This window comes from Jatrophihabitans sp. YIM 134969 (genome assembly GCF_054456675.1).
The window spans coordinates 55,610-110,885 of record NZ_JBTJEQ010000009.1 but is presented as its reverse complement, the minus strand read 5'-3'; the positions used below and the strand labels follow the sequence as shown (position 1 = coordinate 110,885).

Annotated in this window: 59 protein-coding genes (2 of these 59 cut by a window edge); 31 read left to right on the top strand and 28 right to left on the bottom strand. The window is 73.0% G+C overall.

Translation table 11 applies throughout. The features are described from left to right. A protein-coding gene (locus ACXR2U_RS07355) for a helix-turn-helix domain-containing protein (RefSeq protein ID WP_458824307.1) crosses the window boundary here: on the bottom strand, positions 1-375 show its 5' end (the start). 1,872 nt of this gene lie to the left of the window's left edge; only the first 375 of its 2,247 coding nucleotides appear in the window; its start codon is at positions 373-375; its stop codon lies off the left edge, out of view. Positions 376-551: 176 nt separating this feature from the next. On the opposite strand from ACXR2U_RS07355, the gene cynS reads away from it, so the two are divergent. Next, positions 552-1,001 carry a cyanase gene (gene cynS, locus ACXR2U_RS07350; protein WP_458824306.1) on the top strand — a complete coding sequence of 150 codons (450 nt, stop codon included), beginning with the start codon at positions 552-554 and terminating at the stop codon, positions 999-1,001. Between the two features lie 25 nt (positions 1,002-1,026). On the opposite strand, the gene ACXR2U_RS07345 is transcribed toward cynS, so the two are convergent. After that, on the bottom strand, positions 1,027-1,665 hold the full coding sequence (locus ACXR2U_RS07345) for a LysE family translocator (protein WP_458824305.1): 639 nt from the start codon (positions 1,663-1,665) through the stop codon (positions 1,027-1,029). 261 nt (positions 1,666-1,926) lie between these two features. Continuing rightward, positions 1,927-2,232 (bottom strand): MTH1187 family thiamine-binding protein, encoded by a 306-nt coding sequence (locus tag ACXR2U_RS07340; protein ID WP_458824304.1) that lies wholly within the window; start codon positions 2,230-2,232, stop codon positions 1,927-1,929. 44 nt (positions 2,233-2,276) lie between these two features. On the opposite strand from ACXR2U_RS07340, the gene ACXR2U_RS07335 reads away from it, so the two are divergent. Further along, complete coding sequence (locus tag ACXR2U_RS07335; RefSeq protein WP_458824303.1) at positions 2,277-2,705, top strand: hypothetical protein; 429 nt, start codon at positions 2,277-2,279, stop codon at positions 2,703-2,705. A gap of 27 nt (positions 2,706-2,732) precedes the next feature. On the opposite strand, the gene ACXR2U_RS07330 is transcribed toward ACXR2U_RS07335, so the two are convergent. The 3 genes from ACXR2U_RS07330 to ACXR2U_RS07320 are packed head-to-tail and all read right to left on the bottom strand — an operon-like array spanning position 2,733 to position 4,988. Beyond that, the gene (locus ACXR2U_RS07330) at positions 2,733-3,338 is read right to left on the bottom strand and encodes an MBL fold metallo-hydrolase (RefSeq protein WP_458824302.1); all 606 of its coding nucleotides are present in this window, start codon (positions 3,336-3,338) and stop codon (positions 2,733-2,735) included. Then, positions 3,335-4,318: an RNA polymerase subunit sigma-70 gene (locus ACXR2U_RS07325; protein WP_458824301.1), complete on the bottom strand. Its 984-nt coding sequence runs from the start codon at positions 4,316-4,318 to the stop codon at positions 3,335-3,337. Before ACXR2U_RS07325 ends, ACXR2U_RS07330 begins: the two co-directional genes overlap by 4 nt. A 52-nt stretch (positions 4,319-4,370) precedes the next feature. Further along, positions 4,371-4,988: a TetR/AcrR family transcriptional regulator gene (locus tag ACXR2U_RS07320; RefSeq protein ID WP_458824300.1), complete on the bottom strand. Its 618-nt coding sequence runs from the start codon at positions 4,986-4,988 to the stop codon at positions 4,371-4,373. 118 nt (positions 4,989-5,106) lie between these two features. Here ACXR2U_RS07320 and ACXR2U_RS07315 point away from each other — a divergent pair, with 118 nt between their 5' ends. The 5 genes from ACXR2U_RS07315 to ACXR2U_RS07295 all read left to right on the top strand — a co-directional run bounded on the left by ACXR2U_RS07315 (position 5,107) and on the right by ACXR2U_RS07295 (position 8,819). Then, on the top strand, positions 5,107-5,940 hold the full coding sequence (locus ACXR2U_RS07315; RefSeq protein WP_458824299.1) for an alpha/beta fold hydrolase: 834 nt from the start codon (positions 5,107-5,109) through the stop codon (positions 5,938-5,940). 267 nt (positions 5,941-6,207) lie between these two features. Continuing rightward, on the top strand, positions 6,208-6,834 hold the full coding sequence (locus ACXR2U_RS07310) for a metallophosphoesterase (RefSeq protein WP_458824298.1): 627 nt from the start codon (positions 6,208-6,210) through the stop codon (positions 6,832-6,834). Next, complete coding sequence (locus tag ACXR2U_RS07305; RefSeq protein ID WP_458824297.1) at positions 6,771-7,112, top strand: hypothetical protein; 342 nt, start codon at positions 6,771-6,773, stop codon at positions 7,110-7,112. The genes ACXR2U_RS07310 and ACXR2U_RS07305 overlap by 64 nt, the downstream gene beginning before the upstream one ends. Next, positions 7,109-7,663, top strand: a complete 555-nt coding sequence (locus ACXR2U_RS07300; RefSeq protein WP_458824296.1) for a GNAT family N-acetyltransferase — start codon at positions 7,109-7,111, stop codon at positions 7,661-7,663. The genes ACXR2U_RS07305 and ACXR2U_RS07300 overlap by 4 nt, the downstream gene beginning before the upstream one ends. A gap of 79 nt (positions 7,664-7,742) precedes the next feature. Further along, the gene (locus ACXR2U_RS07295) at positions 7,743-8,819 is read left to right on the top strand and encodes an NAD-dependent epimerase/dehydratase family protein (protein ID WP_458824295.1); all 1,077 of its coding nucleotides are present in this window, start codon (positions 7,743-7,745) and stop codon (positions 8,817-8,819) included. Positions 8,820-8,853: 34 nt separating this feature from the next. On the opposite strand, the gene ACXR2U_RS07290 is transcribed toward ACXR2U_RS07295, so the two are convergent. After that, the gene (locus ACXR2U_RS07290; RefSeq protein WP_458824294.1) at positions 8,854-9,432 is read right to left on the bottom strand and encodes a TetR/AcrR family transcriptional regulator; all 579 of its coding nucleotides are present in this window, start codon (positions 9,430-9,432) and stop codon (positions 8,854-8,856) included. An 86-nt stretch (positions 9,433-9,518) separates the two neighbouring features. On the opposite strand from ACXR2U_RS07290, the gene ACXR2U_RS07285 reads away from it, so the two are divergent. Then, entirely contained in the window at positions 9,519-10,472 is a 954-nt protein-coding gene (locus tag ACXR2U_RS07285; RefSeq protein ID WP_458824293.1) for an NADP-dependent oxidoreductase, read from the top strand. 15 nt (positions 10,473-10,487) lie between these two features. Here ACXR2U_RS07285 and ACXR2U_RS07280 read toward each other — a convergent pair whose 3' ends face one another. After that, entirely contained in the window at positions 10,488-11,705 is a 1,218-nt protein-coding gene (locus ACXR2U_RS07280) for an epoxide hydrolase family protein (protein WP_458824292.1), read from the bottom strand. A gap of 57 nt (positions 11,706-11,762) precedes the next feature. Here ACXR2U_RS07280 and ACXR2U_RS07275 point away from each other — a divergent pair, with 57 nt between their 5' ends. Then, positions 11,763-12,362: a TetR/AcrR family transcriptional regulator gene (locus ACXR2U_RS07275; RefSeq protein WP_458824291.1), complete on the top strand. Its 600-nt coding sequence runs from the start codon at positions 11,763-11,765 to the stop codon at positions 12,360-12,362. A gap of 19 nt (positions 12,363-12,381) precedes the next feature. Here ACXR2U_RS07275 and ACXR2U_RS07270 read toward each other — a convergent pair whose 3' ends face one another. From ACXR2U_RS07270 to ACXR2U_RS07240, 7 genes are all read right to left on the bottom strand, one after another. Next, positions 12,382-13,401, bottom strand: a complete 1,020-nt coding sequence (locus tag ACXR2U_RS07270) for a hypothetical protein (protein ID WP_458824290.1) — start codon at positions 13,399-13,401, stop codon at positions 12,382-12,384. 22 nt (positions 13,402-13,423) lie between these two features. Beyond that, positions 13,424-14,446 carry an MBL fold metallo-hydrolase gene (locus ACXR2U_RS07265; protein WP_458824289.1) on the bottom strand — a complete coding sequence of 341 codons (1,023 nt, stop codon included), beginning with the start codon at positions 14,444-14,446 and terminating at the stop codon, positions 13,424-13,426. A 34-nt stretch (positions 14,447-14,480) separates the two neighbouring features. Continuing rightward, positions 14,481-15,302, bottom strand: a complete 822-nt coding sequence (locus tag ACXR2U_RS07260) for an alpha/beta fold hydrolase (RefSeq protein WP_458824288.1) — start codon at positions 15,300-15,302, stop codon at positions 14,481-14,483. Between the two features lie 71 nt (positions 15,303-15,373). Then, positions 15,374-15,916 (bottom strand): carbonic anhydrase, encoded by a 543-nt coding sequence (locus ACXR2U_RS07255; protein ID WP_458824287.1) that lies wholly within the window; start codon positions 15,914-15,916, stop codon positions 15,374-15,376. Continuing rightward, positions 15,913-16,668: an SGNH/GDSL hydrolase family protein gene (locus ACXR2U_RS07250; RefSeq protein WP_458824286.1), complete on the bottom strand. Its 756-nt coding sequence runs from the start codon at positions 16,666-16,668 to the stop codon at positions 15,913-15,915. The genes ACXR2U_RS07255 and ACXR2U_RS07250 overlap by 4 nt, the downstream gene beginning before the upstream one ends. 3 nt (positions 16,669-16,671) lie before the next feature. Beyond that, complete coding sequence (locus ACXR2U_RS07245) at positions 16,672-17,490, bottom strand: alpha/beta fold hydrolase (RefSeq protein ID WP_458824285.1); 819 nt, start codon at positions 17,488-17,490, stop codon at positions 16,672-16,674. Positions 17,491-17,537: 47 nt separating this feature from the next. Next, positions 17,538-18,383 (bottom strand): alpha/beta fold hydrolase, encoded by an 846-nt coding sequence (locus ACXR2U_RS07240; RefSeq protein ID WP_458824284.1) that lies wholly within the window; start codon positions 18,381-18,383, stop codon positions 17,538-17,540. A 319-nt stretch (positions 18,384-18,702) separates the two neighbouring features. On the opposite strand from ACXR2U_RS07240, the gene ACXR2U_RS07235 reads away from it, so the two are divergent. Next, a complete protein-coding gene (locus tag ACXR2U_RS07235) occupies positions 18,703-18,954 on the top strand; it encodes a hypothetical protein (protein ID WP_458824283.1) in 252 nt (83 codons plus the stop codon). Positions 18,955-18,978: 24 nt separating this feature from the next. On the opposite strand, the gene ACXR2U_RS07230 is transcribed toward ACXR2U_RS07235, so the two are convergent. After that, positions 18,979-21,723 (bottom strand): LuxR C-terminal-related transcriptional regulator, encoded by a 2,745-nt coding sequence (locus ACXR2U_RS07230; protein WP_458824282.1) that lies wholly within the window; start codon positions 21,721-21,723, stop codon positions 18,979-18,981. Positions 21,724-21,882: 159 nt separating this feature from the next. Between ACXR2U_RS07230 and ACXR2U_RS07225 the strand changes: the two genes are divergently transcribed. Further along, positions 21,883-22,887, top strand: a complete 1,005-nt coding sequence (locus tag ACXR2U_RS07225; protein WP_458824281.1) for a helix-turn-helix domain-containing protein — start codon at positions 21,883-21,885, stop codon at positions 22,885-22,887. On the opposite strand, the gene ACXR2U_RS07220 is transcribed toward ACXR2U_RS07225, so the two are convergent. From ACXR2U_RS07220 to ACXR2U_RS07205, 4 genes are read right to left on the bottom strand one after another with little or no spacing between them, the layout of a single operon-like run. Further along, a complete protein-coding gene (locus ACXR2U_RS07220) occupies positions 22,847-23,443 on the bottom strand; it encodes a TetR/AcrR family transcriptional regulator (RefSeq protein ID WP_458824280.1) in 597 nt (198 codons plus the stop codon). The genes ACXR2U_RS07225 and ACXR2U_RS07220 overlap by 41 nt on opposite strands. A gap of 44 nt (positions 23,444-23,487) precedes the next feature. Next, positions 23,488-24,351: an oxidoreductase gene (locus tag ACXR2U_RS07215; protein ID WP_458824279.1), complete on the bottom strand. Its 864-nt coding sequence runs from the start codon at positions 24,349-24,351 to the stop codon at positions 23,488-23,490. A gap of 32 nt (positions 24,352-24,383) precedes the next feature. Continuing rightward, a complete protein-coding gene (locus ACXR2U_RS07210; protein ID WP_458824278.1) occupies positions 24,384-24,983 on the bottom strand; it encodes a TetR/AcrR family transcriptional regulator in 600 nt (199 codons plus the stop codon). A 42-nt stretch (positions 24,984-25,025) separates the two neighbouring features. Then, complete coding sequence (locus ACXR2U_RS07205) at positions 25,026-25,868, bottom strand: helix-turn-helix transcriptional regulator (RefSeq protein ID WP_458824277.1); 843 nt, start codon at positions 25,866-25,868, stop codon at positions 25,026-25,028. An 85-nt stretch (positions 25,869-25,953) separates the two neighbouring features. On the opposite strand from ACXR2U_RS07205, the gene ACXR2U_RS07200 reads away from it, so the two are divergent. The 6 genes from ACXR2U_RS07200 (at position 25,954) to ACXR2U_RS07175 (ending at position 31,380) form a co-directional block, all read left to right on the top strand. After that, positions 25,954-26,919, top strand: coding sequence for an SDR family oxidoreductase (locus ACXR2U_RS07200; protein ID WP_458824276.1), 966 nt, complete (start codon positions 25,954-25,956; stop codon positions 26,917-26,919). 30 nt (positions 26,920-26,949) lie between these two features. Next, a complete protein-coding gene (locus ACXR2U_RS07195; protein ID WP_458824275.1) occupies positions 26,950-27,555 on the top strand; it encodes a phage tail tip lysozyme in 606 nt (201 codons plus the stop codon). Between the two features lie 86 nt (positions 27,556-27,641). Next, complete coding sequence (locus ACXR2U_RS07190; RefSeq protein ID WP_458824274.1) at positions 27,642-28,046, top strand: universal stress protein; 405 nt, start codon at positions 27,642-27,644, stop codon at positions 28,044-28,046. A 43-nt stretch (positions 28,047-28,089) separates the two neighbouring features. Beyond that, entirely contained in the window at positions 28,090-28,962 is an 873-nt protein-coding gene (locus tag ACXR2U_RS07185; RefSeq protein ID WP_458824316.1) for a proline iminopeptidase-family hydrolase, read from the top strand. After that, positions 28,949-30,946, top strand: coding sequence for a Na+/H+ antiporter NhaA (locus ACXR2U_RS07180; protein WP_458824273.1), 1,998 nt, complete (start codon positions 28,949-28,951; stop codon positions 30,944-30,946). The genes ACXR2U_RS07185 and ACXR2U_RS07180 overlap by 14 nt, the downstream gene beginning before the upstream one ends. Continuing rightward, positions 30,943-31,380, top strand: a complete 438-nt coding sequence (locus ACXR2U_RS07175) for a TIGR03618 family F420-dependent PPOX class oxidoreductase (RefSeq protein ID WP_458824272.1) — start codon at positions 30,943-30,945, stop codon at positions 31,378-31,380. The genes ACXR2U_RS07180 and ACXR2U_RS07175 overlap by 4 nt, the downstream gene beginning before the upstream one ends. An 18-nt stretch (positions 31,381-31,398) precedes the next feature. Here the strand turns inward: ACXR2U_RS07175 and ACXR2U_RS07170 are convergent, their stop codons facing one another. Continuing rightward, positions 31,399-32,913 (bottom strand): class I adenylate-forming enzyme family protein, encoded by a 1,515-nt coding sequence (locus ACXR2U_RS07170; protein WP_458824271.1) that lies wholly within the window; start codon positions 32,911-32,913, stop codon positions 31,399-31,401. Between the two features lie 103 nt (positions 32,914-33,016). On the opposite strand from ACXR2U_RS07170, the gene ACXR2U_RS07165 reads away from it, so the two are divergent. Both ACXR2U_RS07165 and ACXR2U_RS07160 read left to right on the top strand, forming a co-directional pair. After that, complete coding sequence (locus ACXR2U_RS07165) at positions 33,017-34,213, top strand: acyl-CoA dehydrogenase family protein (protein ID WP_458824270.1); 1,197 nt, start codon at positions 33,017-33,019, stop codon at positions 34,211-34,213. Positions 34,214-34,227: 14 nt separating this feature from the next. Then, positions 34,228-35,349 carry an acyl-CoA dehydrogenase family protein gene (locus tag ACXR2U_RS07160; protein WP_458824269.1) on the top strand — a complete coding sequence of 374 codons (1,122 nt, stop codon included), beginning with the start codon at positions 34,228-34,230 and terminating at the stop codon, positions 35,347-35,349. Between the two features lie 3 nt (positions 35,350-35,352). Here ACXR2U_RS07160 and ACXR2U_RS07155 read toward each other — a convergent pair whose 3' ends face one another. Next, positions 35,353-35,868: a winged helix-turn-helix transcriptional regulator gene (locus ACXR2U_RS07155; protein ID WP_458824268.1), complete on the bottom strand. Its 516-nt coding sequence runs from the start codon at positions 35,866-35,868 to the stop codon at positions 35,353-35,355. A gap of 58 nt (positions 35,869-35,926) precedes the next feature. Here ACXR2U_RS07155 and ACXR2U_RS07150 point away from each other — a divergent pair, with 58 nt between their 5' ends. Together ACXR2U_RS07150 and ACXR2U_RS07145 are read left to right on the top strand one after the other, a co-directional pair. Further along, positions 35,927-37,309 (top strand): MFS transporter, encoded by a 1,383-nt coding sequence (locus ACXR2U_RS07150; RefSeq protein ID WP_458824267.1) that lies wholly within the window; start codon positions 35,927-35,929, stop codon positions 37,307-37,309. Beyond that, on the top strand, positions 37,306-38,007 hold the full coding sequence (locus ACXR2U_RS07145; RefSeq protein ID WP_458824266.1) for a GNAT family N-acetyltransferase: 702 nt from the start codon (positions 37,306-37,308) through the stop codon (positions 38,005-38,007). The genes ACXR2U_RS07150 and ACXR2U_RS07145 overlap by 4 nt, the downstream gene beginning before the upstream one ends. Before the next feature lie 24 nt (positions 38,008-38,031). On the opposite strand, the gene ACXR2U_RS07140 is transcribed toward ACXR2U_RS07145, so the two are convergent. After that, entirely contained in the window at positions 38,032-38,166 is a 135-nt protein-coding gene (locus ACXR2U_RS07140; RefSeq protein WP_458824265.1) for a hypothetical protein, read from the bottom strand. An 82-nt stretch (positions 38,167-38,248) separates the two neighbouring features. Here ACXR2U_RS07140 and ACXR2U_RS07135 point away from each other — a divergent pair, with 82 nt between their 5' ends. Next, positions 38,249-39,211: a helix-turn-helix domain-containing protein gene (locus ACXR2U_RS07135; protein WP_458824264.1), complete on the top strand. Its 963-nt coding sequence runs from the start codon at positions 38,249-38,251 to the stop codon at positions 39,209-39,211. 16 nt (positions 39,212-39,227) lie between these two features. On the opposite strand, the gene ACXR2U_RS07130 is transcribed toward ACXR2U_RS07135, so the two are convergent. Further along, complete coding sequence (locus tag ACXR2U_RS07130; RefSeq protein WP_458824263.1) at positions 39,228-39,662, bottom strand: MarR family winged helix-turn-helix transcriptional regulator; 435 nt, start codon at positions 39,660-39,662, stop codon at positions 39,228-39,230. Positions 39,663-39,724: 62 nt separating this feature from the next. Here ACXR2U_RS07130 and ACXR2U_RS07125 point away from each other — a divergent pair, with 62 nt between their 5' ends. Continuing rightward, positions 39,725-40,093 carry a VOC family protein gene (locus ACXR2U_RS07125; RefSeq protein ID WP_458824262.1) on the top strand — a complete coding sequence of 123 codons (369 nt, stop codon included), beginning with the start codon at positions 39,725-39,727 and terminating at the stop codon, positions 40,091-40,093. 153 nt (positions 40,094-40,246) lie between these two features. Here ACXR2U_RS07125 and ACXR2U_RS07120 read toward each other — a convergent pair whose 3' ends face one another. Continuing rightward, positions 40,247-40,828, bottom strand: a complete 582-nt coding sequence (locus ACXR2U_RS07120) for a VanZ family protein (protein WP_458824261.1) — start codon at positions 40,826-40,828, stop codon at positions 40,247-40,249. 66 nt (positions 40,829-40,894) lie between these two features. Here ACXR2U_RS07120 and ACXR2U_RS07115 point away from each other — a divergent pair, with 66 nt between their 5' ends. Continuing rightward, positions 40,895-41,194: an MGMT family protein gene (locus ACXR2U_RS07115; protein WP_458824260.1), complete on the top strand. Its 300-nt coding sequence runs from the start codon at positions 40,895-40,897 to the stop codon at positions 41,192-41,194. Here ACXR2U_RS07115 and ACXR2U_RS07110 read toward each other — a convergent pair. Then, on the bottom strand, positions 41,181-42,035 hold the full coding sequence (locus tag ACXR2U_RS07110; protein ID WP_458824259.1) for a class I SAM-dependent methyltransferase: 855 nt from the start codon (positions 42,033-42,035) through the stop codon (positions 41,181-41,183). The genes ACXR2U_RS07115 and ACXR2U_RS07110 overlap by 14 nt on opposite strands. Before the next feature lie 126 nt (positions 42,036-42,161). On the opposite strand from ACXR2U_RS07110, the gene ACXR2U_RS07105 reads away from it, so the two are divergent. The 3 genes from ACXR2U_RS07105 (at position 42,162) to ACXR2U_RS07095 (ending at position 49,722) form a co-directional block, all read left to right on the top strand. Continuing rightward, the gene (locus tag ACXR2U_RS07105; protein WP_458824258.1) at positions 42,162-45,377 is read left to right on the top strand and encodes an ATP-dependent helicase; all 3,216 of its coding nucleotides are present in this window, start codon (positions 42,162-42,164) and stop codon (positions 45,375-45,377) included. Beyond that, positions 45,374-48,664 (top strand): UvrD-helicase domain-containing protein, encoded by a 3,291-nt coding sequence (locus ACXR2U_RS07100; protein ID WP_458824257.1) that lies wholly within the window; start codon positions 45,374-45,376, stop codon positions 48,662-48,664. Before ACXR2U_RS07105 ends, ACXR2U_RS07100 begins: the two co-directional genes overlap by 4 nt. A 104-nt stretch (positions 48,665-48,768) precedes the next feature. Further along, complete coding sequence (locus ACXR2U_RS07095) at positions 48,769-49,722, top strand: sulfotransferase family protein (RefSeq protein WP_458824256.1); 954 nt, start codon at positions 48,769-48,771, stop codon at positions 49,720-49,722. On the opposite strand, the gene ACXR2U_RS07090 is transcribed toward ACXR2U_RS07095, so the two are convergent. Next, complete coding sequence (locus tag ACXR2U_RS07090) at positions 49,665-50,612, bottom strand: hypothetical protein (RefSeq protein ID WP_458824255.1); 948 nt, start codon at positions 50,610-50,612, stop codon at positions 49,665-49,667. The genes ACXR2U_RS07095 and ACXR2U_RS07090 overlap by 58 nt on opposite strands. 365 nt (positions 50,613-50,977) lie before the next feature. On the opposite strand from ACXR2U_RS07090, the gene ACXR2U_RS07085 reads away from it, so the two are divergent. The 4 genes from ACXR2U_RS07085 (at position 50,978) to ACXR2U_RS07070 (ending at position 54,845) form a co-directional block, all read left to right on the top strand. Then, positions 50,978-52,387, top strand: coding sequence for a dipeptidase (locus ACXR2U_RS07085; protein ID WP_458824254.1), 1,410 nt, complete (start codon positions 50,978-50,980; stop codon positions 52,385-52,387). A 9-nt stretch (positions 52,388-52,396) separates the two neighbouring features. Further along, positions 52,397-52,783 carry a DUF3253 domain-containing protein gene (locus ACXR2U_RS07080; RefSeq protein ID WP_458824253.1) on the top strand — a complete coding sequence of 129 codons (387 nt, stop codon included), beginning with the start codon at positions 52,397-52,399 and terminating at the stop codon, positions 52,781-52,783. 136 nt (positions 52,784-52,919) lie between these two features. Then, complete coding sequence (locus ACXR2U_RS07075) at positions 52,920-53,975, top strand: metallophosphoesterase (protein WP_458824252.1); 1,056 nt, start codon at positions 52,920-52,922, stop codon at positions 53,973-53,975. A gap of 33 nt (positions 53,976-54,008) precedes the next feature. Next, positions 54,009-54,845 carry a LamG-like jellyroll fold domain-containing protein gene (locus ACXR2U_RS07070; protein ID WP_458824251.1) on the top strand — a complete coding sequence of 279 codons (837 nt, stop codon included), beginning with the start codon at positions 54,009-54,011 and terminating at the stop codon, positions 54,843-54,845. 9 nt (positions 54,846-54,854) lie between these two features. Here the strand turns inward: ACXR2U_RS07070 and ACXR2U_RS07065 are convergent, their stop codons facing one another. Next, positions 54,855-55,276 carry the 3' portion of an N-acetyltransferase family protein gene (locus ACXR2U_RS07065; protein WP_458824250.1) on the bottom strand. The gene runs 403 nt beyond the window's last position, so 422 of the gene's 825 nt are visible here — the last part of the coding sequence; its start codon lies off the right edge, out of view; its stop codon occupies positions 54,855-54,857.

Sequence of the window (55,276 nt, the reverse complement as noted above, 5' to 3'; positions counted from 1 at the left end):
GCTGACCACGGCCACCGGGCACGGTCGTTCCGGCGCGGCCGCCGTGAGGTGCGCCGCGATGCGTGCGCGCTCGAGGTCCCGCCCGGCGAAGTCGGTGACGTTGCGCGGGAGCGAGGAGAGCCCCGGTGCCGAGGTCCCCGGCTGGAGTCGCCCCGCGCGGGCCGCCGCGGTCAGGGCCCGGCGGTCGTCGTGGTCGACACCGAGCGCGTCGACGAGCAGTTCGACGGTGCGGCGTCGTGGGCCGAGGCTGACGCCACGTTCGATGTCGCTGATCGTGCGCACGCTGACGCCGGAGATCTCGGAGAGGGTCTCGAGCGTGAGGTCCGCCGTCGTCCGGAGGCGGCGCAGCAGCACGCCCAACGGTTCGTCGACCATGCCGTGTCACCTCCGCTCACCCCGAGGCGCGTGCGGCACCCGCCGTCCCGTCGCGCACCTGGACCCTACGGAGGAACGGCGCGTCGGGGACTCGTGCCCGGCTCCGACGCCGCGCTCAGCGACGGGGACCCGCGGCTGTAACCCGACCGTCACGCAACGTTCCTAGGGTCCGCTGCATGACCCGCGAGGAGATCACCGCCGCGATCGTCGCCGCCCGCATCCGGAAGGGGCTCACGTGGCAGGAGCTCGCGGACGCGCTCGGACGCCCCGTCGTGTGGAGCACCGCCGCCCTGCTCGGGCAGCACCCGTTCCCGCCCGAGCTGGCCGCCCGGGTCGTCGAACTGCTCGACCTGCCGGCCGATGCCGCGGGCGTCCTCGCGACGGTGCCGTACCGCGGCGGGCTCCCCACGGCCGTTCCGACGGATCCCACCATCTACCGCTTCTACGAGGCGCTGCAGGTCTACGGCCCGGCGCTGAAGGAACTGATCCACGAGCAGTTCGGCGACGGCATCATGAGCGCGATCAACTTCAAGATGGACTTCGGCCGCACCGAGCACGCCGGAGCCGACCACGTCGTCGTCACCTTCGACGGGAAGTTCCTGCCCTACGCGTGGCCGACCGACTGAGCACGCACGCGTCGTCCCCGGTCTTTCAGTTCTTGTTGCCCGTGGCGATGAGGACACCGCCGAGGCCGACCATCATCACGCCGCCGCCGGCACTCATCCGTGACAACCGTCGCGGGTTGCGCCCGAACCACTCGCGGGCGGTGCCGGCGATCAACGCCCAGATGCTGTCGCAGACGAGCGCGATGAGGGCGAACACGATGCCGAGGACCGCGAGTTGGAGCGGGACCGATCCCGCGTTCCGGTCGACGAACTGCGGCAGGACCGCGATGAAGAACACGAGGGTCTTGGGGTTGGTGACCGCGACGACGACGCCCTGCCACAGCTGACGGCGACTGCTCGGAACCGGCGCGGGATCCGACGTCGTCGGCGCATGGTCGTGACGGTGACGGACCGCCTGCACGCCGAGGTACACCAGGTACAGCGCGCCGACGATCTTCACCGCGACGAGCACCACGAGGGACTCCGCGATGAGCTGCCCCAGCCCGAGGGCCACCAACGCGGTTGCCGGCAGGGTCCCGATGGCGTTGCCGAGCACGGACAACAACCCGCCCCGCCGGCCGTAGGCGAGGGACCGGCCGACGGTGAACAGCACGCTGGGTCCGGGGATGACGATGAGCACGAGGGCGGCGAGCGCGAACGCACCCAGGTTCGCGAGGGGAAGCACCAGCGGCTCCACGGGTCCGGAGGTCCGAGGCGGTCACGGACAACCAGCGGACCCTGACTCACCACCGCCGCCCACAGCATGGTGTTCCGTGTGCTGCCCGGTGGCGGTCGTCCCCGCCCAGGACGCCGGACCTCGGTGGTGACGTGGCCGGGTCCACCTACCGCTGTCCGGGCCGGGATCGACCGTGGCCGACGGCGTCGGGATCGTCGTGCCGTCGACGGGGGCCGCGCCGAGGCCCGGTCCACCGGAGAGGCCGCGCGGTCAGCCGCCGTCGCGCAGCCGCTGCTCGACGCGTTCGACCTTGGCCGTCAACTGGCCGGTGTGACCGGGGCGGATGTCGGCCTTGAGCACGAGTGACACCCGGGGCGAGTGGGCCGCGAGCGCGTCGACGCACTGCTTGACGACCGCCATCACCTCGTCCCACTCGCCCTCGAGGTTGGTGAACATCGCGTTGGTCTCGTTCGGCAGGCCCGAGTCGCGCACGATGCGGACCGCCTCGGCGACGGCCGCTGACACACCCCCGGTCTCGTCGGCGCCGGACGGACTGATGCTGAAGGCCACGATCACGCCCCGAGTCTGACACCGTCGCTGCGTCGCTATCGTCGCGCCGCATGAGCAGCGACGCCGTTCCGGGTCGACGCGTCGTCTCGCGGGTCCTGGTCGGGTCGGCGGTCGTGATGGTCGCGTACTGGGTGCTGTGGTTCGCCGCGCGCGGCAGCGTCGCGAGCAACGACCGCCCCGCGTACCGCGAGTTCGAGAACGCGTTCCCGCTGGCGGACGCGTGGATCACGTGGTGCCTGCTCGCGGCGTGGTGGACCTTGCGTCGCCGCCGTCCCCTCGCCGTGCTGTGGCTGCTCGCGGGCGGAGGTGCGGGGCTCTACCTGTTCGGGATGGACGTGCTCTACGACCTCGAGCAGGGCATCTGGTGGCGCTCCGGCGTGGGCGGGGTCGTCGAGGCCGGCATCAACGTCCTGACCCTCGCGGTGTCGCTGGGGCTGCTGACGTGGACGTGGCGGCACCGCACCGCCCTGCTCGCCTGAAGGACGTCGCCCGATGCTGCGGCGCGATCAGGTCGGGCGCCACGGCTCGTCGGCGTGGGCGAGCCACACCAGTTCCGGCCGCAGCGCCGTGATCAGCCGCTGCCCCTCGGTCTGCGGGTCGTCGAGTTGGCCGGACCAGACGGCGGCGTCACCGGCCACCACCGTCGGTGCCCGACCGGTGTCGACGACGACGACCTGCGAGCCGCGGGTGTGTCCGGGCGCCGGGAGGAGCCGGACGCCCGGCAGCAGTTCGTGCTCGCCGTCGACCGGGACGTACCGCAGACCGGGCGCTTCCAGCCACTCCCGGATGGTGTGGTCGGGCCGGGTCAGCGCGTCGTCGAGTTCGACGCGTTGCACGTGGACCGGTGTGCCGGCGAACAGGTGGTTGTTCCCGAGGTGGTCCCAGTGCAGGTGGGTGTTGACGACGACGTCGACGCTCGCGAGGTCGAACTCCCACTCGCTCACCGGACGCGGTCGCGGATCCAGGTCGTCGGTCAGCGGGTGACGTTCCCGGATGCCGGTGTCGACCAGCACCCGGGCGTCGGGGTGGTCGATGAGGTGCACGTGGACGGGCATCCGTTCGCCCTCGACGCCGAGGTCCGCCACGAGGACGGGGGTGACGGTGATGGTCATGCCGTCACCGGGAGGGTCGCCGGCAGGCCGAAGTGGGCGATGACCGACCGGTCGAAGTTGACGACGTCGGACACCGCGCCGTCGCGGAACCGCAGCCCCTCCAGGGTGAGCGCGACGAACTCGGAGGCACCCGGGACCCGCACGTACACGGCGACGGCCGGGTGGCCGTTCGCCCGGGTCGGCACGCAACTCACCGTGCCGAACGCGTCGGCCCCGAACCCGCCCTCGGCCCAACAGGTCACCACCGCGTCCTTCCCGGACCAGGTTCCCGGCTCCGGCGGCATCGAGAACCGGGCGTCCGGGTGCAGCAACGCGGCGAGACCGTCGAGGTCGGCGCGCTCGGTGCAGTCGACGTAACGGGCGAGGAGGTCCTGTTCCGCCGGGGTCGGCGCGGCCCGCCAGGCGCTGCGGTCGTCCGGCAGTGCCTGCCGCAGACCGCTCCGGGCGCGCTGGAGCGCGGAGTTCACCGCGGCGACCGTGGTCTCGAGCAGGGCGGCGGTGTCCTTCGCCGAGCACCCGAGGACGTCGCGCAGCACGAGCACCGCGCGGGGGAGTGGTGTGAGGTGCTGGATCGCGCCGATGAAGGCCAGCTCGACGGTCTCCCGGCTGAGCGCGACGTCCTCCGGTCCCTCGCGGTGGTCGGGCAGTTGGGCGAGCAGGTCGTCCGGGTACGGCTGCAGCCACGCGACCTCGCCGTCCGACGTCGGGCGTCGCGGGCGCTTGTCGAGGGCGTCGAGGCACGCGTTGGTCGCGATGCGGTAGAGCCAGGCCCGCACTGACGCGCGTCCGGCGTAGGTCTGGCGCCCGCGCCACGCCCGCAGGAACGCCTCCTGCACCAGGTCCTCCGCGTCGTCGAAGGATCCGAGCAGTCGGTAGCAGTGCACGTGCAGTTCGCGGCGGTGCGCCTCGACGCGAGCGCCGAAGTCCCGCTCGTCGAGGGTGGCCAGGTCGTCGGGGTCACGGTCGGTGTCGGTGGTCATGTCAGATGAGACGGTCGCATCGTCCGGAACTCATCGCGGCTGGCCACGCGGGTCACCCCGAGGTCCGGCCCAGCATGCGGCGCGTGGACCGCTCGGCCTCGTCGATGATCGCGGCGACCCGCCGTGGGGGAGGGGTCGAGATGAGCTGCAGGGCGATCCCGCGCAGCAGCCCGATCAGCAGCACCGCGACGGCCTGGGGGTCGGCGTCCGGTCGGATCGAACCGTCACGGATGCCGTCCCGGACCCGGCCGGCGAGCAGGCGGCGGAAGCCCGCGTCGGACTCCGCGTAGAGCGGCATGAGGACGGGGTCGGCCGCGATCGCCTCGCTCCACATCTGCAGGAACGCGCGGGCGGACGGCCCACGGCCGGCGACGTTCTCGAGGTAGGCGCGCACGGTCGCCGTCACCCAGTCCGCGGCCGTCTCGGTGTGTTCGGGCAGCGCGAAGGTCTGGGCGTCGCGCATGACGGCGCGCAACAGGTTCTCCCGGTTGCCGAAGTGGTGCGTGACGATGCCACGGCTGTAGCCCGCGGCCTCGCCGACCTGGGCGAGCGTCAACGCCCGGGACCCGTGCCGCGCCACGATCGCCGTCGCGGCCGCGAGCACCCTGCGCTCGGTCTCGTCGCGACGTTCCTGCTGCGTGCGTCGCGGCGAGGCCTGCTGCCGGGGCATCAGGCGGGCTCGAGGGGCGGTTCGGTCGGGCGCACGCGGTGCAGTCTGCGCCACGCGTCCCACCGATGTGGAGACCGGTCCCGCACCGGGTGCGAGCCGAACCGGTACAGTCACTTGCGTGTCGACCAACAAGTATGTTCCGAACCAGTCCACCGGCGGACGCGTCCCTCTCGTCCTCGTCCACGGCAACCCCGAGTCCGCGGTGATCTGGGGCCCGCTCATCGGCGAGCTCGACCGCGACGACGTCGTCGCGCTGTCGCCGCCCGGCTTCGGCGTGCCGGCGCCGCACGACTTCCGGCCGTCGGTCACCGCGTACCGCGACTGGCTGGCCTCGCGGCTGGAGCTGTTCCGCGGGCCGGTCGACCTGGTGGGCCACGACTGGGGTGGCATCCACGTTGCCGCGTTGGCCGCCAGCCGTCCGGACCTCGTCCGCAGCTGGGCGTCCGACGCCCTCGGCGTGTTCGCGCCCGACTACGAGTGGCACGAACGGGCCCAGGTGTGGCAGCAGGAGGGCGCGGGCGAGGCGTCGGTGCGCGAGATCTGGGGTGGCGACCTGGACCAGCGACTCGCCGTCGCCGCAGCCCTCGGCATGACCGGGCGCATGGCGGAACGCGTCGCCGCGGGCATGGACCCCGAGATGGGTCGCACCGTCCTCGAGTTGCTGCGTGCGTCCCGCCAGCCGGCGATGCGGGAGGCGGGGCGATCACTTCCGGACGCCGCGAGCCGCCCGGGCCTCGCGCTCATCGCCCTCGACGACCACGAGCGGGCGAGCGGGACCGTCGCCCAGCACGAGTGGGCGGCGAGGCGCTCCGGTGCGACGCCCGCCCGGCTGGCCGGTGTGGGTCACTGGTGGCCGGAGGAGACCCCGGCCCCGGTGGCGCGGGCCCTCGAGAGCTTCTGGTCGGCGCTGCCGGATCCGGCGGTGTCGCCGGTGGGTGCCGCTGCCGGCTGATCGTCGCCCCTCGCGCACCCCGCCCGCGACGGTGCACGGCGCGGGCGGGGTGGCGGTTGCGGAAGGCCGGCGGCACGTGGCCCGACCGACGATCCCCCGTGTGCCGCGCTCATCCCCCGATGGAGCGCGACAAGGGGGTTGGTACCCGCGTCCGGGGGGCTCGACGCGGGGGCCGAACCGCAGAATCAGCTCTGAGGCGGCGCTCACACCCGGCCGGGCGCGGGGAACCTCCTGGACGGTCGGGCCCGTCCCGGCGAGGATCCGGTGGTGCCCGAGCTGCCCGACCACCGCTACCGCATCCTGCACCTCTCCGACACCCACGTGGGCGCCGACGGCTTCGACGAGGACGGCGTCGCGGCTCGCGCCGCGCTCGAGGGGCTCATGGCCGACCTGGCGCACGTCCCTGACATCGATCTCGTGCTGGTGTCCGGCGACGTCGCCGACGACGGCTCCGAAGGGGGCTGCGGGCAGGTGCGCGACGTCGTGGGTCGTTTCGCCCGGGAGCGCAACGTCCCGCACGTGTACTCGACGGGCAACCACGACCGTCGCCCCGGGTTCACCGCCGCCCTGGGCAGCGGCCACCTCTCGCCGACGGGGAGCGACATCTCGACCGATCGGATCACCGGTGGGGAGTGCGCCGCGGTCAGCGTGCTCGGCGGCCTGCGCGTGGTGACCCTCGACAGCCTGGTCGACGGCGAGACCCACGGCGTCCTGAGTACCGGGCAGTTGGCGTGGTTGGCCGACGTGCTGGCGACCGCGTCGGACGACGCACGGTCGTCGCGTTCCACCACCCGCCGGTCCACCTGCCGCGCTCACCGTTGCAGCGAGTCGTGCTGCAGAACATCGACGCGCTCGCCGACGTCCTGCGCGGGACCGACGTCCGCGCGGTGTTGACGGGGCACCTGCACTTCCAGCAGGCGGCGTCCCTGGTCGGCGTCCCGGTGTGGGTGACGCCCGGGGTCGTCACCCGGATCGACCTCACGACCTCGCCCGACCTGGTGCGCGGCGTCCTCGGAGCCGGCGCGACGATCGTCGACCTCGGTGGTCCGTTCTCGCCGATGTTCACCGTCGTCCACGCCCGTGACCCGCGCGCCGGCGAACCCGTGTACCTGATCGACATCGGTTCCGGCGCGGACGTCGATCCTGCCGACGAGTTCTCCCGGCTGCGGTGAGGTCGGCTCCGCTCGTCGAACTCCTCCCCGTCGCCGCCGAGCGCCTCGAGGAACTCGTGACGGTCGCGACGACACGAGCCGCGGCGGACGAGGTGACGCCACCCGTGACCGCCGGCCCCGAGTGGTCACGGGAACGTGTCGCCTGGCTGCGGCGCTTCCACCTCGAGCGCCGCGACGGGTTGAGCGGTGACGGCGACGAACAGACCTGGGCCGTGGTCGTGGAAGGGCGCGCGCAGGGTTCGGTCCGGCTGCGACGGACGTCCGAACCGGGAGTCCTCGAGACCGGCGTCTGGCTGGCTCGCGACGCTCGTGGAACGGGCGTGGGCACGGCGGCGGTCGCAGCCGTGGTCGACCGCGCGCGGGAGCTCGGTGCCACCGCGATCCGGGCCGACACCACCGCGGGGAACCCCGGCGCCGTGGCGGTCCTGCGGCGACTCGGTTTCGTCGTCACGACGGGCGTGGACAGCCGGGTCGGAGCCCGACTGGACCTCGCGGCGGTCCAGGACGCCCCTCGGGCGCCTCGTCGGCTTGCCCCGCCTCCGACGGGGTGAAACGCCCGCCGGGGCGGGGGAAGGCTGACGGCACGCGCAGAACCGCGCTAGGCGGGACGACACCCTCTCGGAGGTCCGGATGCGCATCGTCGTGATCGGCGGCAGTGGCAACCTCGGCACGGCCCTGCTCCGTCGACTGGCGGACGACCCGGCGGTGGACGTCGTCGGCGTCTCCCGCCGGCGCCCGCCCCCGACCCCTCCCTACGACGTGGCGACGGCCTGGGAGCAGCTCGACCTCGCCACCGACGACTGCCGGCCGGCGTTGCGCCGGGTGGTCGACGGAGCCGACGTGGTCGTCAACCTGGCCTGGGGGTTCCAGCCCACCCGACGTCCGGAACTGTTGGAGCAGACCGGCGTCGGCGGCACCCGTCGCGTGCTCGAGACCCTCCTCGAGGCGGAGGTCCCTCGCCTGGTGCAGACGTCCTCGGTCGGTGCGTACGCACCTCGTCGCGATCTCGAACCGGTCGACGAGAGCTACCCGACGACCGGGGTGCCGAGCTCCCTGTACAGCCGTCACAAGGCCGCGGCCGAGCGCCTGTTCGACCGCACCGAGGCCGAGCACGGCGACACGCTGCGCATCGTGCGGATCCGGCCGGGGTTCGTGTTGCAGCGTGAGGCCGGCGCGTCGCTCGGGCGGTACGGCCTGCCTCCGTGGCTGCCGCGGCAGGTGCTCGGGCACCTGCCGCTGGTGCCCCTGCCGACCGGGCTCGTACTCCCCGTGGTGCACAGCGACGACGTCGCGGCGGGGCTGCACGCGGCGGCCGTCTCCGACGTCCACGGAGCGTTCAACTTCGTTGCCGATCCGCCCCTCGTGGCGGACGACGTGGCGCGCGCGTTGGGCGGACGGAGCGTCACGGTGCCGCAGCGCCTGCTCCGTCCTGCGGTCGACCTGTCGTGGCGCGCCCGCGTCCAGCCCATCGACGCCGGGTGGTACGACCTCGCCCTGCAGGTCCCGATGATGAGTTCGGCCCGGGCGCGTCGGGAACTCGGATGGCTGCCGACCGTCGACCCGGCGGCGGCGTTCGACGAGGCCATCTCCGGGATCTCACGCGGCCTCGGGGTCGGTGGCGCGGTCCTCGGTCCGCGCCGCACCCCCGCCGACATCCTGCGCAGCCTCGCCGTCGGCGGGACGGTCTCCCGCCGCCGACTGTCTTGACCGCGAGCCGCCCGGTCGTGGCCCACCCCGACGATCATCGTGCCGGTGGTCGCAGACCGTCGACGACGATGTCGAGCAGGCGGCTCGCGAGGACCTTGCGGGCCGGCAGCGGAGCGACGGTGAAGACCCCGATCAGGGCGGCGGCGACGTCGTCGGCGGTGACGTCCGCGCGGAGGTCACCGGCGTCGCGGCCGGCGTCCAGGATGGTCGTGATCGCGGCGAGCAGTTCGGTGCGGGTGTCGGCGTGCGCGATCTCGTCGGCCTCGATCATCGCGTGCAGCGTGTCGATCATGCCGTGCTTGGTGGCGATCCAGGTGCCGAACAGGTCGGCCCAGCGCCGGAGGGCGTCGGCCGGTGGCATCCGGTCGAGCAGGCGGCGGGCGCCGGACGTCAGTCGCGTCACCTGGTCGCGGTAGACGGCGTCGACGAGCGACTCGCGGGTCGGGAAGTGGCGGTACAGCGTGGCGATCCCCACCCCCGCCTCCCGGGCGATGGCGCGCATCGACGACTCGGCGTCACCCGACGCGAACACCCGGGTCGCCACCGCGAGCAGGTGCTCACGGTTGCGCGAGGCGTCGGCGCGGAGCTCACGGGTCGGCGGGTCGGCGCTCAAATCGGAACACGCTCCGTTTGGTGGTACGGTCGACTGACAAACGGAGCATAGTCCGTTTGTCGACCAGCTCCGAGGAGACGACCGTCATGACCGACGCCACCGCAGCACCGCCCAACCGGGCCGTCCAGCTCGACACGTTCGGCGGCCCGGAGGTCCTGAACGTCCGCGAGGTCCCGGCGCCGCACGCCACCGCGGGGCACATCCGGATCCGGGTGACCGCCGCCGGGCTCAACCCGATGGACTGGATCATGACCGCCGACGCCGCGACCGCCGCGCGCTTCGGCCTGACCCTGCCCGTCGGGTTCGGCACCGACTACGCCGGGGTGGTCGACCAGGTCGGCGCCGGCGTCGAGGGGTTCGTCGCGGGTGACCGCGTCTTCGGCGCCGCGCTCTCGCGTGCGGTCGCCGACCACGTCGTCGTCGCGGCGCCGGGCGACATCGCCACCGGCGTCGCCCACCACACGCCCGAGGGCGTCGACGACGTCACGGCCGCCACGCTGTCGATCGCCGGAGCCACCGCGTCCGCAGGCCTCGCCGCGCTCGACCTGCGCCCGGGCGACACGGTGCTGATCGGAGGCGCCGGCGGCGGTGTCGGGGTGTTCGCGGTCCAGCTGGCCCGGCGGGCCGGGGCGCGGGTGATCGGTACGGGATCGCCGTCGTCGGCGGCGTTCCTGGAAACGCTCGGAGCCGAGCCGGTGGCCTACGGCGACGGCCTGGTCGAGCGGGTCCGCTCACTGGCTCCCGACGGCATCACGGCGGCCCTCGACCTGTACGGCACGGAGACGGTCGCGGCGGCGCAAGCCCTCGGCGTGCCCGGCGCCCGCATCTGCACCATCGCCGCCCAGGTCGAGGGCGTCACCTCGGTCAGCGGGGCGCAGGCCGCGCCGGGGGCGCTGGAGGAGATCGCCCGCCTGGTGGCGGCCGGTGAGGTGCGGGTCCCGGTGGCGGCGACCTTCCCGCTGGAGCAGGTCCGTGATGCCGTCACCCTGCAGGCCGGACGCCACGTGCAGGGCAAGGTCGTCGTGTCGCTGACGGGGTGACACCGGGGCGCTCGGTCACGACCGGAGCGGGCGCAGGCCGGTGCGGATCTCCTCCACGAGGATCTGCGGCTGTTCGAGCGCGGCGAAGTGTCCGCCGTGGGCCGCCTCACCCAGGTGGACCAGGTCCGCGTAGGTGTCCTCGATCCAGGTGCGCGGCAGTCGGGGGACGTCCTGCGGGAAGACCGTGACCGCGACGGGCAGGGTCAGCTTCGGGCCGGCCATCGTGGCCGCCCGGTTCTCCCAGTAGACGCGGGCGGACGTGGCCGCCGTGTTGGTGAACCAGACCAGGGAGATCTCGTCGAGCATCACGTCGACGTCGAGGGCCTCCTCGGCGAGCTCGTGGTTGTCGGTCTTGGCCTGGTACTTGTCGTAGATCCACGCGGCCTGCCCGACGGGTGAGTCGGCGAGCGCGTACCCGATGGTCTGCGGACGCGTGCCCTGCAGGTGGTTCGCGCCGCCGAGTTCGCCGCCGTAGCGGGTCAACCCGTCGACGGCCCGTTGCTCCTCCGCGCTGAGGGTGGCGGGGATGGTCGCCGGGAACGCGTAGGGGGTGTTGAGGTGGATGCCGAGCAGGCCGTCCGGCCGCAACGCTCCCAACGCGGTGGTCACGACCGAACCCCAGTCGCCACCGTGGGCCGCCCAGCGGTCGTAGCCGAGCCGCGTCATGAGCGTCGACCACGCGGCGGCCGTGCGTGCGGTCGTCCACCCTGCCTCGCGCGGCGCCGACGAGAACCCGGAACCGGGCAGCGACGGGATCACGACGTCGAAGGAGTCCTGCACGTTCCCGCCGTACGCCGCGGGATCGGTCAGCGGACCGATGAGGTCGAGGAAGTCGAGGACCGAGCCGGGCCAGCCGTGGGTGAGGACCAGGGGCATGGCGCCGGGGTTCTGCGACCGGACGTGCAGGAAGTGCACGTCGACGCCGTCGATCGTGGTGACGAACTGGGGGAACGTGTTGAGCCGCGCCTCGCAGCGGCGCCAGTCGTAGCCGTTCCGCCAGCGCTCGACCAGCGCTTGCAGGTTGTCCAGCCGCACGCCCTGGGTCCAGTCCGGCACGGTCTCGCGCTGCGGCCAGCGGGTCGTGGCCAGTCGCCGGGCGAGGTCGTCGAGGTCGGCGTCGGGGACGGCGGCGGTGAACGGGCGGGTGTCGGTCGGGTCGTCGGTGGTGACGGTCACGGGTTCGCTCCAGGGTCGTTCGGCGGGCGCAATCGGTGACTGCACACTGGTGTGCATTGGTGCACACAAGTGTGCAAGCTAGTCCGCTGCACACGGATGTGCAATGCTTGTCCCGTGGAAGAGGAGTCCGGACGCGACCGTGCGGTGCGCGCCACCCGCACCCGCATCCTCGACGTCGCCCTCGAGGTGCTCGGGCAGAACCCGGACGCGGGGATGGGGGAGATCGCGACGGCGGCCGGAGTGGTCCGCCGCACCGTCTACGGGCACTTCCCCTCCCGCGCCGACCTGCTGCGGGCGTTGGCCCAGCAGGCGGGCGACGAACTCGCCGCCGTCCTCACCGAACTCGACGACGGACGCTCGGCCGCCGACCAGGTGTGGGCCGACTACGTCGCGCGGGTGTGGCCGGTCGCCGCCCGGTACCGGGTGCTGCTGGTGCTGCGGCGCAGTGAGTACGGCGACGAGATCCACACCCTGCTCGGGACGCCGGAGAACCTGCTCACGAAGCTGGTCAAGCGGGGGCAGGCGAGCGGTGGCTTCGGGCGCCACCTCCCGCCGGACGTGCTGAGCCGCCTCGCCCACGCCAGCGTGTTCACCCTCGCGGACGAAGCCCGGACCCGCCGCAGGATCAACGCCGGATCGGCCACGACCACGAGCCTGTTGCTGCTGGGCGTACCCGCCGAGCGCGCGCTGTCGCTGGTGGAGGGCCGCCGCTGACCGGTCGTGGCCGACACGATCAGGGGTTCGCGGCGGCGACGGCGAGGTCGGGCTGGTCGGACGACGGCGGCAAGGCTCGGACGGCGATCCACTGGCGTGACAGCACGAGGCCGAGGCCGACCAGGAACCACGCGACCAGCACCACGAGGGGGCCGGCGGTGTGGGCGCCGTCGAAGTAGCCGAAGCCGTTGACGGCACGCACTGCCGCACCTGGTGGCAGAGCGCTCGAGACGGCTCGAGCCCAGGCCGGGAGCAGGTCGCCCCCGATGGTCGCGCCACTGGTGGCGTTGCCGATGGTGGTGAGGACCAAGACCGAGAGTCCGATGCCGGCCGGTCCCAGCCAGGCGCCGAGCGCCTTGGTTCCGAAGGCGGACGCGGCGGAGAGGAGGACCAGCGAGGACGCCAGCGGGACGAACGGCGCCGTCAACGATCCGTAGACCGGGCCGGCAACGGCGGCCGCGATCAGCCCGATCGCCACGGCGAACCCGCCCATCGCGAGCAGCCGGTGCCGCAGCCGGACGACCCGTGTCGCAGCGGTCAGGCCCTGGGCCAGGACGAACGACGCCAGGGTCACACCGAAGACGACGTAGAACGCAGAGAGTCCGCGACTGTCGTAGCGCACCAGCGGCACGATGTCGCTCTCGGACATCTGCAGACCCGCGCGCGCAGCCAGCCCCGCCACGAGCTCGCGCGCCGCGCCGCTCTCGCTCAGCCCGGCGGCTCCGGCGTACTGCAGCCGGAGACCGGTGGGAGAGGTCGTGTCGACGGCGGCCACGACCTCACCGCTGCGCACCAGAGCGGTCGCCTCGTCGGGACCGGACGCCTGTGCAACGGTCACCGCATCGCCCAAACCGGCGCGGGCGGCGCCGGCGAGTTGCGGACCCACGACGGCGATCGGCAGGTGGTGCGGCCGCGGATCACGCTGCAGACCGACGTAGACGGCGATGAACGCGGTGCCGACGATCAGCCCGGTGACGACCAGGGGGATCAGCGCCTTGCGGTCGGTGACGACTCGGGTCCGCGGTGGTGGCGTCGACATGCTCGTGGTTCCTTCCGGGTGGTCATGCGGCTCTCGGTGAGCCGAGGTGGTAGCTGGAGCCGCTGCTGCCGGCCACCCAGGCATCGGGAAAGGCCGTGGCGAGCGCGTGTTGCGCCCGCCAGCCGGTGCAGTGACCCGGGACGAGCAGGCGGGGACGGCTGTGCTCCAGGGCGTCCACCGTCGGAGCGATGACCGGCTCGAACGCGTGGCCGTCGAGGTGCAGACCGCCGAACAGGGCGTGCAACTCCGGCACGCCGGTGAGCCGTTGGGCGTGTCGGACGATGTTGATCGCGCCCGCGTGGCCGCACCCGGTCACCACGACCAGACCTGCACCCCGCAGGTGCACGACCAACGCCTGGTCGTCGACGACCTGCCGGTCCGGCGCCCAGGCCCGGCCGTCCCACGCCTGGTGGGCGGGTGACAAGCCGTGCTCGAACTCGGTGGTGCGGTCGACCTCGCCGGTGATCAGCACGCTGCCCTCGAGGAGCAGCGAGGGGTGTCGGCGTTCGAGGACGTCGAACCCCTCAGCCCTCAGCGCTCGTCGGCTCAGGGAGGGCAGCAGGTTCGCAGGCTGGCCGGGAACGGCGACGCGCCGGGGAGTCCACACGTACGGGTGCACCACCATCGCCATGCCCCGTGCGCCGCGCCGCGCCGCGAGTCCGGACAGCCCGCCCGCGTGGTCGAAGTGGCCGTGACTGAGCACCACCGCGTGGACCGCCGTGAGGTCGACGCCCAACCGGTCGGCGTTCACGACGAGCGCGTCGGGGGACAGGCCCGCGTCGAAGAGCAGCGAGGTCGTGGTCGAGCCCCGCCGCACCGTGACGAGCGCTGAGAAACCGTGTTCGGCCCGCAGCCCCACCGTCGTGCGCCCGGCCGCGAACTGCGGCGCCCGGGCGGTGCCCACGGCGAAGGGCGCGCGGGTCGTGCGGTCGTCGCTCTCGAGCAGGGCGTCGTAGACGTTGTCCACGAGCGTCGTCACGACCACCTCGTCCACCGGTGCGAGCGTGACGGGGTCGACGGCGGCGCCGGGTGCCGGGCGGGGCATGGTGCGCCTGACGGTGCCGGGTGCGGCCGCGGCCTCACACACGCCCGCCGGCTTCCAGCAGCAGTGGCGCCAGCGCGTCGGGCCGGTCCCACTGCGGCCAGTGCGCGGCCCCCGGTACCTCGTGGCGGGAGGCGTGCGGGAACAGGGACTGGAGGTGCTCGGTGACGCCTGCGCCGAAGCACGGATCGTGTGCCCCCGCCGCGACGGTGACCGGGACCTCCACGGCGGCGAGGTCTCCGGCGGCCACCCGGGCGTCCTGCAGCGCGAGGTCCGTGAACAGCTCACCCGTCCAGGCCCGGATCGCGGCTCTGGCGTCGGGGTGCCCCGCATCCCCGAAGAACTGGGGGATCACGGCTGTGACGCCGACTCCGGCCGGATCGGCCGGGCCTTCGCGCAGCTGCGCGTCGGTGTACAGCAGCATCCATCCCAGGACCGAGGCGTCGGCCAGGACGGCGTCCACGAGCGGACGGAAGTGCGGGTCGGCGAGCAGGCGGATGAACTCGGGGAAGCGGAGCGCGGGGGAGCGGCCGTAGTAGGTGTCGAGCAGGACCAGGCCGCCGACCTGGTCGGGGTGGTCGAGGGTGTGGTGGACCGCGACCGGGCCGCTGGCGTCGTGCCCCACCACCACGGGCCGGTCGAGGTCGAGGTCACGCACGACCGCCGCGAGTTCGGACTCGCGTTGCCCCGGTGCGAGCGTCGAGGTGACGCCCCGACCGGAACGGCCGTGACCGAGGAAGTCGAAGGTCACGACGCGTCGCGGTGCGAGGTGCGGAACGAGCCGGTCGTGGATGCGCGAGTCGTCCGGGTAGCCGTGCATCAGCACGAGAGCGGGCTCGGCGCCCGGGTGGTCGGTCACGTGCAGATCGCCCTGCTCGGTGTGGACTTCCCTCGCGATCGGGGCGACGCGACCGCCCCCTCCGGGGCCGCTCACGGAGCGGCCACCCGGAGCGGCGCGGGTGGCACGACGACCTCGACGCGGCCGGTGCCCACGTCGTAGACGAGCCCGGAGACGGCGAACGCCGGTGAGAGCATCGGTGCGGCGTGCAGGACGTCGACGTCGACGCGGACGGAGCCGTGCGGGTCGCTGACGGACTTGCCGTCGAGCTGGTCCGGGGGTATCTCGAAGTACTCGGCCAACAACTGGGGGAAGGCCGCGAGGTCGGTCATGCCGCAGTCGGTGTGGTGGAGCACGACGAGGTGCCAGCCGGAGCCGGGACCACCGTCGTTGGCCTGGCCGACCTTTCCCAGCATGGCGAAGGTCTTCAACGTCGCCGGAGTGATGCGGCCGCCGACGTTGCGGATCACCGCGGCCTCGCCGAGCTGGACGCCCAGGACGGCCGCGGGGTCGACTCGTGGGTCCACACACCCGACGAGCATGAGCTGGCGAGAGGGGTTGATCCGGAGCTGCGGGTCGAAGTCGACGGCGGCGAACGCGCCGTTGCGGGTGATCAGGTCGTCGAGGACGCTCATCGGGTCTCCTGGGCCGAGCCGGCCGGTCGGCCGGTGTCGGGAACTGGGGGAGGGGTGTGGGCGCGGATCGCGGCGACGAAGTCCTCCGCGACGAGGCGGTAGCCGTGGTCGTCGAGGTGGAAGTGGTCCTCGGCGCGGTCACGGCTCGTGAGGCGTGCGGGGACCGCGACGACGGCTCCGTTCGCGGCCGCGGAGTTCACGAGGTCGGCGACGGCTCGCAGAACCCCGAACGACCGGTCCGGCACCGCGACGAACGTGCCCGCCGGCAACGCGCGCAGCAGGGTGGCGTAGTGGTCGACCAGTACGCTGCGCAGTCGGCCACGGACGACGTCGTTGCTGCCGACGAGGACGGTGACCAGGTCGGGGGTCGGCGTGAGAGCTCCCATCGCCGGGATCTCCCGTTCGACGACGTCGAGCACCCGCGCACCGCTGATCGACAGGTTCACGACCCGGTGGGGGCGCCCGGCCGCGCGCAGCATGCGCGCGGCCTGCAGCACCCAACTCTGACCGAGCGAACTCGCGCCCACCCCCTGCGACAACGAGTCACCGAGGACGACCCACAGGGGTCCCGGCGCGGCCAGGGCCGCTACGTTGTGGGCGTGCCACTCGGCGGCGTACGGCGCGATCTCCGCTTCGACGTGCTCGACGCCGGGCAGCAACCGCCGGGCGAGCTGCACGAACAGGCCCTGCCGTCGATCGCTGACGCCGTCGAAGGCGAACGCCGCCGCGCCGTCCCTGTCGGTCGTCGGCACCGGTCAGCGGGCGGTGGCCGCGGTGACGATGAGGCTGGTGACCGCGCAGGGATCGGTCACCATAGACAGGTGCGGAGCCCGCACCTTGACCACCTTGGCGCCCGCGTGCGCCGCCATCGCTTGCTGGTTGGCCGGCGGGATGACCTTGTCGGCGGTGCCGATCAAGTCGTACGAGGGGATGGTCTTCCAGGCCGGGACGTACGGCGACGCCTCGGCGAGAGCGGTGTTCACCAGGGGTCGTTGCCCCGCCGCGAGGACGGCCGCGGTCTGCCGGGGTGCGCCGGCCACGAAGATGGCGGGAAACTTGTCCTGCCGGATGTAGTAGTCATCGGTGCCCTGGTCGTCGAGCGGGACGGGTGTGCTGAACACGTCCGCTCCGGTGAGTGCCGAACCCGCGCTGAGGCTGTTGACGCTCTGGCCCTGGTCGGGGATGTAGGCGTCGATGTAGACCAGGGCCTTCACGTTCGCGTTGCCGGTGGCGGCGTTGGTGGTGACCATGCCGCCGTACGAGTGGCCGACCAGCACGATGGGTCCGGACACGGTCGACAGGTACGCCTTCAGGTAGTCGGCGTCGGCCTTCACTCCCCGCAGCGGGTTCGGGACGACGTCGACGGTGTAACCGCGGCGGATGAGGTCCGCCGTGACGGCCGACCAGCTCGAGCCGTCGGCCCAAGCGCCGTGCACGAGCACGACCGTCGGCTTCGGTGCGGACTCAGCGGAGGGCGCGGCGGTGCTGCTCGCGGCGCCGGCGGTGAGGGACGCGGCGACGAGACCGAGGGTGCCGACCGCGGTGGCGATCTTGACGTGGGTGGGGACGGACATGGTGTTCCTCCGGTGGGTGGGGTGGTGGATGGTCGGGTGGGCGGCGTTCACGTCGTCGACGAGGTGCCGAGGAACTCGAGCAGCGCGGCGTTCACCTGGTCGGCGTGGGTCCAGACGATGGCGTGGGGACCGCCGGCCACCGCGATGTGCCGCAAGCCGGGGAGCAGTGCGGGGAGCCGGTTGCCGGTCGCGGGCGGCGGCAGGATCCGGTCCTGGTCGCCCTGCATCACCAGCACGGGGACGTCGAAGGCGTCGAGGTCCTTGCGGAAGTCGGTCAGCCACGCCTCGATACACGCGACCACGCCGAACGCCGAGGCGCTGACGGCGGTGTTCCAGCTGGCGCGGAACCGGTCCTCGCTGACGAGAGTGTCCTTGTAGACGTCGTAGTTGTAGAAGTTCGTGAGGAACCCCGTCATGAACGCCGGCCGGTCAGCGGCGGCGGCCTGGACGAACCCGTCGAACAGCTCCTGCGGGATGCCTTCGGCGTTGTCGTCGGTGTGCAGCAGGAAGGGCGGGATGGGACCGAGCAGCACGGCCCGGGCGATGCGCTCGGAGCCGTAGGTCCCGAGGTAGCGGGTGACCTCGCCGGTGCCCATCGAGAACCCGACCAGGCTGACGTCGCGGAGGTCGAGGGTGGTCAGCAGCACGTCGAGGTCGGCTGCGAACGTGTCGTAGTCGTAGCCGGTCGCGGGCTGGCTGGAGAGGCCGAATCCCCTGCGGTCGTAGGCGATCACGCGATGGCCGGCCTGCAGCAGAGCCGCTTCCTGCTTCTCCCACGAGCGCCCGTCGAGCGGGTAGCCGTGGATGAGGACCACGGGATCGCCTCCGCCGTGGTCCTCGTAGTACAGCTCGATCGGGCCGGAGTTCTCCTGGCCGACGGTGATGTGGGGCATCGTGTCTCCCGGGTCGACGACGTGTGCGGGTGGTGGTGGGTCCGACGGGTGCCATCCGACCGTGGGTCGTCACACGGCACATCACGCGAACGCAGGGTGTTGGTGCGGCGGGTCCGGTCGAAGGCCCGGCGCAGGTGGTCGTGCGCCCGCGCGTCCGGGTGAGATCCCCTGGGTTGCATGAAGGTCCGGCCGCCGGGGAACGGCCATTGACGGGGTGGTCCGGGCGGGCGGGAACCGCCGTGACGCCTCACCCTTTCGTGCGATACCGGTCGACCGAGACGGGTGCTGTACTGGGCCGCCCCGACGGTTGGAGTTGCTGGTGTACTTCTTGGTCACGGCGCGCGGGACGGGACCCGGGTCGGAAGCGGACGACGTGGTCCTCGCCTCGACGCTGCGTGAACTCCGTGACGAGCGGGTAGTGGCAGGCGTGTGGCGTCACCGCGATGCCGCGACCTGGGTGCTGCTGTTGGAGGCCGCAGACGACGACGAGGTGGCGCGGATCATGACCCGGTTCCCCGCAACGGTGGCCGGCAGCCTGGTCTTCACCGCGGACCCGGTCGTGCCGCTGTGACCGAGCTCGGAACCGCCGTGGCTGTCAGGTGTTCTCGTGGACCAGGTTGGTGAGTTGGACGCGGGACCGGACTCCGAGCTTGCCGAACGCGGAGCGCAGGTGGGAGCCGACGGTGTTGGGTGAGACGCCGAGTTCGGCCGCGGCCGAGCGGTTGGTGTGGCCCGCACTGACCAACCGCGCGACCACGAGTTCGCCCTCCGTCAGCGACGACCAGCCGCCGGCGGATCGCGTCGCCGGCGGACGCCGACGGCGCAGCCCGGCCCGCTCCAGCACCGCGATCACCCGGTGCTCGGAAGCATCTGCTCGGCAACGCCGGTAGATGCCCGCCGCCTCGGTGAGTGACGACCTCGCGGCGTCGCTCTCGCCGTCGCGGAGCGCCGCCGCGCCGAGGTCCTCGAGCGCCGAGGCGAGGACGAGCGGACGGGGCGTCGCCCGGAGCGTGTCGACGGCGGTGGCGAGCAGCGTCCGGTCCTCGCCGACGAGACCGGCGATCTGCGCGGCCGTTCCGACCCAGCTCGCGACGTCGGGGTTGTGGGTGGCCGCCCGGGCGGCGACGGCTCCGACCTGCGCGGCGAGATCGCGGTCGCCGGCGGCCAGCGCGATGCGGGCCAGCAACGGCGTCCACTGTGGCGACCACATCGTCGCGCAGAACCCGACCCGGTACGCCGCGACCACCGGAAGTACGAGGTGGACGGCTGACTCGCTGTCGCCCGCGACCAGCAACGTTGCAGCATGCACCACACGCAGTCCGGACGACCACTCGACGACGTTGGCGTCGGTGTCCTCGTGGGACTCCACCTCGGTGCCCCGGTGCAGAGCGACCTCCGCGAGCAGAGCGCGTGCGGCCGCGTGGTGGACGGGGTCACGCGTCTCGTCGGCCGCCACCTGCAGCCGCCGGGCTCGGGCCGCGGCGTCGTCGAGGCGACCGAGGTCGAGGTCCTGCCGGGCGGCGACGACGAGGACGCCCGGTCGCAGGCCGTCGACCTCCGGGCCGCCGGCCGCTCCGGCTCCGACGGTCTCCAGCTCCGCGGCGGCGGCGGCGTGCCGGTCGAGGTCCTGCAGGGTCCGGATCCGCTCCACCGTGAGGTCGACGTCGGCCGCGGTGACCGTACCGCCCAGCAACGCCCACGCCGATCCGTGCCGCATCTCGCGTCGGTCGCAGTCGACAGCGGCCAGGACGGCCAGACGGCGTGTGAGCGCGCCGCCGCCGGTTGGCGCGGCACCGGACGTCAGGCGTCCCGCGGCGTCGCGGACTTCGGGCAGTGCCGAGCGGGGTCGGGTCATGGCGTCGACGACTGCTCGCGCGGCGTCGAGGACCTGCCGGTCCCGTGGGTCGACGCGCTCACCGCCCAGCGCCGCCTCGATGCGGTCGCGGGCCCGGTCCCAGGCTGACGCCGCAACGAGCGAGCGCACGGCGCGGACCTGCCAGCGGGCCCGGTCTCCGCGGGCGTCGGCGGGCAGGGCGGCGAGGACCGCGTCGGCGACCTCCACCGCGTCGAGGTGCCGCTCCGTGTCCTGCAGGACGTCGACGACCCGCGCCGCGAGGGCGGCGGACGTCGCCGACGCCCGGTCGGTCAGGGCCCACGCGCTGCGGGCGAGGACGGCGGCCTCGCCCGCGCTCGAGTCCAGCTGCGACGCGGCGGCCCGGATCAACGTGTCGGCCGCGGCGCTGTCGCCGGGGGTGGCGCCGGCGCGCAGGTGACGTGCGGCGGTGAGTCGGTCGCCGGTGTCGAGCAGGTGCCGGGCGCACCGCAGGTGGAGCAGGCGCCGCTGCTCGACGTCGAGGTCGCCGTAGACGACCTCGCACACCCACCGGTGGGGGAACCGGAGCTCGCCGTCGTGCCGCGTCAGCAGGCCGTCCGCGAGGGCGAAGCGGGACGCGTCGGCGACCTGCACGACGCTCTGGTCGACGAGGACGGCCGCGGCCGTGGCCATCGGGAGCGGGCGGTCCCACACCGCCGCGACCCGGACGAGATCGGCGGCGTGCGCGGGCATCTCGGCCATCCGCTCACGGGTGGTGCGCAGCAGATCGGCCTGGGCCTGCAGCTCGGGCGGCTCGGTCGGGAGCTGACCGTCGATGCCGGCGAGCAGCTGCACGACCCACGACGGGATGCCCCCGGCGCTCTGCAACAGGTCGCGCACGGCAGGATCCGGCGCGTGGTCGAGGTGGTCGCGGGCGATGTCGTCGACGTCCCGGTCGGTGACCGGACCCAGGACCACCTTGGTCACCGCGGTGGCGGGCCCGGCCGTCGCCACGATGTCGTCGACGACCTCGGTGACCCCGCTCCGGCTGCCCAGCGCCCACACGAGGGGCGCGTCGGCGAGCCGCGCCGGGAGCAGACGCAGCGCGAACCGGGTCAGTTCGTCGGCGCGGTGGACGTCGTCGACGACGATCACGACCGGCGTCCGGGCCGCGAGGTCGGCCAGCAGTTCGCCGACGCGGTCGACCAGCCACACCTCGCGGTCGTACAACGACGCGAGCGAGCTGAACGCCTCGTGGTCGAGCAGGGGAGCCGGGCCGGACCGCAGCGCCACCAGCAACTGCGCACCGGGGAACGACGGCGCGGACGTCCCGCCGCCTCCGGCCCCGACCCGGAAGCCGAGGGCTGCCGACTCGACCGCGAGCGCGTCGAGGAACGCGGTGCGGCCGATGCCGGCGGGGCCGGTGACGGTGAGGACCGCCGACCGGCTGGTGCGCTGGGTGCGGCGCACGGTGTCCAGCGCCCGGCCGAGTTCTCCGGCTCGCCCACGCAGCACGACTCGGGCCATGGTTCCTCCGTTCGAGCGCGGTGACGCGCGGACGCTACGACGTCCGACGGCGGGTGGCCGGCATCTGTTCGCGTCCGTGCAGTTCCGGTCGGGTCCTGTGCAGGACGGGTCGAGCCGCTAGGCTCCTGGACCGAACGGTCCGGATACGAGGAGGCCCCCGTGGTCCTGCGGCTCGACACGGCCGAGGCGTCGCCGTCGGAGCGCGTCGACCTCGTCCACGACGCGATCGCGGCCTCGATCGTCCACGTCGACATCGCGTTCCCCGAACGCGGCGGCCCGGACGCGGTCTCCGTCCGGGGTGCCATCGGTCAGCTCGGACCACTCACGGTGTGCTCGATCCACTCCACCGCTGTGCGAGTGACCCGCACTGCCTCGCTCGCCCGCGACGACCTCGAACCGAGCCTGTTCTTCGGCCTCCAACTCGAGGGCTCGAGCATGGTGGTGCAGGGCGACCGTCAGGTCGTGGTCGGCCCCGGCGACCTGGTCTTCTACGAGTCGACGACGCCTTACACACTGCTCGACGAACGCGGGGTCAGGCAGCACTTCTTCCGCGTGCCGCTGGCCGAACTGGACGTGTCGCGCGATCTCATCCGGTCGCTCGCCGCCACCCGGCTCGCGCCCGGCAGTCCGGTTGCCACGCTCGCCGTGGACTGGTTCCGCTCACTGGGGTCGCAGCCTGATCTGTTGACCGCCGCTGACGCGGACCGTCTCGGCCGACCGAGCGTCGAGGTGTTCCGCTCGGTTCTCGCCACGCACGCGGACCGGACGTCGATGGCGGCCGAGGCGGCGGAAGGCAGTCTGGAGCTGCGGATCCTCGCCGTCGCGCGCCGCCACCTGGACGATCCTGCCCTCACCGCGGCCCGAGTCGCGGCGGACCTGCACATCTCCGAGCGTCAGCTCTACAAGACCCTCGCGGCACGGGGGGTTTCCCTGGCCGGGTACGTCCGCGCCGAGCGTCTCGAGGCCGCGAGGCGCGACCTGCTGCGGCATCCGACGACGACCATCGCAGCGATCGCGCGTCGGCGAGGTTTCGGTGACCCGTCGGCCTTCGCCCGCGCGTTCCGTCGCGCCCACGCGGTCACGCCCCACGAGTGGCGTCGGCAGCACCTGCCGGAGCGGCCGCTCAGCGGCGACGCCGACGGGCCGCCCTCGCTGTCGCCCTGACCTCGGCGGCCAGGTGTTCCGCCAACCTCACCGCCGCGGGGCCGTCCATCCGTGAGGTCATCACCATGCCGAGGTGCTGGGCCGTCAGCAGGTCCGAGTACGCCTCAGGGTCCGCGACCCGCATCCCGCGCGCCCCGTTGAGGAACGCTGCCCGGATGCGACGCCGGAAACCGACGACCCGGTGCGCGGCGGCTTCGTCGAGCGCGTGCAGCTCGGTCGCGGTGTTGATCATCAGGCATCCGCGCGCGACGACGTCCGAGGGCGCGTCGCGGAAATGTGCGCCGAAGGCGTCGAACCATCCTGCGACCTCGTCGCCCGCGGCACCGTCGGCCTCCAACGGCGCCAGCACCGGTTCGAGTATGGCCACGACGTAGTCGGTCGCCGCGCGGTCGAACAGCTCGCGCTTGCTCCCGAAGGTCTCGTAGAGGCTCGAACGACTCAACCCCGTCGCCGCCTGCAGATCGGCGACCGACGTCGCGACGTACCCGCGGGCCCAGAACACCTCGCGCGCCGCGGCCACCGCGACCGCTTCGTCGAAGCTCTTCGTGCGTGGCATCCGGCGACCTCCCGGAACACCGTAGACGAACGACCTCGTGGCCCTCAGGTGAGTGGGAACGCCGTGTTCGTCAACTCTTCCGACCTCGTCCACAACCGGGCGGCGAGCTGCGGGTCGCGGGCGCGCTTCGAGCGGCCGATGGGTTCGGCGCCACCGCGCATGTGCAGCAGGTGCTCTGGTCCGGTGAAGGTGTCGCCGGGGAGGTCGCCGGTGGCGGCCAACAGGACGGGGAGCGCGCCGTCGGCGGGGGACTGGGCGAACCGGCTCACGGCGAACCGCCCGAGCGCACTGGTGGCGCCGGCGGTCATGTTGCTCGCGACCAGCCCGGGGTGGGCCGCCATGGCCAGCACCGGCGAACCGACCGCGGTCAGCCGCCGCTGCAACTCGGCGGTGAACAGCAGGTTCGCGAGCTTGGTGGTGTTGTAGACGCGCTGCTCGCGGTACGGCGTCCGCTCGGTCATGAGGTCGTCGAGGTCGAGACGGCCGGCGCGCTCGGCCTGCGAGGCCACGCTGACCACCCGCCCCGTCACGTGGGGCAGCAGCAGGTTGGTCAGGGCGAAGTGGCCGAGGTGGTTGGTGCCCATCTGCAGCTCGAAGCCGTCGCGGGTCGTCTGCCGGGTCGGCACCGAGACCCCCGCGTTGTCGATCAACAGGTCGACCGGACCCTCCCACTCCTCGGCGAACGCCCGCACCGAGCTGAGGTCGGCGAGGTCGAGGCGTCGCACCTCGGTCGAGCCCGCGGCGACCGCCTGCCGGCCGCGGTCGAGGTCGCGCACGGCGTAGACGACGTGGGCGCCGGCGGCGGCCAACGCCGCGGCGGTGGCGGCCCCCAGACCGCTGCTGGCGCCGGTGACGATCGCCGTGCGGCCGACGAGCTGGGACGGGGTGAGGAACGGGGACGAGGTCACGTTCCCAAGAGTAGACAGTGTCTACTAAGTAGTCAACGTCTACGTCGAGTGCGGGGGGCGACGCCGAAGACCTGACCGGCGTCGTCGACGAGCTGGTCGATCTGAGCCGGGTCGATGCGTCCGGCCGCGACCAGCGACGCGATGCCGTGCAGCGTCGAGGCCAGCACGAGTTGCCGCCGCACGCCCCCCACCGCCCCGATTCCCGGCGTGGGCATGACCCGCTCGATGACCGCACCGACGGCGGCGAAGAAACCCTCGGCGGCTTCGGCGATCCCGGGATCGGCCCGGTGGTTCTTGGTCGTGAACATCAGGTCCATCAGCGCGGGGTCCACCACCGCGAAGTCGATGTACGCCCGCGCGACGGCCCGGAAGGCGGCCGGCGGGTCGTCACCTGCGGCCTCCGCGGCGGCGGCCACCGTGGTCGTCAGTTCCTCGAAGCCGAGGCGGGCCAACGCGTCGAGCAGGTCCTGTCGCTCCGTGAAGTGCCGCCGCGGTGCGCCGTGGCTGACCCCGGCCTCACGCGCCAACTGCCGCAACGACAGCGCGTCCTCGCCGGAGCTGCGCAGCGTCTGCCGGGCGCGGGTGAGCAGCTCGTCGCGCAGGTTGCCGTGGTGGAACGGCTTGTCGGCCACAGGCGCACGCTATCCGAGCCGGCGCCCACGAGGGTCGCGCTGTCAGACCCGCTCGGACGCGCCGAGCACCGCCAGCAGCTCCAGCTTCTGCGCGCTCTCGCTGCCGGGCTCGGCCGTGTAGACGAGCAGGTGGTGCGCCTGCTCGGTGTCGAGCAGCGTCTGGCAGCTCAGCTCCAGCCGGCCGACCTCCGGGTGCTGGAACCGCTTGTGGGGCGGCGGTTTCAGCCCCACCTCCTGTCGGTCCCACACGGCGCGGAACTCCTCGCTCTGCTCCAGCAGCAGCGCCGTGTACTGCGCCGCGCGGGAGGACGGCCCTCGTGCGGCCAGGTTCGCCCGGAGGCCCGAGGCCCACATCCGCGAGAGGAACGCGTGGTCCTCGGGGGCGTAGACCGCACGGGACGACGGGTCGGTGAACCACCGGTAGCCGATGCTGCGCGCCGGGCCGGTGAACCCGGTGGTGCGGCCGACCAGAGCGGCGGCGAGCGGGGTCTGGCGCAGGGTCTCGCCGAGTTCGTTGACGATCTCGGCCGCGGTGTCGGTCAAGCGGTCGAAGATCCGCAGCATGCCCGGCGCGACGTGGTCGCTGATGCCGCCGCGCGGCGGCGGGGTGTGGCCGACCAACCGGAACAGGTGGTCACGCTCGTCCAGCGACAGGTGCAGGCCCTGGGCGATGGCCGCGGTCATCTGCTCCGAGGGCTGCGGGCCTCGTTCCTGCTCCAGACGCGTGTAGTAGTCGGTCGACATGTGGGCGAGCAGCGCGACCTCCTCGCGGCGCAGGCCGTCGGTCCGGCGTCGGGGGCCGCGGGGGAGTCCCACGTCCTCCGGTTGCAGCGCCTCGCGCCGGTGACGGAGGAACGCGGCGAGCGCCGGCCGGTCGGTGGTCACCCCACCTTTGTCCCAGACCGGGCCGCCGGTATCCACGGATCGACGATCCCTGGTCCGTTCCGAGCGGGCCGGGGACGGTGGAGCCATGAGCCGAACCCCACCCGACATCACCCTCCCCGACCTCACCGGACGACGTGCCCTCGTCACCGGCGCGAGCGACGGCATCGGCCTCGGCATCGCCGGGCGCCTGGCCGCGGCCGGCGCCGAGGTCGTCATGCCGGTCCGCAACCATGCGAAGGGCGAACGGGCCGCGGCCGCGATCCGCGCCGACCACGCCGAGGCGGTCGTCGACCTGCTGGATCTCGACCTCTCCTCCCTCGCCTCGGTCGCCGCACTCGGTCGCACCCTGGTCGCCGACGGCCGTCCGATCCACCTGATGGTCAACAACGCGGGGGTCATGTCCCCGCCCGAACGGCAGACGACCGCCGACGGCTTCGAGCTCCAGTTCGGTACCAACCACCTCGGCCACGTCGCGCTCGTCGCGCACCTGCTGCCGCTGCTCGCGGCCGGGCGGGCGCGGGTCACCTCCCAGATCAGCGTGGCCGCCGCCCGCGGCAACGTCGCCTGGGACGACCCGAACTCCGAACGCGCCTACGACGCGATGCGGGCCTACCGGCAGTCCAAGATCGCGTTCGGCCTGTTCGGGCTCGAACTCGAACGCCGCAGCGCCGCCCACGGCTGGGGGATCAGCAGCAACCTCTCCCACCCCGGCGTGGCGCCGACCAGCCTGCTGGCGGCGCGGCCCGAGCTCGGTCGGCGGGAGGACACCCGGCAGGTCCGGGTCATCCGGGCCCTGTCGCAGCGCGGGATCCTGGTGGGAACGGTGCGCAGTGCACAGCTGCCGGCCCTGCTCGCGGCGACCACGGGCGAGGGTGGCCGGCTCTACGGACCCGCGGGTGCGGGGCACGTCGGCGGCCCACCGGCCGAGCAGAAGTTGTACAAGCCGTTGCGCAGTGAGTCCGACGCCGCCCGGGTGTGGGAGCTCTCGGAGCAGCTGGTCGGCGTCACGCTCGAACTGGCCGGACGCGACCCGGTGGTCCTAGAGTCCTGACGGATCGGACTTCCGACCCGAGGAGACCCCTTGTCCGAACGCCCTCGCACGTCCGGCCCGGTGATCGCGCGCGTCGCCGCTGTGCTGGCAGCGTTGCTCACGACAACACTGCTGGTCGCGGCTCCGGCCTCGGCGGCGCCGGCGACTCCCGGTGGCAACGGCGTGGGGATGAGCCCCAACTCCGGCGCCGTGGCGGCCGCGATCATCCGCGCCAACGAGGAGCGCGCCTTCCGGTTCTTCGTGTCCAAGGGGCTGACCAAGGTCCAGGCGGCCGGTGTGGTCGGCAACCTCGACCAGGAGTCGGGGATGGACCCCACGATCAAACAGTTCGGGGGCGGCCCCGGTCGGGGCATCGCGCAGTGGAGTGTCGGCGGCCGCTGGGACACGTACGCCGGGGACAACGTCAAGCAGTACGCCGCCGGCCGGGGCACGAGCCGGCTGGCGCTCGGGACGCAGCTCAACTTCATCTGGTACGAGCTGACCAAGTTCTCCTACTACGGGCTGTCGTCGCTGAAGGCCGCGACGACGATCACCGCCGCCGTGGTGGCCTTCCAGGACAAGTTCGAGGGCTGCGGCGACTGCAACACGGCCGCCCGGGTGAGCTACGCCCAGGCGGCCTACACGCGGTACGCCTGAGCCCCGGCGGTTCCCGGGGGCGACGACGTCGGGCGGGCTTGGCATGATGTGGCGTTGACCACCTGTCCCGCTGCGAGGAGACCACCGTGACCGTCGTCGTCGGCTACGTACCGGATGCCACCGGCTTCCTCGCCATCACCGAGGCGGTGCAACAGGCCCGGTTCCGCCAGACCGACGTCGTCATCGTCAACGTCGTCGACGAGTCGGGATTCGTGAAGCCGACCGCCGCCGACGAGCAGGACCTCGACGCCGTCGCCCGCCGCCTCACCGAGGACGGGGTGCGGTTCTCCGTGCGCCACGTCAACCAGGACCGCCGCTTCGCGTCCGACGAGATCCTCAAGGCCGCGGACGAGGTCGAGGCCGAACTCATCGTGGTCGGACTCCAGCGCCGGTCGCCGGTGGGCAAGGCGCTGCTGGGCAGCAACGCCCAGCGCATCCTGCTCGGCGCGACCTGCCCGGTGCTCGCGGTGCGGGCGCCCGAGGACCAGTGACGCGGTGACCGCCCCCCTGCGCCCGGCCGACCGGGAGGGCGAGCTGGCGTGGGGCGACGGCTTCCGCACCTGGTACCGGGTGACCGGCGATCTCGCCGAGGGTGTCCCGCTGGTCGCGCTCCACGGCGGACCGGGTGCGCCGCACGACTACCTGCTGACCGTGGCCGACCTCGCAGTCGGCGATCGCGCCGTCGTCCACTACGACCAGGTCGGGTGCGGACGCTCCACCCACCTGCCCGACCGGCCGACGGAGTTCTGGACGGTGCAGCTGTTCCTCGACGAGCTCGAGGCCGTTCTCGCCGGCCTCGGGATCACCAGCTACGACCTGCTCGGGCAGTCGTGGGGCGGCATGCTCGCCGCCGAGCACGCGGTGCGGCGCCCGGAGGGACTGCGCCGGCTGGTGATCGCCGACTCGCCGGCGTCCATGGCGCTGTGGTCCTCGGAGGCCGCCCGGCTGCGGTCCGAGCTCCCGGGGGACGTCGCCGCCACCCTGACCGAGTACGAGGCCCGCGAGCAGTACGACGCCCCGGAGTACCTCCAAGCGATGCAGGTCTTCTACGACCGCCACGTGTGCCGGGTCGTCCCGAACCCGTCCGAGGTCGCCGCGACCTTCGCGGCGCTGGAGGAGGACCCGACCGTCTACCACACGATGAACGGCCCCACGGAGTTCACGGTGCTGGGATCGTTGCAGGGGTGGACGGTCATCGACCGGCTCGACGCCGTCGCGGTGCCCACGCTGTTGGTCTCTGGGCGGTACGACGAGGCGACGCCCGCCTGCGTGCAGCCGTTCGCGGACGGCATCGCCGACGTCCGCTGGGTCGTGTTCGACGAGTCGAGCCACATGCCGCACATCGAGGAACGCGACCGGTTCACGACCGTCGTCGGCGAGTTCCTCGACGGGCATGACGTCTCCTGAGCGCGAAGTACCCGTGACCACGCCCGGAGCGGGCCGCCTCCAAGGGACCACCCGCTGGACCCGTCAGGTGGCCGCACCGGTCGCGCAGTTCCTGCGGACCGAGTCCGGCAGTGCGGTGGTCCTCGTGGCCGCGATCGTCGCCGCGCTGGTCTGGGCGAACCTGCCGGGCGACAGCTACGAGCGGTGGTGGGAGCTCGACGTCTCGCTGCGCCTCGGCGACGTCGGCGTGACCCGCGACCTGCGCACCTGGGTCAACAGCGGGCTCATGACGTTCTTCTTCCTCGTCGTCGGGCTCGAGGCGCGACGGGAGTTCGACCTCGGTGACCTCCGCGAGCGGCGCCGGTTCCTGCTGCCGTTGTTCGCAGGCGTCCTCGCCATGGCCTTGCCGGTGCTGCTCTACCTCGCGTTCACACTCGGTGGTCCGGGCGCCCGCGGGTGGGGGGTGGCGATGTCGACCGACACCGCGCTCGCCCTCGGCCTGCTCACCCTGGTCGGCCGCCAGGTGCCCGACCGCGTGCGCGTGTTCCTCGTGACGATCTTCGTGGTCGACGACGTCGCGTCGCTGCTGGTCGTGACCGTCGTCTACAGCGAGCACGTCGAGTGGATGCCGCTCGCCCTGGCGGTGCTGTTCTTCGGGTTCGCGCTGGTGGTGAAGTACCTGGGCGTGCGCCGCGGGTGGGTGTACTTCGCCTTCTCGTTGGTGTCGTGGTTCGCGCTGCTCGGCAGCGGGGTGGACCCGATCATCCTGGGCCTGGCCGTCGGGTTGATCGCCGTCGCCTACTCGCCCTCGCGCGACGACCTCGAGCAGGTCAGCGGCCTGTACCGGCTGTTCCGTGAGCAACCGACCCCGCAACTGGCCCGGTCCGCGCGGACGGGCCTGGTGCGGAGCATCTCGCCCAACGCCCGGCTGCTCGACCTCTACCTGCCGTGGAGCAGCTACCTCATCGTGCCGTTGTTCGGGCTCGCCAACGCCGGGCTGGTGATCGACGGGCCGTTCCTCGCCCGGGCGATGGCCTCCCCGGTGGTGTGGGGCGTCGTGGTCGGCTACGTCGTCGGCAAACCCGTGGCCGTCATCGCGACGTCGTGGGCGTTGGAGCGGGCGACCTCCGGACGCGTCCGACCCCAGGTCGGGTGGGCCTCGGTCCTCGGCAGCGGGACGATCGCGGGCATCGGGTTCACCGTCTCGTTCGTCGTGGCCGCGCTGGTGTTCGACGGCGACCGGCTGGCCGAGGCGAAGTTCGGGGTGCTGCTCGCGGCGCTGATCGCCTCGTTGGTCACGTGGGTGGTCTTCCGCGTCACGGCGTTGCTGCCGGGCGCCCGACGCGAACGGGCCCTGCTCGGCGACGGCGACCAGATCGTCGATCTGGCCCAGCCGGTCGACCCCGACGTCGACCACGTGCGAGGTCCCGCGGACGCGTCGGTGACCGTGGTCGAGTACGGCGACTTCCAGTGCCCCTACTGCGGGCAGGCCGAGCCGGAGGTCCGGCGGCTGCTCGTCGACACCGACCTGCGGTACGTGTGGCGTCACCTGCCGCTGACCGACGTCCACCCGCAGGCGCACATGGCTGCGCTCGCGGCCGAAGCCGCGGCGGCGCAGGGGAAGTTCTGGGAGATGCACGACCTGATGCTCGACCGGCAGGAGCACCTGCGGATCGCCGACCTTCTCGACGACGCCCGCGAACTCGGCCTCGACACCGACCGGTTCCACGACGACGTCATGAACGGCTCGGGCGTGGCGCGGGTCGCCCGGGACGTCGAGTCCGCCGACGAGTCCGGGGTGGCGGGCACGCCGACGTTCTTCGTCAACGGGGTGCGGCACTTCGGGGCCTACGACGTCGAGACGCTCAAACAGGCCGTCCGCACCGCGCGGATCCGGGCGTCCATCGCGGGTCGCGGCCCCGCCGCCGGGGAGAGCACGTCTGCCGGAGACAGCCCCGCCGCCGGAGAGAGCCCCTCAACCGGAGAGAGCACGGTGGACGCATGACGACCGTCATCGAGGCGGTCGCCCTCGCCCGCGCCGACCAGGGACTCGCGGTGGTGGCCACCGTGCGCGCCGACGGCACCATCCAGTCGACCCTCGTCAACGCGGGAGTCCTCCCGCACCCGGTCACCGGTGAGCAGGCGCTGGCGTTCGTCGCGAGCGGCCGCCACAAGCTCGCGAACCTGCGGGCACGACCGCAGACCGCGTTGACGTTCCGGGAGGGCTGGCGCTACGGCACGGTGGAGGGTCGGGCGGAGCTGATCGGTCCGGACGACCCCGCCGACGGCTTCGATCCCGAGCGGATCCGTCTGCTCCTGCGCGAGATCTTCACCGCCGCCGGCGGCACCCACGACGACTGGGACGAGTTCGACCGGGTCATGCGCGACGAACGCCGTACCGCGGTGGTGGTCACCCCGACCCGCGTCTACGGCACCTGAGCCCGGGCGCCCGCGCCGTCAGAGCCGCGCGCGCAACGCCTTCCGGTCCAGTTTGCCGATGCTCGTGAGCGGCACGGCGTCGACGATCCGGACGTCACGGGGGTACTTCGCGGCCGAGAGCCGTTCGCGGGCGAACGCCACGAGGTCACCAGCGCTGATCGTTGCACCGGGCTGCAGTTGCACGAAGGCCACGACCTCCTCACCCTTGTCGGGATCCGGCCGTCCGACCACCGCGCACACGGCGACGTCGGGATGCGCGATCAGCACCTCCTCCACGTCACGGGGGTAGACGTTGAAGCCGTTGCGGATCACGACGTCCTTGAGGCGGTCGACGATCGTGAGGTAGCCGTGGTCGTCCAGGTGTCCGATGTCGCCGGTGTGGAACCAGCCGTCGCGCAACGCGCCGGCCGTGGCCTCCGGGTCGTTCCAGTACCCGGTCATGAGCGACGCCGACCGCAGGCAGACCTCGCCGTCGACACCCGGGGGTAGCTCCGCGCCCGTGGCCGGGTCGACGACCCGGATCGACATCCCGGGAGCCGCCTGGCCCACCGTCCCCGGCCGGGCGTGGCCCATGCGGTTCACCGTGCCCGAGGCGAAGGTCTCGGAACATCCGTAGCCCTCGTCGATCTCGACGCCCGGCACGCGGCGGCGCCACTGCTCGACGACCTCGGCGGCCAGCGGGGCACTCCCGCTCACCAACCGTTGCAGGGTGCGCAGATCGTACGACTCGAGGGGGAACTGCAGCAGCACCCGCAACATCGTCGGTACGACCGGGCTGGTCTCCACGCCCTCGGCCGCGACCAGGTCGAGCCAGCCGGTCGGGTCGAACCACCGCATGAGCACGGTCCGGCTGGGGCGGGTGGCGTGCAGGGAGGTCGAGGTCACCAGCAGCCCGAAGGCGTGCGCCAGCGGTAGGGGCACCAGGCTGACGTCCAGCGGGGCCTCCTCGCCGGCGGAGACCGCGGCCCAGGCCGCGGCGGAGACCGCGTCCTGGCTCAGCACGACACCCTTGGACCGCCCGGTCGTTCCGCCGGTGTAGAGCAGGGCGGCCGGGTCGGACGGGGGTCGGGTCGTCAGCGCGGCCTCGGCGTGGGCCGCGAGCTCGTCGAAGGCCACGGCCGCGCCGGCGTCACCCGCCACGACCACGGTGGTCGGCAGGCCCGCTGCGGCGGCGGTGACCTTGGGGGCGAACTCCGGCGTGGTGACCACGACCTTCGCCCCGGAGTCGGCCAGGGCGTGCCGGAGTTCGGGCTCGGTCAGCAGGAACAGCAGCGGGGTGACGACCCCGCTGATCCACCACACCGCCCGGTACGTCACCAGTACCTCGGGGCAGTTGGCCATGCACACGGCCACGCGGTCGCCGGGTGCTACCCCCAGCTCGACCAGCCCGCCCGCGACCCGCCGGGCCCACGCGCCGAGGTCGGCCGTGGTGTGTTCGCGACCCTCGAACAGCAGGGTGCTGGTGTCGCCGAAGCGTTCCTCGGCCCGCTCGGCGAGCACGCTCAACGGCGTGCCCTGCGCATCGGTGAGCATGGGAACGGACCGTAGTCCCCGTCACGGCGCGATCGCGGCCCGCGCCACCTATGGTGGGGCCGACAGCAGTGACCAGCAGGGCAGACCGGCCGAGGAGGCACGCGTGGACATCGCGCTCGACGAGGAAGACCTGGCGTTCGCCGAACGCATGCGGGAGTTCTTCACCACCGAGATCCCGGCCGAGATCCGCGCGAAGGGCGCCCGGGGCGAGCACTTCACCGGGGAGGACATGCGCACCTCGCAGCGGATCCTCAACGCGCACGGTCTCGCCGTGCCGCACTGGCCGAAGGAGTGGGGTGGCCAGGACTGGACGCCGGTCCAGCGCCACCTCTACGCGGAACAGATGGCCCTCGCGCACGTCCCGCCGACGATCCCGTTCAACACCGCGATGGTGGGGCCGGTCATCGCCACGTTCGGCAGCGAGCAGCAGAAGGAACGGTTCCTGCCGGCCACGGCCAACGCCGACATCTGGTGGTCCCAGGGTTTCTCCGAGCCCAACGCGGGTTCGGACCTCGCGAGTCTCAAGACCGCCGCGGTCCGCGACGGTGACGAGTTCGTGGTCAACGGCCAGAAGACCTGGACCACGCTGGCCCAGTACGCCGACTGGATCTTCTGCCTGGTCCGCACCGATCCGGGCGCGAAGAAGCAGCAGGGCATCTCCTTCCTGCTCATCGACCAGAACTCACCGGGCGTGACGGTGCGACCCATCCACCTCATCGACGGTGGCTACGAGGTCAACGAGGTCTTCTTCGACGACGTCCGGGTCCCCGCCGACCAACTGGTCGGCGAGGAGAACCACGGCTGGGACTACGCCAAGTTCCTGCTCGGCAACGAGCGGACCAACATCGCCGGTGTCGGGGGCATCAAGGCCCGGGTCCTCCGGATCAAGGAGGTGGCGGCGGCCACCGCGTCGAGCGCGGGCAGCGTGCTCGACGAGCCCTTGTTCCGGGCCCGGCTCACCACGCTCGAGGTGGAACTGACCGCGCTGGAGATGTCGGTGATGCGGGTGCTCTCCCGCGAGGCGAAGGTCGGCCACGGCAAGCCCGACCCGTTGTCGTCGGTGCTGAAGATCAAGGGCTCCGAGCTGCAGCAGCGCGCCACCGAGCTGCTGGTCGACGTCGTCGGCCCGGCGGGTGTCGCGTACCGCGAGAGCGCCGCGGGGGACGACGGTTTCGCCGCCATCAGCGATGCCGCGGTCGAGGCCATGCCCGCCTACTTCAACACCCGCAAGACGACGATCTACGGCGGCAGCAACGAGGTCCAACGCAGCATCATCGCCAAGGCGATCCTGAAGCTCTGACGGAGGAGACGACCATGGACCTCGACCCCACCGAGGAACAGCAGGCGCTCGCGGAGGCGGTCGGCGACCTGCTCGAGAAGCGGTACGAACCCCGTACGCGGCTGGAGTTGCTGGACTCCGAGCGCGGCTGGAGCGAGACGCTCTGGCGCCAGTACGCCGACATGGGCCTGCTCGGCCTCACCGTCGACGAGCAGTACGGCGGCGCCGGGATGGGCACGGCCGAACTCGCCACCGTCGTCGAGCAGTTCGGGCGGGCGCTCGTGCTCGAGCCGTTCCTCGCGACCGTGGTGCTCGGCAGTTCGTTGGTCGCGGCCGTCGGCACCGCAGAGCAGCAGGCCGAGATCCTGCCGGCCGTCGCGGGCGGAACGCTGCTGCTGGCTTTCGCGTGGGCCGAGCCGGGCGCACGGTGGTCGACCGCGGCCCGGGGTGTCACGGCTTCCGAGCAGGGCGGTGGTTGGACCCTGCGCGGCGAGAAGACCGACGTGCTCGGCGGCGACACGGCCGACCGGCTCGTGGTGTCGGCCGCGCTGCCCGACGGCGGGACGGGGTTGTTCCTCGTCGACGCCGCGGACGTCACCCGGTCCGCGCACCCGCAGCAGGACGGGCTGCGCGCGGCCGACATCCGGTTCGACGGCACCGCCGCCAGCCCCCTGGGGTCGGCCACCGACGCCACGGCGGCGATCGACGCCGTCGTGGACCTCGCGACGGCGATGCTGTGCGCCGAGGCGGTCGGCGCCATCGACCGGATGCTCTGGTTGACGGTCGACTACCTCAAGACCCGCGTCCAGTTCGGCACGCCGATCTCCGTGTTCCAAGCGCTGCAGTTCCGCGCCGCGGACATGTACGTGTCGCTGGAGCAGGCGCGCAGCATGGCGCTCATGGCCCGGCTGGCGCTCGAGGGTGACGACGCGGCCGAGCGGCGCCGGGCGGTGCGAGCCGCGAAGGTGCAGGTCGACCAGTCGGCCCGGCACGTCGGCCAGGAGGCCGTCCAGTTGCACGGCGGCATCGGGATCACGATGGAGTACCCGGTCGGTCACTACCTCAAGCGCACGGCCGTCATCGCCAAGACCTTCGGTGACACCGACGGATTCCTCGTCGAGGTCGGCACCGGCGAAGGGCTCATCGCCCCGGCGTGAGGCCTACCCGAGGAGAAGTGGCTCGAGCAGGCGGTGCGGCGAGAGCAGGGCGACGCTGACGGCGTCGGTGCGTCGCCGCACCGCCAGGGACTCCGGCGAGGGGCGGATCTCGAGGTCATCGGCAGGGGGAGTGCCACCGCACGTCGGGCACCCGCCGCCCGCGGCCAGGTCGGTCCCGCACCCGACGTGGCGGAACACCCGGGTGCGTGACGACCCGGCGGCACCCCACTCCATGAGCGCGAACAACGCGGGCCACAGCGAGACGCCGCGGGGGGTCAGCAGGTACTCGTCCCGCCCGCGTGTGTAGGGCTCGCGCCGCAGGATGCCGGCGTCGACGAGGTCACGCAGGCGCGACATCAGCACCGCGCGGGGGATGTCGAGGTGGGCCAGGAAGTCGGTGAACCGGCGGACACCGAAGAAGCAGTCGCGCAGCACGAGCATCGTCCAGCGTTCGCCGACGAGTTCCAGGGCGCGCGCCAGTGAGCACTCCTGCCTCGCGTAGCCCTGCCCCAGCGCCATGCGACGACCGTAACACTGCGGTTCAGTCAATGAACCGAGAACGGCTAGGGTGCGGGACATGTCGTCGCGTGCGGTCGTGCCCCTCGCCGTGGCCGGTACCGGGCTGGCGCTCGTCGCGTTCACCGCGCCGCTCGCGAGCCTCACCGTCACCGCGGTCGACCTCGGCGCCGGACCCTCGGCGCAGACCTGGATCCTCTCGTCGATGAGCCTCGGGCTCGCCGCCGCGCTGTTGCTGTCCGGAGCGCTGGGCGACGACCTCGGGCGGCGCCGTGTGTTCGTGCTCGGCGGCGTCGTCGCGGCGCTCGGCGCCGCGCTGTGCGCCGCCGCCCCCGGACCCGTGCTGTTCGTCGTCGGTCGGGTGGTCGAGGGGATCGGTGGTGCGGCCGTGATCGCGTGCAGCCTCGGGCTCATCGGTCACGTCGTGCCCGCCGGACCGGAACGGGCGCGGGCGGCCGGCGCGTGGGGTGCGAGCGTCGGCGCCGGGATCGCCGTCGGCCCGATCCTCGTCGCAGCCTTCGCCGAGTTCGCGAGCTGGCGCCTCGCGTACGTCGTGATCGGTGTCGCCGCGCTGGGCGTGGCGGTCCTCGCGCAGACCCGTCTGGCCGAGTCCCGGGCCGATCAGCCGAAACCCGTCGACCTACTGGGCATGCTGCTGCTCGCCGCGGCGCTGGCCCTGCTGCTCGCGGGCCTGGTCGAGGGTCGGGGCGGCTGGACACGGCCGCAGACGCTCGTGGAGCTGGTCGTGGCCGCGGTGCTCGCGGTCGCGTTCGTCGCCGTGGAGCGACGCCGCGTCTCGCCCATGCTCGACCTCGGGCTGTTCCGCCGCCACGCGTTCCGCGCCGTGACGCTGGCCGCGCTCGTCACCGGTCTGTCGGTCATCGCGTTGATGTCGTACCTGTCGACGTTCCTGCAGCGGGGACTCGGCAGCTCCGGACCGGTCGCCGCGGCGATGATGCTGCTGTGGTCGGTGACCAGCGTGGTGTTCGCGCTGGCGGCGCGGAGGCTGCCAACCCGCTTCGGCGGGTGGCAGCAGATGGTCGCGTCGCTGCTGCTGATCGGAATCGGCGAGTTGCTGCTGGTCTTGGTCGACGTCGGGAGCGGGCTCCTCGTGTTCGTGCCCGGTCTGCTGCTCGCCGGTGCCGGCAGTGGTGTCCTCAACGCCGCGCTCGGACGGGAGGCGGTCGCGAGCGTTCCGCCGGACCGCTCCGCCATGGGCAGCGGTGCCAACAACACCGCGCGTTACCTCGGGTCCGCGGTCGGGGTGACCGTCGTGGTGACGGTCGTCGCGGCCGGCTCCGGCGCGACACCCGCCGCGGCCCTGGTCGACGGCTGGGACCACGCCGCGCTCGTCACGGCCCTGCTCTCGTTCGCCGGGGCGATCGTGGTGGCCCTGCGCCGACGGGACCGGGCCGTGGCTCCGGCGCCGGTGGCGGCGCCGTGACCACCTCGGTCGACGACGCGGCGCTCGTCCACCCGGTCTGGTCGTCACTCACCGGTCCGCACGCGGGGTTCGCCCGGGTGCGCGGCGCCGCGCGCCGGTACCCGGGAGCGGTGAGCGTGCTCGCCGCCGTGGCACCTGACGCCGGCCCCGAGGTCTGGGCGGACCTACGCACCCTGCAACAGTCCGACGAACGCACGGTCCTGTTCGGCCCGGAACCCTGGGGCGCGCACCCGCCGCCGGGCTGGCGCATCGACCGCGAGTTCCACGGCCTGCAGCTGGCGGCAGGTGACGACGTGGCGGGCGGACCCGATCCGGACGCCGTCGCGCTCGGCGAGTCCGACGTCCCTGAGATGCTCGACCTCGTCGCCCGTACCGAACCCGGACCGTTCGGGCCGCAGACCCACCGCATGGGCCACTTCGTCGGCATCCGCGACGCGCGTGACGGCCGGTTGCTGGCCATGGCGGGGGAGCGGCTGCACCCGAGCGGCTGGGTCGAGATCAGTGCAGTGTGCACCGATCCCGCCGCGCGCGGCGTCGGCCTCGGGCGGCGGGTGATCGGCACCGTGGTCGCGGGGATCCGTGACCGTGGCGACCGACCGTTCCTGCACGCCGCCGGCACCAACACCGGTGCGATCAGGCTCTACGAGCACCTCGGGTTCGTCGCCACACGCCGGATGTGGTTCACGGTGCTGGCGTGAACCCGGCGTCGCGCCCGGTGTTCGTCAGCGCCGGGTGCAGCGCGGGGTCATGAGGTCCAACGGCTGCCAGTCACCCCCGTCACGCGAGTCGGTACCGAAGCGCAGCGCGAGCGCCCCGAAGGCGGCGAACACCAGGAAGACGACCAGGACGATGACCATGCCGTCATCGTCGATCTCACGCTGCGCCGGTCACCAGTGGCAGAACTGCCCGGCGTCGGGCATTTCCTGCCACACTGTCGGCATGCTGCGCAACGTGGTCGCGCTCGTCGGTTCGTTCGTCCACCCCTTCGAACTGGGCGTGGTCTGCGAGGTCTTCGGGCTCGACCGGTCCGAGGACGGTCTGCCCGTGTACGACTTCGCGGTGTGCACGGCCGAGCCCGGGATGGTCGCCACCCACGCCGGGTTCTCGATCGAGGTGACCGAGGGTCTCGACCGTGTGGCCGCGGCCGATCTCGTCACGATCCCTGCCTGGTCGAGCCAGGACCTGCCGCCGCCGCCCGAGGTGGTCGAGGCGTTGCGGGCCGCGGTCGCCCGGGGCGCCCGGATCCTGACCGTCTGCTCCGGGGTGTTCCTGCTCGCCGCGAGCGGGCTGGTCGACGGCCGTCGGGTCACCGTGCACTGGCGCCACGCCGCCGACCTCCACGAGGCCTTCCCGGCGCTCGAGATCGACTGCGACGCGCTCTACGTCGTCGACGGCCCGATCGTCACCAGCGCCGGTACCGCCTCCGGGATCGACGCGTGCCTGCACCTGGTGCGCACCGAGCAGGGAGCCGCCGTGGCCAACGCCGTCGCGCGGCGGATGGTGGTGCCGCCCCACCGCACGGGTGGGCAGGCGCAGTACATCGAGGCGCCGGTCGTCGGGGTCGACGACCGCGACGCCCTCGGCGGGGTCCTGCAGTGGTCGATGGAACGCCTGCACGAGCCGATCGCCGTCGAGGATCTCGCGGCCCGCGCGCTGATGTCACCGCGCACGTTCGCCCGCCGCTTCAAGGACTCCACCGGGACCACGCCGCACCAGTGGTTGCTCGAGCAACGCCTGCTGCGCGCGGAGTCCCTGCTCGAGGAGACCGACCTGCCGATCGAGCAGGTCGCCGAACGGGTCGGCTTCGGCGCGGCCGACACGCTGCGTCACCACTTCGCGCGGCGCCGCGGGGTCGGTCCGCTCGCCTACCGGCGGACCTTCCGGGCGGGCGCGGCGTCGTAGTCCGCAGTCGCGTGCGTCAGCCGGCGTCGAGCCGGTCGGCCGCGGCGTGCAGTGACCGGACCACGGTGGCACTGCGGGCGCCGAAGGCGTCGGTCAGTTCCGCCTCGATCGGCGCGATGACCGCCCTCGCGCGGTGGATCAACCGGGTGCCGCTCGCGGTGAGGCGGGTGGGAACCGCGCGGCCGTCGACGGCCGCGTAGTCACGTCGCACCAACTCCCGCTCCTCGAGTCCGCGCAGCAGGACGTTCATCGACTGCCGCGACACGAACGCCCCCCGGGCCAGTTCGGCGTTCGAGATGCCCGGTCGCTGGGCGAGCAGTTCCAGGCACGAGTACTGGGAGACCGTCACGCCCAGGGGTCGCAGGTCGCGCTCCATGCGGGCGTGCAGGGCAGCCTGCGCCCGCTTGATCGCGTACCCGGCCAGAGCGTCGACGGCGGTCGCTTGACTCATGTCAACATTCTGACATACAGTCAGCAATGTCAGGATGTTGACATCAAGAGCAGGAGCACACCATGACCGTTCACGGACCCGACTTCATCGCCCTGCAGGTGCGCGATCTCGCCGCCGCGGCGTCGTTCTACGAGCAGCACCTGGGCCTACGCCGTGACCCGGCCGGGCCGCCGCACGCCGTGGTCTTCGCGACCCGCCCGGTCGCGTTCGCCCTCCGGGAGCCGCTGCCCGGCGTCGACCTCGCCGCGCTCGAACACCCCGGCACCGGCGTGGTGCTGTGGCTCGCTGCCGACGACGCCGAGGGCCTGCACGACACTCTGCGCGACGCCGGCGTCGAGATCGTCACCCCGCCCGCCGACAGCCCGTTCGGACGCGTGTTCACCTTCCGCGACCCCGACGGGTACGCCGTCACCGTCCACGACGCCGCCTGACCCCGGGAGGCCCGGGGGAGAACCTGCCCGGGGGAGAACCTGGTGAGTGGTCACCTTCCCCCGTGAGTGGGCGGAAACTTCTGACCACTCGACGGGAGAGGCGCCCACTCACCGGTCAGAGGAGGGTGAGGTGAGGCAGGGCGGAACGGATCGTCAGACGCGGCTGAGGCGGTCCGGCGTGGGGCGGCTGCGCGCGCGGGGTGACCGCACGGCGGCCGCGACCCCGAGGACGACCGCCGCCAGTGCCGCGCCGAGGGCCGCACCCAGGCTGTTGGCCACGACGTCGTCGAACGAGCCGATGCGGGTGGTGAGCGTCGACTGCCAGCACTCGATCGCGAACGACAGACCCGCGAGACCGACGGCCGCGAGCACCGGCCGACGCAGCAGCAGGGCCAGGAACAGACCGGCCGGCAGGAACAGCGCGACGTTGGCCGGGCCGTCGCTGTTGCGGAACCACCCGGTCAGGGCCGAGCGGTGCGGTTGGACGTTCGTGACGATGCTGTGCAGGGCACCGGTCTCGAAGCCCAGGTTGCTCCAGCCCCCGAACGGGGTGATGGTGAGCCCGACCGCCACCGCGAGCGCCACACCGGTCGCCGCGGCGAGCAGTCGTCGTCGGGGCAGCACCAGTGCGAGCAGGACGCCGGCGGCGGCGAGGAGCAGCACGGTCGGCAGCGCCGAGAAGTCGTGCACCAACAGACGTTCGGGGTGGACGAGCAGGGAACGGCTGTACGGCATCGCTCCAGTGGACCGGAGCGGGCCGTGAGGGACCTGAGCGGCTCAGCCGGTCGCTACCGTGCCGGGGTGGCCCGCCTGTCCGAGGACGACGTCCTCGAGTTCGTCGAGACCGTCCCCCGTGGGCGGGTCGTGACGTACGGCGACATCGGCGACCACCTCGGTGACCGCGGGCCGCGGGCGGTGGCCCGGGCGCTGTCGCAGCACGGCGGCGCGGTGCCGTGGTGGCGGGTGGTGCGGGCCGACGGCAGTTGCGCCGAACCCGTCCGTACCCGCCAACTCGAGCACCTGCGCTCGGAGGGGGTGCCGTTCCGCGGCGACCGCGTCGACCTCACGGCGGCGCGGTGGGACGGCTTCAGCCCGGCTTGACCGCCTGCAGGGTGTACGTCAACGGCACCCGCTCGCGTCCCTCCTTCAGGAACCACTCGTCGAGCTCGTCGTCCTTGACCATCTGGCCGGGCAGCGGCTCCCACGGGACGCTGTCGTGCTCCTCCAGCATCGTGAGCTGCAGACCGGCGTCGAGCAGGGCGGTGACGATCTCACCGAAGCCGTGGTTCCAGCTCATGGACCGGGTGTGCTGCAGGTCGCGGTCGACCTCGACGTAGCTCCCCGGTTCGTCCCAGACCAGCGGCTCGCGCTGGTGGAAGTAGGGGTAGCGCAGGACGAGCAGGTCGTCGTCGCGGCTGTCCTCCACGGCCCACATGGCGGGGTGGCCCTCCCGTAGGAACAGCCGACCGCCCGGCGTGAGCAGGTCCGCCACCACCCGGGCCCAGCGGGTGATGTCCGGCAACCAGCACAACGCGCCGATGCCCGTGAACACCAGGTCGAACGACCCCCGCGGCACCAGGTCGGCGGCGGCGTAGACGTCGCCCTCGACGAACGCGACGTCGGCGCCCGCGTCCGCGGCGATGCGGCGGGCCTCGGCGATCGAGGCACCCGAGAAGTCCAGGCCGGTCATCGAGGCACCGAGCCGGGCGAGCGAGATGGTGTCGGTGCCGATGTGGCACTGCAGGTGGACGCCGGTGAGCCCCCGCAGGTCGCCCAGGCGCGGGACGTCGAACCGGACGACGTCGGACAGGAAGGTGGGGTCCTCCGCGAACTGCTGCACCTTGTAACCCGGGCTCGCGGAGTGCGCCGGTGCCCGCTCGTCCCAGTGGGCCCGGTTGACGTCGCGGTAGTCCTCGGTGGTGGTGGCGGTGTCCTCAGGCATGACGGCAGCGTGACACGGCCCGCTTGTCGGACGCTTGCGTTTTCCCGCCGCAGGCCACGCCGCCGGCCCCGCCGTCCGGCCGAGGCTGCCGCCGGAACTGTCGGAGCCCGGTGATCTGATGAGGACATGACCCGCCCCGCGCTCTCCGCGCCGCGCTACCGGCTGGTGCGCCCGCCGGTGCCGCGCGCCGTCGCGCCGGCGCTCGACGCCGACCAGCGCGCGGTCGTCGAGCACGCGGGCGGGCCGCTGCGGGTGCTCGCCGGGCCCGGCACCGGCAAGACGACGACCCTCGTCGAGGCGGTCGTCGACCGCATCGTCCACCGCGGTGTCCCGGTCGACCAGGTCCTCGTCCTCACCTTCGGCCGCCGCGCCGCGGCCGAACTGCGCGACCGGATCACCGCACGGCTGGGCCGCACGGTCCGCGAACCGGTCGCCCGCACGATCCACTCGTACGCGTACGGCATCCTGCGTCTGGCCGCACTGCGGGCGTCGCGCACCGGCGACCCCGTGCCGTCGCCCCGGCTGCTGCTCGCGTCCGAGCAGGACGTCTTCCTCCGCGAGCTCCTGGTCTCCCCGGAGGTGCCCGTCGGCTGGCCCGCCGACCTGCTGCCCGCCGTCACCACCACCGGCTTCGCGGGCGAGCTGCGGGACTTCTTCGCCCGGGCCGCCGAGCGTGGCCTCGACGCGGTCGAGCTGGACCTCCTCGGTCGCACCCACGGGCGTGCCGACTGGCGGGCCGCCGCCCGCCTGTACCAGCAGTACCGCGACGTCACGGCCCTGCAGCGGCCGGGCGTCTTCGACAGCGGCGAGCTGGTGAGCTCGGCGATCGACGCGCTCGAGTCCGACCGGAAGCTGCTCACCGAGGAGCGGGCGCGGCGCCGCCACGTGTTCGTCGACGAGTACCAGGACGTCGACCCGTCGCAGGCCCGGCTCCTGCGCCTGCTCGCCGGCGGTGCCGCCGAGTTCGTGGTCGTCGGCGATCCCGACCAGTCCATCTACGCGTTCCGCGGCAGCGAACCGCGGGCCCTCGCGGACTTCGCCATCGACCTCGGCCAGATCGTCGACGACGTCGCGCTGCGCACCAGCCGGCGGGCGGGCAGCACCCTGCTCGCGGGCAGCCGCCGGGTCGCGCGTGCGCTCGGCCACGACTCCCCGCACCACGCGCTGGTCGCCGCGCCGGGCGTACCGCCGGGGGAGACCTCCGTGCGTGTCTACCGCTCCGGTGCCGACGAAGCCGCCGCGGTGGCCGCCGAGTTCCGCCGCGCCCACCTCGACCACGGTGTGCCCTGGTCGCGCATGGCGGTGTTGACGCGCTCGGTCGCGAACTCCGGCCCGGTGCTGCGGCGCGCGCTCGTCACGGCGGGCGTCCCGGTCGAGGTCGTCGGCGACGACACCCCGCTCGCCGAGGCGGGGGTCGTCGACGCGCTGCTCACCGCCCTGGAGTACGTCACCGCCGAGGGCCGGGCCGACGACGCTTCCGACGATCCCGCGAACGCCTCGGCCGGTGCGCCCGGGTGGCTCGCCGCGGCCGACTCCACCGTCGAGTCCCTGCTGCTCGGTCCGCTCGCCCGGGCCGACGTGCTGGCCGTCCGGCGGTTGCGGCGTTGGCTCGCCCGTTCCGCGGGCACCCGGCCGGACGACCTGCCGCCCGGGCACCTGGCGATGCTGGTCGACCGCCCCGAGTACGCCCGGCAGGTGCCGTTCGGGGCGCAGCGTCCCGTGGCCGCCCTCGCCGCGGTGCTCGCCGCCGGCCGGGCCGCGGGCCTCGATCTCGAGTCCGTGCTCTGGGCGCTCTGGGAGGCCAGTGGGCTCTCGGGTCGGTGGGAACGGCAGAGCGTGTCCGGTGGCCTCGCGGGCCAGGCCGCCGACCGTGAGCTGGACGCCGTGGTCGAACTGTTCGACGCCGCCGCGCGGTACACCGACGCCATCGACGCCGGCACCGTGGGTGGGTTCCTGGAGAGCGTCCGCGCCCAACTGCTGCCCGTGCACCGCCCGGCCGGTGCGAACCCCGACGTCGTCCGCCTGCTCACCGCCCACGCCGCGAAGGGGCTGGAGTGGGACCGGGTGTGGGTGGCCGGCGTCCAGGAGGGCGCGTGGCCCGATCTGCGTCGGCGCGGCACGGTGCTCGGCACCGACGTCCTCACCGACATCGTCGCGGGGCAGCACACGGCGAACACCGACCACGTCGCGATCGCCCTCGCCGAGGAACGTCGCCTGTTCTACGTCGCGGTCACGCGCGCCCGGGAACGTCTCGTGGTCTCGGCCGTGGCCGATGCCGAACAGGCACCGTCACGGTTCCTCGCCGAACTCGACCCTCTGCCCGAGCCCGACACCGGCTCCGTCGACGTGCCGGAACGACCCGTGACGGCGCCGCCGCGCGGGTTGCACCTCGCCGCGCTGGTCGCGGAGCTGCGTGCCGTGGTCACCGACCTCGACGCCCCGGACCCCGACCGGGCCGAGGCGGCCGCGGAACTGGCGCGGCTCGCCGCTGCCGGGGTGCCCGGCGCCGACCCGGCGTCGTGGTGGGGCCTCGACCCGCTCTCCACCGACGGCCCGGTGCGCGACCCTGTCGACGGCCCGGTCCGCATCAGCCCGTCGAAGCTCGAGGCGTACCAGCGGTGCCAGCTGCAGGCGTTGCTCGGCGAACTGGGCGCCCGTGACGGTGAACCGTCCACCTCGGCCTCGCTCGGCACCGTCGTCCACGCCGTCGCGTCCCAGGCACCCGATCTCGCCGACGTCCCCGACCTCGAGCGGCGCCTGGACGCCGTGTGGGACCTGCTCGACTTCGACGCGCCCTGGCACGCCCGCGCCACCCGCGGCGCCGCGTCGGAGTTCCTCACCCGCCTCGCCGGGTGGTTCAGCCGCACCCGGTCCGACCTCACGGTGCTCGGCACGGAGATCCCGATGGCCGTCCCGGTCGGCGACGACGCCGAACTGCGCGGGCAGGTCGACCGGCTGGAGCTCGACGCCGAGGGACGCACGGTCGTCGTCGACCTCAAGACCACGTCGTCCAAGCCCAGCAAGGACGAAGTCGCCGCGCACCAGCAGCTGGCCGCGTACCAACTCGCGGTGAGCCTGGGGGCGTTCGACTCCGTCCCGGGCGCCACCCGCGTGCCGGGCGGAGGTCTGCTGGTCCAGCTCAACCCCAAGGTCGGCGGGAAGGAGCCCGAACAGCGGCAGGAACCGCTCACCGACGTCGCCCCCGTGACCGAGGCGGTCACCGGTCTCGCGCGGGTGCTGCGTGGGTCGCGGGTGCTCGCCACCGTCAACGAGGGTTGCGACCGCTGCCCGGTCCGCGACTGCTGCCCGGCGGTCCCCACCGGCCGGCAGGTGACCTCGTGACCGCCGTGCGGGTGGTGTCGGCGCTCGACCTCGCCGAGATCTTCGACCCGGCTTCGCCGAAGCGACCGACCGGGGAACAGCGCGAGATCATCGAGTCACCGCTCGCACCGGCCGCCGTGGTCGCCGGCGCCGGATCCGGCAAGACCGAGACCATGGCCACCCGCGTGGTCTGGCTGGTGGCGAACGGGCTCGTGGCCCCCGAACGCATCCTGGGCCTGACCTTCACCCGCAAGGCCGCAGCGGAACTCGCCGAGCGCGTGCGGCGTCGACTGGCGGCGTGGCGTTCGGTGCAACCCGGCCCGGTGCCGCTCGGCGAACCGACGGTGTCGACCTACGCGGCGTACGCGGGCCAACTGGTCTCCGAACACGCGGTGCGGCTCGGCCGGGAACCGATGGCGCGACTGCTGTCCGCGGCGTCGGACTGGCAGGTCGCGCGCGACGTCGTGGGCCGGTGGGACGGCGTGGCGCCCGAGGCGTTCGGCACTCCCGCCACGGTGGTCAAGCTGCTGATGGCGTTGTCGGGGCGGATGTCGGACCACCTCGTCGACCCCGCCGACGTCGTCCGGATCGGCGCTGACCTCGCTCGTCTCGTCGAGGCGTTGCCGGCGGGGGAGAAGACCCGCAGTCCCTACCCGAAGGGGACCGGTGACATCGCGGGCATCGTCGCCCGCCGGGCGGCGCTCGTGCCGTTGGTCGAGGAGTTCACCCGCGCCAAGGAGGCCGGGCGCGCCCGCGACTTCGCCGACGAGATGACCCTGGCGGCCCGGCTCGCCGCGATCGACGTCGTGCGCGCCGCGGAGCGGGAGCGGTACGGCGCGGTGCTGCTGGACGAGTACCAGGACACCGGGTTCGCGCAGGTCGAGATGCTGCGGCGGCTGTTCGACTCCGGGCACCCCGTGATGGCGGTCGGTGACCCGTTGCAGTCGATCTACGGCTGGCGTGGTGCGAGCACCGGGACGATGACCGGGTTCGCGCCGACGTTCCGGCACGAGGACGACACTCCCGCCACGGTCTTCCGCCTGCAGACCAGTTGGCGCAACGACCGTGCGGTCCTCGACGTCGCGAACCGCATCGCCGGACCGTTGCACGATCCCTCGATCAGCGTCGAGTTGGCCGCGCGTGGCACCGCCGGTCCGGGCACCGTACGGGTGGTCCGCACCGAGTCGGTGCTGGCCGAGGCCGAATGGGTGGCCGAGGCCCTGCAGACCACCTGGGACACCCTGCCCCCGGGCACGCGCACCGCGGCCGTGCTGGTCCGCAAGCGGTCGCAGATCCCGTTGCTGGAGCAGGCGTTGCGGTGGCGCGGGCTGCCGGTCGAGGTCGTCGACCTCGGGGGACTGCTCACCGTCCCGGAGGTCGCCGACGTCTACGCGACCCTGCAGGTGGTGGCCGACCACACGGCCGGCGCCGCGTTGGCACGGTTGCTCACCGGCGCGCGCTGGCGCATCGGTGTGCGCGACCTGCAGGCGCTGCAGCAACGCGCGCGGTGGCTGCTCGCCGACCGGCGGGCACCGGACGCCCCCGTCCATGTCGGTGCGGTCGTCGCCGACGCCGACGCCGGTACCGACAAGGACCCGCTCGGCGAGGCCACGCACCTGGTCGAGGCGCTCGACGACCTCGGACCCGAACAGGCCTACTCGCCGGAGGGTCACCGGCGCCTGGTGGTGCTGCAGGCCGAACTGCGCCGGTTGCGGGCGCGGGCCGCCGCGCCGTTGCCCGAACTGGTCGCCGACATCGAACACACCACCGGTCTCGACGTCGAGGTCGCCGCCCGGCCCGACGTCCACGGCCGGCCCGACCGTGGCCGGGCCCACCTCGACCGCTTCCTCGCCGAGGTCACCCGTTTCGCCGACGAGGTGGACCACGCCACGCTCGCCGGTTTCGTCGCCTTCCTCGCCGCCGCCGAGGAGGAGGAGAACGGCTTGGGGGCCGGCGAGGTCGAGGTCGACCCGGAACGGGTGCAGGTGCTCACGGTCCACGGGTCCAAGGGCCTGGAGTGGGACGTCGTCGCCGTGCCGGGGCTCGTCGAGCAGGTGTTCCCGGGAGCCAAGGTCGACGACGACTGGGTGAAGGCCCCCGCCCACCTGCCCGACTCCCTGCGCGGGGACGCCGACCACATCCCCCACCTCGACCTCTCGAACGTTGCATCGCGCAACGATGTCGGCGACCGTGTCAAGCGCTACCACGACGCCCTGCGTGACCGCCGCCGTGAGGAGGAGCGCCGGCTCGCCTACGTGGCCGTCACCCGCGCCCGGTCCACCCTGCTGGCCTCGGGGTACGTGTGGGACCACACCACGAAACCGCGCGGCGTCTCGGAGTTCCTGGAGGAGATCCGGGCGACGGTCGGCGAGGCCGAGATCTGGTGCGAGGACGCCGACGTCCCGGAGAACCCCGCTGCTGCCCGTGTGGTCGAGACCCACTGGCCGTTCGATCCCCTCGGTCAGCGACGGCCGGCCGTCGAGTCCGGCGCCGCGCTGGTGCGCGCGGCCGTGGCCGCCGCCCGGGCCGGTCGGGCGCCCGCGCCGGTGTCCGACCGCGCGCAGCTCTGGGCGCACGACGCCGACCTGCTGTTGGCCGAACGCGACCGGCTGGCCGAGGGACGCGTGGTCGAGGTCGACATGCCGGCCCACCTGTCGGTGTCGGCGCTGGTCGCGTTGCGCCGCGACCCCGACGCGCTCGCCCGCTCCCTGCGGCGCCGCATGCCGACCCGCCCGAACCTGCGCGCCCGCCGCGGTACCGCCTTCCACCAGTGGCTGGAGCAGCGCTGGTTGCCCAAGGCCGACGCCCTGCTCGACGTCGACGAACTCCCCGGCGCGGCCGACGAGTCCGTGACCACCAGCGGCGCCACCGAGCTCGCCGCGCTGCGGGCGGCCTTCGAGGCCAGCGCGTGGGCCGACCGCGAGCCGCACGCGGTCGAGGTGCCGTTCGAGATGCTGGTCGGAGGTCGGGTCGTGCGAGGGCGGATGGACGCCGTGTTCCTCGAACCGGACGCGACTGGTGCAGGGAGCAACGATCGTTGGCTGGTCGTCGACTGGAAGACCGGCCCGCCGCCCAGCGGTGAGGGCGCGGCTGCCGCCGCCGTCCAGCTCGCGGCCTACCGGCTGGCCTGGGCCGACTTGCAGGGTGTGCCGGTCGAACGGGTCGACGCCGCGTTCCACCACGTCCTCGCCGACGTCACCGTTCGTCCGGCCGACCTGCTCGACGCCGACCAGTTGCACGCCCTGCTCGCCGGTGTCGACGACGGTCCCGACCCGGGGGAGGGGGACCCGCGTGGCGACGTCGGCTGAGGTCCGGCGGCTGGTCGGGGCCGACCCGCGCCCCTGATCCGTTTTCCTACCGATTCACCAGGGTAAGCTCGCAGCGGCTCGTTCCCGTCTCCGAGGTGGTCCGTGTGGCGCTTCCCGACGTCCTCATCATCGGCTCGCCCAAGGCAGGGTCGACCGCGCTGCACGCTGCGCTCGCGCTCCACCCGCAGCTGGCGGCGTCGACCGTGAAGGAGCCGAAGTACTTCCTCTGCGCCGACGCCCCGCCCGACCGCGCCTTCCAGCGCGGACCGGGGGACCGGCACAGCTCCCGTGAGTGGGTGTGGAGGCGGGAGGACTACGAGGCGCTGTTCGACACCGCGCCTGCCGGCACCCTGAGGTTCGAGAGCACCCCGTTCTACCTGTGGGACCGCGCGGCCCACGTGCGGATGGCGCGCGCGGTGCCGGACGCCAAGTTGCTCGCGGTGATCCGCGACCCCGTCGACCGCGCGTTCTCCAACTGGACCCACCTCTGGGCCGACGGCCTCGAACCCGAGGCGGACTTCCTCACGGCGGTCGCGGCGGAGGAGGACCGGGTCGCACGCGGGTGGGCGCCGTTCTGGCGCTACGTCGACCTCGGCCGGTACGGCGGGCAGTTGCGGCACCTGTTCCGGCACTACCCGCCGGCCCAGGTGAAGGTCGTCCGCTACAAGCGGTTGGTCGACGAACCCGTGGAGACCCTCGACGACATCTGCCGGTTCCTCGGTGTCGACACCGGGGTGCTCTCGGAGATCCCGCGGTCCAACCTCGGCCGGTGGGCGCCCGACACCCCGGTGAACAGCGTCCTGCGCCGAGCGGTGCGTGCCGGCGCGAGTGTGGGCCAGTGGGCGCACCCCGGCGTCTGGCGCGCCGCCGAACGCCGCGTGCTGCGGGTGCTGCAGCGTGGCGACGCGCCGCGGCCCACCCTGTCGGCGGCGGACCGCCGGACCCTGCTCCCGCGGTTCGCCGAGGACAACGCCCTGCTGTGCGACCTGCTCGGTGACGACTACGCGGACTGGATGTCCGGCGTCGGTCGCGGGACCTTCACCGTCCGGAGGTCGTGAGCGCCGTCCGGGCCGGTGGTCTCGATGTAGAGGCGCAACCCGTCCGGCTCGGTGACCACGCTCGCGTACCGCAACGCCTTGCCGACCGCGGCGGGCCACGGCCCCTGCACCGAGATCAGCCGCCCGGGGGAGTCGCCGACCGCGACACCGGTGCGTTCGCGCCAGTTCTCCTCGGCGCTGCGGCGGCCGTCGTAGAGCGCCCAGAACCGGCCGTCCTCCCGGACGACGTCGGCGAGCCGGGTGCCGCGGGCGTCCCACGTCTCGGGCACCGGGCCGAGCGCCTCACCCTGCAGGTCCCACGCGAGGCCGTCCTCGCTGGTGGCGTACCAGGTGGTCATCCGGTCCGCGCGATCGTCACCCTCGTCGAGGGGGTGCCGGCACGCCCACATCTGCCAACTGCTGGCTGACGGGGATTCGGCGGTGGTGTGGCCGCTCGCCGGGTGGTGCACCACGACGTCCTTCCAGGCCGTGTCGGCGTCGCCCGGCAGCACCACCGTGCGCGTGCCGGAGGGCAGGCCCGCGACGGTGTCGGCGTCGACGGCCTCCACCCACCAGTGCTTGGAGTTCGGCGTCGAACACGAGACGTAGAGCCGCCACCCGCCGTCCGGTCGCCGCACCAACGCGGGGCGTTCCAGCGAGGCGCACTCGAACTGCGCGGCGGTGACGGTCGCGACCGTCTCGAAGTGCTCGCCGTCCTCGGACCGGGCGACGACGTTGGCGTACCCGCGCCCGCGGTCGACCGGGCGGCGCAGCCGGTAGGCCAGCCAGTACGTGCCGTCCACGTACACCGCGCTCGGGCCGCCGGCCCAGAAACCCTCGCCCGGGCCGGGGGCGTGGACCACGACCGGGGCGTCGTCGACGGTGGTCAGGGCCGCGGCGAAGTCGGTCACGGAACAAACCTATCGACCCGGCCGTTCGGTCATCTGTACGCTGGGGTGTAGCAGCACACCCAGCGGCTGCCGGCCCGCGCCAGCGGGCTGATCGGATCGGCGTGAGATCTGATGTTCACCAGGTCCCCGATCGACTGTCATCTCCCGGCAACACGGATCCGCGACTCTTCGGGAGTCGTGCGATGCGGCATACGCCGGGACCGCAAGGAGAAGGAGTACGTCATGACTGACGACAACGGTGGCTACGGCCCCTGGGACGACTGAGGTCGCCCGCGAGCGCATCCCGCGCTCGCCCCACACGTGAGACCGGACGGCCGGGGAGCACACGCTCCCCGGCCGTTCGCCGTCCCGCTAGCGTGGCGGGCGTGACCGCACCCACGACCGTCCGCGAGTACGTGCAGGCCCACCGCGCCGACCTGCTCGAGTTGCTCGACGCCTGGCTCCGGATCCCCGGCATCAGCGCCCAGCCCGAGCACGCCGACGACGTCCGCCGCAGCGCCGCGTGGTTCGAACAGGCCTGCCGCGACGTCGGGTTCCCGACCGTGGAGATCTGGGAGACCGCGGGGATGCCGACCGTGTACGCGGAGTGGCGGAGCGCCGACGCCGACGCCCCCGTCGTGCTCGTCTACGGCCACCACGACGTGCAGCCGGTCGACCCGATCGAGCTGTGGCACGCCGACCCGTTCGACCCGACCGTCGAGGGTGACCTGCTCAAGGCCCGCGGCGCGTCCGACGACAAGGGTCAGTTGCTGTTCCACCTGCTCGCGATCCGCGCCCACCTCGCCGCGACCGGACGGGACACGCCGGCCGTCACGCTGAAGTTCCTCATCGAGGGCGAGGAGGAGTCCGGCAGCCCGAACTTCGAGGACCTGCTCGCCGAGCGCCGCGACCGGCTCGCGTGCGACGTCGTCGTCATCACCGACACCGGCATGCTCGCGCCCGACGTCCCGAGCAGCGTCACCGGCATGCGGGGGATGGTCACCGGTGAGCTGAAGTTCCACGGCCCGGACCTCGACCTGCACTCCGGCGTCTTCGGCGGCGCGGTGCCGAACCCCGCCACCGCCGTCGCCGAGTTCGTGGCCAAGCTGCACGACGCCGACGGCCGGGTCGCGATCCCCGGCTTCTACGACGACGTCCTCGACCTCACCGCCGAGGAGAAGGCCCTGTTCGCGAAGGTGCCCTTCGACGAGGACGGGTTCCTCACGGTCAGCAAGTCCCGGGCGTTGGTCGGCGAGGCCGGTCAGTCGACGCTGGAACGCATCGGCGCCCGCCCGACCGCCGAGGTCAACGGCATCGGTGGCGGCTACCAGGGTCCCGGCAACAAGACGATCATCCCGTCAGACGCCTTCGTGAAGCTGTCGTTCCGGTTGGTCGCGAACCAGGACCCGGCGGCGATCATGGCCGCGGTCGAGGACTTCACCCGCGCGAACGTCCCGACCGGCATCCAGGTCACCGGCGACTGGGAGGGCGACGGCGTCAAGGCGTGCGTCGTGCCCATCGACACCGCGGCCTACCGCGACCTCACCGCCGCCATCAGCGAGGCCTGGGACGGCGCCGAGGTGCTGCCCACCCGGGAGGGTGGCAGCGGACCGGAAGCCGCCATCGCCGAGGTCATCGGACGCCCGTTGGTCTTCCTCGGCGTCGGCCTGCCCGACGACCAGATCCACGCGCCGAACGAGAAGGTCAACATCTCCATGCTGCTGAAGGGCGCCGAGGCCGCCGCTCTGCTGTGGTCCCGCTTCGCCGAGACCGGCGCCGCCGCGCTGCGTGGGTAGACCTCCACCATGAGCAGGGCGCAGGGGAGTTCCACCCCCGAACCGAAGACCTGCGCCTCCTGCGGTCGCACGATCGAGTGGCGCAGGAAGTGGGCCGCGAACTGGGACGACGTCCGCTACTGCAGTGACGCCTGCCGGGGTCGCAAGGTCTCGGCCGTCGACCGCAAGCTCGAGGAGTCCATCCGGTCGCTGCTGGCGGCGCGGTCGGGCACGATCTGCCCCAGCGACGCCGCCCGCGCCGTCGGCACCGAGGACGGCTGGCGCGAGCTGATGGAACCGGCTCGCCGGGCCGCGCGACGCCTCGTCGCCGCGGGCGAGGTCGAGATCACCCAGGGCGGCCACGTGGTCGACCCGTCGACGGCCAAGGGTCCGATCCGCATCCGCCGCGCCCGCTGACCGGGTGAGAACGAACCGAATTCTGTGTACTCCTGCCGCCGCAGGCGGCAGGAGTACACAGAATTCGCGGGTCGAGCGCGGTCTGTTGCCGTGAGCGTCACCGGGTGTTCGCACTCCGGACCTAACGTCCGTTGCCGTGTGCAACGACCACCCCTGTGACCGTCCCGCCCTCGATCACGCCGGCCGCCCGTTCTCCACGGGACGTCCGGCCACCAGCCGTCGCGCGTTCCTCCGTACCGGTGGGCTGATCGGAGCGGGCGCCGCCGTGGCGACCGGCCTCGGCCTGCCGTCGGCCACGTCGGCGGCCGCGGCGCCCGCGCCCGCGCCCGCCGCGACGTGGAAGCCCGACACCACGAGCCCCCGGTTCACCCTCGCGGTCATGCCCGACACCCAGTACCTGTTCGACGGCGCGGCCATCCACCCCGGACCGTTGCAGGCGTCGCTGCAGTGGTTGCTCGACCACCAGGCCGAGCACAACATCGTCTTCCTCGCCCATCTCGGCGACCTCACCCAGAACGGCCAGCCCGCCGAGTTCGCGGCGATCGGCAAGGCCTTCTCCGTGCTGGACAAGGCCCACGTCGCCTACAGCGTGCTCGCCGGCAACCACGACATCGACGGCAGCAGGTACGACGACCAGCGCGGCTCGAGCGCGTACCTCTCGACGTTCGGACCGGCGCGGTTCGCCGGTTCGCCGAGCTACCGCGGCAGCACCCCGGACGGCTACAACAGCTACCACGTGTTCCGCGCCGGCGGCCGGCAATGGCTGCTGTTCGCGCTCGACTGGCGCACCAGCGACGCGAACCTGGCGTGGGTCGAACGGATCCTCGCCCGCTTCCCGACTGCCGCCGCGATCGTCACCACCCACGACATCGTCGGCGCGTACGACGACGGCAGCGCAGGCTTCGACGAGTACGGCCAGCACCTGTGGGACCAGCTGATCTCCCGCCACGACCAGGTGTTCCTCACGCTGAACGGCCACTACTGGCCGCCTGCGAGGACGACGATGCAGAACGCGGCCGGCCACGACGTCCACCTGCACCTCGCCAACTACCAGAACCGCTACTACGGCGGCGCGGCGATGCTCCGGCTGTACCACGTGGATCTGGAGCGCGACACGATCGACGTCGAGACGGTCTCACCGTGGGTGCTGGGCCAGGACCCGACCGAGCGCAACGAGCTCGAAGCTCAGTAGGTCGAACTCACCACCGACGTCGACCGCTTCAGCGTGGCCATCGACTTCACCGCGCGGTTCGCGGGGTTCGCGCCCGTGCCACCACGTCCGGCGCGGCCCGCGCGTTCGGTCATCGTCCCGGGCACGGTCGCCTACTGGCGTTTCGACGGCGGTGCCGACGGCACGGCCCTCGCCTCGGGCACCCGGGTGCGCGACCTCACCGGCCACGGCAACGACCTGGTCGTCGCGCACCGGACCGGCGCGCCGGCCGACGCGGTCACCTGGACCACCGACCACCACCCCGACCAGCCGGCCCACGGCAGCATCGACCTGGCCGGCGGGCGCGACACGGGGCTGTACCTCCAGACCGTGCCCAAGGCCCCGATGAACGCGGCGACGTTCCCCCGCGCGTACACCGTCGAGGCGTTCTTCAAGATCCCGGCCGACTTCGACGGCGGCGCCAACGGCTGGGCTGGGATCCTGTCCCGGTGGGGCACGCCGGCGGAGGCCGGTCACTCCACGGCCGCCGGGGGCGACCCCGACGAGGCGATCGCGACGTTGAGCCTCTCGGCGTCACGCGAACTCCAGTGGGCCGTCTACCCGCTGGACCTCGACGGGTCACTCACCAACTGGGGGCACGAGTTGCCGACCGACGTGTGGTGGCACGTCGCGGTGGTCAACGACGGCCGTCACACGACGATGTACGTCGACGGTTGCCCCGTGGTGCGCAACCCCAGCACGGTCAACCGCGGCCTCGCCACCATCGGCCGGGAGTGGCTGCTCGGCGCGGTCGACTACGGCCGCGAGATCGACCAGGTCTGGTACGGCGCGATCGGCGACGTCCGCGTCGTCGAGGGCGCGCTCACCCCGTCGCAGTTCATGAACGCCTGACCGACCACGTCAGCCGAGGTCGACGGCGAACACGGTCGAGCGGGCCGTGTACCCGAGCGACCGGTAGAGCCCGTACGCGGTGTCGTTCGCGCCGAACACGTTGAGCCCGAGCTGGCGGTCACCGACCCGGACCGCCTCGCACTCGGCGGCCAGCATCGCCGCCCGGCCGAGGCCCTGCCCGCGCCGGTCGAGGTGGACCGCGACGTCGAAGGTGAAGGTCTGGTCGGAGCCGGGCTCCGGGTCCCGGTGACGCGGCCAGTGGTGACGCAGCCAGAGGTCGCCGACCGGCTCACCGTCCTGGGTCAGCGTCAGCAGCCGGGTGTCGACGGTCGCGGGGCCGTCGGGCAGGAACCGGTCGTACGAGTCGCGGGCCCGCTGCAGCGCGAGCTCCAGGTCACCCCCGCTGCGGGCGAGGTCGTCGCGGGCGTACT

Bases quoted from the DNA above. Each gene is read 5' to 3' on its own strand.
- ACXR2U_RS07125 (WP_458824262.1), top strand. From the start codon at position 39,725: ATGACCGTTCACGGACCCGACTTCATCGCCCTGCAGGTGCGCGATCTC.
- ACXR2U_RS07170 (WP_458824271.1), bottom strand. From the start codon at position 32,913: ATGCTCACCGATGCGCAGGGCACGCCGTTGAGCGTGCTCGCCGAGCGG.
- ACXR2U_RS07265 (WP_458824289.1), bottom strand. From the start codon at position 14,446: ATGCCCCGCCCGGCACCCGGCGCCGCCGTCGACCCCGTCACGCTCGCA.
- ACXR2U_RS07180 (WP_458824273.1), top strand. From the start codon at position 28,949: ATGACGTCTCCTGAGCGCGAAGTACCCGTGACCACGCCCGGAGCGGGC.
- ACXR2U_RS07325 (WP_458824301.1), bottom strand. From the start codon at position 4,318: ATGACCACCGACACCGACCGTGACCCCGACGACCTGGCCACCCTCGAC.
- ACXR2U_RS07200 (WP_458824276.1), top strand. From the start codon at position 25,954: ATGAGCCGAACCCCACCCGACATCACCCTCCCCGACCTCACCGGACGA.
- ACXR2U_RS07240 (WP_458824284.1), bottom strand. From the start codon at position 18,383: ATGCCCCACATCACCGTCGGCCAGGAGAACTCCGGCCCGATCGAGCTG.
- ACXR2U_RS07285 (WP_458824293.1), top strand. From the start codon at position 9,519: ATGACCGACGCCACCGCAGCACCGCCCAACCGGGCCGTCCAGCTCGAC.
- ACXR2U_RS07295 (WP_458824295.1), top strand. From the start codon at position 7,743: ATGCGCATCGTCGTGATCGGCGGCAGTGGCAACCTCGGCACGGCCCTG.
- ACXR2U_RS07105 (WP_458824258.1), top strand. From the start codon at position 42,162: ATGACCCGCCCCGCGCTCTCCGCGCCGCGCTACCGGCTGGTGCGCCCG.
- ACXR2U_RS07270 (WP_458824290.1), bottom strand. From the start codon at position 13,401: ATGTCGACGCCACCACCGCGGACCCGAGTCGTCACCGACCGCAAGGCG.
- ACXR2U_RS07335 (WP_458824303.1), top strand. From the start codon at position 2,277: ATGAGCAGCGACGCCGTTCCGGGTCGACGCGTCGTCTCGCGGGTCCTG.
- ACXR2U_RS07120 (WP_458824261.1), bottom strand. From the start codon at position 40,828: ATGCCGTACAGCCGTTCCCTGCTCGTCCACCCCGAACGTCTGTTGGTG.
- cynS (WP_458824306.1), top strand. From the start codon at position 552: ATGACCCGCGAGGAGATCACCGCCGCGATCGTCGCCGCCCGCATCCGG.
- ACXR2U_RS07155 (WP_458824268.1), bottom strand. From the start codon at position 35,868: ATGGCGCTGGGGCAGGGCTACGCGAGGCAGGAGTGCTCACTGGCGCGC.
- ACXR2U_RS07140 (WP_458824265.1), bottom strand. From the start codon at position 38,166: ATGGTCATCGTCCTGGTCGTCTTCCTGGTGTTCGCCGCCTTCGGGGCG.
- ACXR2U_RS07330 (WP_458824302.1), bottom strand. From the start codon at position 3,338: ATGACCATCACCGTCACCCCCGTCCTCGTGGCGGACCTCGGCGTCGAG.
- ACXR2U_RS07150 (WP_458824267.1), top strand. From the start codon at position 35,927: ATGTCGTCGCGTGCGGTCGTGCCCCTCGCCGTGGCCGGTACCGGGCTG.
- ACXR2U_RS07080 (WP_458824253.1), top strand. From the start codon at position 52,397: ATGAGCAGGGCGCAGGGGAGTTCCACCCCCGAACCGAAGACCTGCGCC.
- ACXR2U_RS07135 (WP_458824264.1), top strand. From the start codon at position 38,249: ATGCTGCGCAACGTGGTCGCGCTCGTCGGTTCGTTCGTCCACCCCTTC.
- ACXR2U_RS07110 (WP_458824259.1), bottom strand. From the start codon at position 42,035: ATGCCTGAGGACACCGCCACCACCACCGAGGACTACCGCGACGTCAAC.
- ACXR2U_RS07245 (WP_458824285.1), bottom strand. From the start codon at position 17,490: ATGTCCGTCCCCACCCACGTCAAGATCGCCACCGCGGTCGGCACCCTC.
- ACXR2U_RS07175 (WP_458824272.1), top strand. From the start codon at position 30,943: ATGACGACCGTCATCGAGGCGGTCGCCCTCGCCCGCGCCGACCAGGGA.
- ACXR2U_RS07220 (WP_458824280.1), bottom strand. From the start codon at position 23,443: ATGCCACGCACGAAGAGCTTCGACGAAGCGGTCGCGGTGGCCGCGGCG.
- ACXR2U_RS07320 (WP_458824300.1), bottom strand. From the start codon at position 4,988: ATGCCCCGGCAGCAGGCCTCGCCGCGACGCACGCAGCAGGAACGTCGC.
- ACXR2U_RS07130 (WP_458824263.1), bottom strand. From the start codon at position 39,662: ATGAGTCAAGCGACCGCCGTCGACGCTCTGGCCGGGTACGCGATCAAG.
- ACXR2U_RS07255 (WP_458824287.1), bottom strand. From the start codon at position 15,916: ATGAGCGTCCTCGACGACCTGATCACCCGCAACGGCGCGTTCGCCGCC.
- ACXR2U_RS07230 (WP_458824282.1), bottom strand. From the start codon at position 21,723: ATGGCCCGAGTCGTGCTGCGTGGGCGAGCCGGAGAACTCGGCCGGGCG.
- ACXR2U_RS07280 (WP_458824292.1), bottom strand. From the start codon at position 11,705: ATGCACACCAGTGTGCAGTCACCGATTGCGCCCGCCGAACGACCCTGG.
- ACXR2U_RS07160 (WP_458824269.1), top strand. From the start codon at position 34,228: ATGGACCTCGACCCCACCGAGGAACAGCAGGCGCTCGCGGAGGCGGTC.